Below are 57,671 nucleotides of genomic sequence, written 5' to 3' on the forward strand. Positions count from 1 at the left end.
CGTGTTTGAGTTGCTCGACGTTCCGATTCCGATGACGCTGGTCGGCGGGTAGTCACTAATTTTTGATCTTGGATGCTGAGCTTCCTGGTCAGACCCGCATCAGTCCAGCAAGATCAAGCAAGTTCGGTCTAAGTGACAGTGTGGCCATGGTCCACGGGGACCTGCGCACCCCTGAGAAGGTCTTGGCGCACGAGGACGTTCGCAAGCTGATCGACTTCACCCAGCCGGTGGCCGTTCTCATGATCGCCATTCTGCACTTCGTCACCGACGCGGAGAACCCGGCCGCGATCATCTCGACCATCCGGGATGGCCTGCCTGAGGGCAGCTATCTGGCCATCTCCCACGGCTGCCCGGACGGCATGGAGCCAGACGCTCTTGCCGCGGCGGTGAAGGTGTATGAGAAGGCGTCCGCCCCGTTTACTCCCCGCCCGCGGGAACAGATCACCGCCTTGTTCGACGGCTGGGAGTTGCTGGAGCCGGGCGTGTGCGAGGTTTCGCGGTGGCGGCCGGAGCTGGAACGGGTCGACATCGGCGGGAGCGGCGCCCCTGCGGTGGCCCGGTCGGGCGCGAGGTTCGTCGGTGGTGTGGCGAAGCGATGACCGAAGCGGTGACGACGAAGCTGGGCGGCGATCACGCGCCGGTGGTGGTGGATGGGCCGCTGGCCAGGGTGCGGGCCGCGTTGCAGGCACACCATCTTCTTTCTTACTACCGCGTCGGCGACGACGGTGAGCCGAGGTCTGAGCCCGTCGCGGACGAAGGGGCCGGTGAGGATCTGCGGCTGGTGGTCTTGCATCCGTCCGGAGGCAAGTCCGCGAGCGTGGGCTGGGTGGGCGCGTGTGGCGCTTACCTGCTGCACATCCCGCATGAGGACAGCCAGCACGGCGGACACGCGGTCCTGGTGGAGGGCGAGCGGGCGGCGGCGGGGAGTCTGGCCTTGCTGTGGGGAGTGACGGCCGCTGGTGATCCGGCGGCCGACCGGTTCCGCGAGCTTGAGCGGATCCTGGCCGCGCGTGGGGTCTCGGCGCGGATGGTGGAGGGGGAGAAGGAGGTCCGGCTGGAGGTGGACGGCCGGGAGACGGCGTCGGTGCCGGTGAGCGTGGTCGTGGGCGGCCGGGGCGGGGCCTATCTGGTCTACATCGGCTCGGGCGAGCCAGCCTCGATGCTGATGGCCAGGCATCCGGGCGAGGCTGCCGGGCTGGTCATGCGCGCGATGAACCGGGGGTCTGATGCTTCCCCTGAATGAAGCTCGTCCGGTCTTCGGGATGCCGGTCTCTTCGGTGATTGCCCATGGCGGGGAACTCTTTCGTAACCCGCAGGGTGTCGGTGCGTCTCGATTCGGGCCGTCTGGAGGGTGACCTGCCGATGCCGCTGACGTGGGAATGGGAGATAACCGGGAGGACGGCGACCCGTACACATAACGGGCGCCATGTCGTCGTGACGGCGAGAAACGAGAAGGAGCTCGGGCTGGCGATCAGTAATTGGGAAGCCAGCGAGAGGAAGCGGCTTGCCGATTCCTTGAAGAGCTTGGGTGCCGTCGTGGATCAGGCATTCGATCGTCTCTCCGCACGAATCGGCGATCAATCTGCCGAGGCGGATGCTTCGGGTCAGTCCTGTCCTCGCAGCGTTCCCGCGCAAGACCGGGGAACCTTATGAGTGTTCCCGGGAGGCACGCGATCGATTCCGAGGAACGGGTGCGCCTGCGTGGGGAGGGTGCCACGCTGCGGCAGATCGCCGACGCTGCCGCAGTGCCGATGTCCCCCGTGCGGAAGCGGCCGGCCACCGCGGGGAGGCCGCGCGGGAGGAGGCGGCGGTCTGTCCCTGGTCGCAACGTGAGCGTTGAGCAGGTGGCAGGCCCGTACCAGGCCGGACAGGGCATCCGCGCGATTGCCGCCTCGCTGGGAGTCAGCGTGGGGAAGGTCCGGACGCAACTGGAGGCGGCGGGCATACAGGTCCGGCGGGGTCCCAGGCCCAAGCCGGTGACGGCGGCCGATGAAGATCTGATACGCCGGTACCAGAACGGGGAGAGCATCCGCGTGATAGCCACCTCGCGGCGAACCGATGGCAAGAAGGTCCGGGCGCAGCTGGTGGCGGCGGGTGTGCGGATCCGGCGTCGGCGAGATTCTCGCGGGCTGGCGGAGGTCACCGATGAGGAGTTGGCGGGCCGCTACCAGGCTGGGCAAAGTCTCGGCGTGATAGCCGCCTGGCTGGATGTGGATCGGGGGACGGTGCGGGCGCGGCTGGCGGCGGCGGGCGTGGAGATCCGGCCGCGCGGCCGTATCCGCAAGCCGGTGGACACCTCGGCGAAGCCGAGGCGGGCGCGGAAACAGCTGACGGTCAGTGGGGCGGAGCTGGCGGAGTTGTACCGGGCCGGATCGACCGTAGCCGCCCTGGTGGCGAGGTTCGGGGGGTCTAAGGAGAAGGTTCGGGCGCGGCTGCGGGCTGAGGGGGTCGCGATGCGTCGGCCGGGAAGACGCCGCACCGCTGATGTCGCCGCGCGGTCTGAGTCGTCCGCGGCTCCTGATCGGCCGGTCGGTCAGCGGTCCTGGCCTGGCGGCGAACAATCGGGCAGCGCGCGACCGGCCTTCCGGGAGATGGCTGATGAGGTGATTGCCCCGATCCGGTCGGGCGCGCTTGTGGCGGGGTCGCGCCTCCCGTCTCACCGTAGGCCGACGCAGCAGGCCGTAGCGCCCGGTAACGCGCGTGCTCGCCGGGCGGTGAACCTCCCGCGCCAGGAGGGCCGGCTGGTGACGATCAACAAGACCACCGTCGTCGCCCCGCCGGAGAACCGGCCGGGCCAAAGGGAACAGGACAAGCCGATGAGCGAGGGGACCGGCAGGCCGGGACGGGCGAACCTGATTCGCCAGGACGGCATGACGCCGATATACATGCAGATCGCCGATCTGATCGCCAAGGAGATCGCGAACGGGGACCTCGGCCCTGACGCACCGGTCGCCAGCGCGCGCGAGCTGCAGAGCGAATTCGGGATCGCGCTGATCACTGCACGGAGTGTCCACCGGGAACTATGCGATCGTGGACTCGTCCGTACCGTCCCCGGGGAGGGCACGTTCGTCGGCCCGGCGTGGACGCCGCTCCGGGGGGAGCGTGACAGCGAAAGTGACCGAGCACCGGCGAACGGATCCGGTTCACTGGTTACCGAGCGCCGGATCCGGCGTGACGGCATGGCGCCGATGTATGTCCAGATCGCCGACATCATCGAAGAACAGATCACCAAAGGTGAGCTTGGCCCTGGTGACATGGTGCCGAGCGAGACCGAGCTGAAGCGCGATTTCGGGGTCGCGCAGATGACTGCCCGGCGTGTGCACCGGGAGTTACGTGAGCGTGGGCTCGTCCATACCGTGGCCGGGGAGGGCAGCTTCGTCGGGCCTGAGGGGACGCCGCGACCGGCTTACCTGCAGCCGTTGTACCAGCAGATCGCCAATGACTTGGCCGCTGCTATCTGTGCGGGCAGGCATCGGCCGGGGGACCCGATTACCAGTGAAAGAGATCTGATGGTTGAGTTCGGCGTGGCCAAGGCCACGATCCGGCAGGCGATCGCGTCGCTGCGCCAGGACAAGTGGGTGATCACCGTGCCCTATCGGGGAACTTTCGTGGCGCCTCCGCACTTGTGGCCCGAGCCGCCTCAAGACGTGGGAGGGCCTCCTACCTGCCCGAGTTCGGAGCCCGGCCGGTAGGAGGCCCGACCACCCCCGGGGACCCCTAAGACGTGGTCGGGCCTCTGTCCGCTCCGAGTTCACTGCTTTGCCCGGCTGACAGAGGCCCGACCACCCCCAAGGGGACACAGCGGATCAACGAACCGGCCGTGCCTGGATCCCCAAGCACGTCATGAAGTTGGACAGGAGGCCGACTCTGCGGAAGCGCCGGTAATTCCGCACCAGGGAGGCTGGGTGTTCACGGTCCCCTTTCGGGGACCTTTCATCGCGCCTCGCTGGCACCGGCTGGTTCCGTGAGCAGGCCGTGGGTGAGGAAGCGCGAGAGACCGTGAAACTGCTGGTCTCCGAGCTCGTGACCAACTCCTGTGTGCACTCACGGTCCGGCACGGAGGAAAGGAAGATTGAGTTGCGAGCGGAGTCTCGCGGTGGCCTCGCGCGTGTCGAAGTTACCGATGCCGACTCGGCCACCAATGCGCCCTATCTGGCGCCAGTCCACGGTGACGATGAGGGTGGGCGAGGGCTTCCTCTGGTCGCGGCCATGGCCAATGACCGGGGGGCTCGGAGTGGGATGCGGGGACAGACGACAACCTGGTTCAGCGTCCTGCTCGCCGACGTCGAAAGGTAGATCGGCCGTGTCACCCATCGAAGAGGTCTACGCCCGAATCGATCAGCAATCCGAGGTCATCCTCCGCGACCTGGCCGAGCTCAAGGCCGGGCAGATCGAGATCCGCGACCTGCTCACCCGCGTGGTCGCCCGGCTGGAGGGCGTGCAGTAGGCCGCCGCGATGCTGAGCATCTGTCCATGGCGCCGCGCACCGTCAACTGATGCCGGAGCACCAAGATTTCAATCTCCTGTCACGCTCGCTCCCGGGCAGCAGCCGCAGGAGCAAGAGGGTGTTGGTCACGGCGAGGTGGGCCAAGCGCAGCAGCACAACGGATCATCCTGGCGTTTCCGGTACAGCGCTCGCGACTTCCAGACCGGAGCACGGGATCGCAACCTCCCCGGCGACCTGCACGGATGAATTCTCGGCACCCGCAGTCCCAATCACTCCCTCTCAGCGGTTGTCGCGATCTTGGAACTGGGGGTGGTCTTTGTCCGCTTGCTGGGCCATGTGAAGGGGTAAAGGCAGCACGGTACGGTCGCCCCAGGCAGCGGTCTGGTTGGAGAGACGGGCGGCAAGGGCGATGAGATGCTCCGGGTCCCAGGTTCCTAGGCGGGGGATCGTGTACTCGACGCGGGCGATCGAATGCCAGTTGTCCTTGAGCTTCGTGTGCTGGGCATCGGGGAGAGTGAAGCGGGTGTGGTCGGTGCCGCTCCGGTTACCCCCTCGATGGTTAACGGTGGCTTGTGCGTACATCCAGGAGTTGATGCCGTCCTGGGCGCGGGTGTAGATGGTTGAGCCGGGGAAGAGGGGCTTGCGGTCGGGATCGTCGACGGTGGAGGCCTCGCGTCGTTCGGTCGGGCGGGGGATTTTATCGCTGGAGACCCGGATGACCGCGATGTCGATGCCAGCGGTGTGAAGGGAGTCCCCGGGAAGCGGGCCTTCGCCGAAGGAGTTGTTGCGTAGGCCTGACCAAAGTGAGGCGTTCTCGCCCTCAACGAAGACGACCACACTTCCTTGGTGTTTGAGTTCGGACAAGGCGCCGTCGATGTAGCTTCGGGTGGTGTGTGCTTTGTCGCCGAAACGGGAGAGACCCTTGAGTCCGATGGGGGCGGCCATCCGACGGGCTGCAGCGGTTGAGTACGGCTTCCAGCCTTCAGGGCCGTACATTTCCGCGCGCCAGAAGCTGTCCTGGCCGGGGTTGGCGTGAAGGGCGACGAGACAGACTGAGAGGAGTGCCGGACGTGCGGGTTTACCCCTACGGCGCGGGAATGTGTGTAGGCGGATCTTGACCCCCACCAGGACGGCGTCCCGGCTCAGATGGGCGTGCGCGTTGGACTTGGGTGAGACGGCTTGGGCGAGACGGTTGTCGGTGAGTCCCGCACCGCGTAGGAGATCGGCCAGAGCGGCTTGTGTTGCGTAGTCGTCGCGATCTGCCAGCGGTGGATCGGGCTCGCCCGCTTCGCGGGCTCTCTTGCGGGCAGTCCGTTCTGGGATCGTGAGTGTGCGTTCGGGTGTTCCTCCGTTGTCTCCGCCGATGAGGGCTTGCAGGGGGATCCCGCGTCCTCCGAGCAGTGCGCGGAGGAGGTGCTTGGCGTCCTGCTGCTGGCCGTCGTCGGAGCCTGTGACGGGTCCCTGGGTTTCTGCGAGCACGGCGATCAGCAGGTCGGGGTCAGGTTGCAGGCAGGGGAGGGCGTTGGCGATCGGCGTACGGTCATGTGTGCCGTGAACAACGAGTTCGGGCGCGTGGCAGCACATGATAGACACGCCGTCGGCCAACATGTGTGATGGACCGTCTGCGATCGTCTGGAGGTCTGGCCGCTGGAAGCTGCGTGCTGCCTGCCAGAGGACCCGTGCGCGGAACTCCGGGTCGTTGTAGAGGACGACCAATCGCAGCGACTGCCAACCTGCTGCAGCGAGAGCCGGCCGGATCTTGTCTGGGCTCATCACGGTGGGGAAGTCCGGACGCGGCGTGGTGATACGCGTCGCCTGGTAGGTGATCGGTGAGGTGCCGAGGACGTTCGCGGCGTGGTCGGCGAGGTGAAGCAGGAAGCGAGCGCCGGGGCCGGTGCCGATGGGGTGTCGGTCGGCCTGGTGGATCGGTCGGACCGGACCGAGGTCGGTGTCGAAGTTCAGGGCGGCGAGCTCCGGCAGCGGCGCGAGGCCGAATGCCTCCACGATCTGTGCGGTCGCGCCGAGATATGACACGGACTCGGGGGAACTGGCCGCTGGGATATCGGGACTCGTGCGGTGCGGCCATTTGACCTTGACGGGAGTTTTGAGGATCACGGCGCCTGCGGCGGGGGGAGTCACGTACAGGTTCTTCACGCCGCTCCAGCTGGCGGCGGTGCGGGTGATATTGGCGTCGAGGAATGCGACGAATTCCGAGGCTCCTGGGAGCGTGCCAACCTCGACGGAGATCTTGTGCATGGCATGTCCTGTGACGGATCGGCGCTCGCCGGTTTCGGTATCGTCCCACGCAGCGGTGCGGGAAATCTGGTCATTCCATGACAGGAGATTGCCGTCAGAATCGAGGTCGAAGCGGATCGGCGTAGCTCGGCCAGGAACAATGAACGGCTGAGCGGCCAGCCGTGCCGCGATGTTCCACCCGGCCACCTCTCGGATCCAACCTGGCCCGGTGATGCGGCCTGAAGCGTCGCGATCTATGAGGCCTGCGAGGCAGTAGGCGCCGGACTCACTCGGCTCGAGAAGCAAGGAGAGGGTGTCTCCCGCGCCCACGGGTAGCCGGGTCTGCCATTCGCGGAACAGCATAGTCAGGGTGTCGGACATGACAGGCTGCGGCGTGATGATCAAGGCTTGCCCGGGCCAAGGGCCTTTGCTGTCTGGTTCAGTGGGCCCGATGAATACCATGCGCTGGCCGGTCACGGCGCGCGCTGCGGTGGTCAATGACGCTGTGGGTTTCTGATGGTCCTGGGGAGCACGGGTGGGCAGCGCCCGCCACGCTCGGGCGAATGCCTTCCCCAAGGGTGTGATGTAAACCTTTCCGAGCAGGTCGTCGCTCACGGGGAACGCCAGCGTGCGCAGGAATCCAAGGGCGGCCGCGGTCACGGGGCCTCCTCGGCCAGGTCGAAGACGGCCCGGGTGACCGTGGTGCCGTAGATACGTTCCAGCAATTTAAGGTCCCCGGTCTGTTGCCAGTGATTTCGGAGTTGGCCGACGAGATATGGCAGCGACGATTTCTCGGGGCCGTTGGTGAATGCGGCATCGGCGAGATACAGGTCGCCGTGGGCTCCTCCGCGGCGAGCGCGCCCGCCGAGCTGAATCATCTGAACGATCATCGTGGCGACGATGGACATCCGGATGCGTTCACTGAGCGAATGGAAGTAGTGGTGGTTGGCTCGGATCTCCTCGAACGCTTCGCCGGCTCTGACTCGGAGGGCTTCGAGGGCTGCCGCAGGATCGGCACTCGGCGCTGTCCCGGTGTAGCCGAAAGCGCTGATGAGCGACAGCAGAAGTTTGGCGTCGTCCATCACTGGGATGGGCCGCACCGCGAGGATGACGGGGCCGAGCAGAGACCGGCCCTGCTTGTCGACGATGTTGATGCCGCGTTCGGCGAGCGGCAGCGGCACGATCAGCACTGTCCCCGGGCTGTCCTCAGGAAAGCGCTCCAGGTCTGAGATAGGCAGCGGCATCCATCGGGGGGTGCGGGTGGGCGGCGCCCAGCCGTCCTGGACCGCGACGCGGATCTCTTCGGCGGGGGCTCCGGCGTCGATCATGGAGTCAGCGAGTTGAAAGGCGCCTTGATAGGCGGTCACACCGATGAGAGCGTGTGCTTGGTGCCGGGTGGCTGGATCGGCGCGTAGCGTTTCGAGCATTGGTTGAAGACGGCGCCATAGCGCGGCGCCCATCCGGAAGTGAGCATGATCACGGGCTGCTCCGGAGGTGCCACTGATCTTGATGATTTCGCCGTCACCGTCATACAACGGCAGGTATCGGATGGTCAGTCCGCCTTCACCGATATCGTCGGGCAGGTACCAGGAAGGCTTCGCCATCACGTGATGCAGAGAAGCCATAGGCAGATATGCGGTTGCGGACATACCGATCACAATTCTTCTACGGCCAGCGTAACCGAGGGCTGTCGTGTCGCCGAGATAGGCCGTGTGGGAGTGCGGGTCGCCGCTGAACGACGTCACCGCCAGGGAGGTGTCCCTGAACGAGACCGGGTTGTGTTTCTCGGTGAACGCGAACAGTTGGCGCCCCAATGGACCGTATGGGGAGGCTCTCCAGCCGCGTTGGTTGGCGAACGCGTCGGTGAGTTTGTCCCCGGCGACGACACCAGCGGCCTGGAGGTGCGCCGCAGAGTAGCTGATGGTATTGAGGAAGCCACGGATCTTCTCGAGGTAGGCACGTCGCATCGCATACTGGACGGACATGGCGACCTTCCAGTTCTCCGATGTCACGCGGGCCTGAGTGTCCTCTTCGTTCTCCGGCGGCGGGGCGGGAGCCGTGTCGCTTCCGGCATCTGAGGGTGGGCTGACCATGGATTTGAAGATCTTGGTAAGTCTCCCCGCCTCGGCCTCCAATCGGTCCGACCCGTCAGTGAGATCGGTGATTCGCGCGAGAACGTCGTGAAGTTCATCCAAGCCCGCTGGAAGCCCGGGCTCAGTGAAAGGCTTCGGGTCTCTCTCATAGAGGGCCGCGATGAGGTCCATCTGCTCCTGTGTGATGCGTTGGTCTTCTGGCATTCCGAACACCAGATGAGCCAGCCAGGCATCCCAGCGACGGGGCACTGCCAGCTCGAGGGTGGACACTCCGGCTGCCGTTTCGCTGCCCCTGGGGGACAAAACTCCTCTAGCCAGGTGGGAAACGTAGGAGCTGGACAGCCAGGCGAGGTGTGAAACGGACGGATGGATGACCTTCTCGATCACGCTGTCCAGGTGAAGGGCGTTGATGCGGAACTGGGTTTCGAGGTCCCGGGTGAGATCGTTGGGCGCCCCGTATTTGGACAAGACTGCAGCTCCGCTGGCCTGCTCGAAGCCTGTGGACTGCATTCCGTCGACCTCGTCGATGAGCACGAAATGGCTGTGATTGAGGATGTGCTCTTCTACTCGAAGGTCATCCCGGACCAGGCCCGAGGTGTCAAGGACTCGGGTGTGGATCTTTCCGAGCAGGAAATTGTGATGGCTGGTGACAATGATCTCGGCAGTGATCGCGGCGCGGTGGTGGCGGAACTTGCCGCATCCCGCCTGCCAGGGACAGATGTGCCGCTGGGGTTTATCGTGCGGTGCACGGACGGCTTTCAGGTCGGTGCACGGCTCCCGACCGGGCTGCCAGGCATCAACGGTTTGATCAACCGAGGCGGTGGCTACGATAGCGCATGAATAGGACATCTCAGCGAAGGCCCAGTCTCGATCGGCCTTCGAACTACTCTGAGCGGAGGCCGCTGACTCAGCGAATGTCTGCATGCGGGCCGGGGAGATCAGCGGGACGACATCTGCAGTCTCGCCAAGGGTCTCTAGGTCTCTGCGCAGGCGACGAACTGCGGCGGCGACTTGGGCGTTCCTAGTGACCACCAGCGACATGCGCAAGCTGTTGCGGGCGGCCCAGCATGCCAGCAACTCAGACAGGACGTTCTTGCCGACGCCGGTGGGCGCATGCAGGATCCGCAGGGGTCCTGAGGTGACTTTCCAAAGATCACCGACCAGGGCGCCGTCTCCATCGCGGAGTTCGGTATGGAAGGTCTTGACTGCAGTTGTGCGGTGCTTCTCGCCATAGGCTGAATCTAGGGTCTCGGCGATGTCCTTGAGCTCGCTGAATGGCACGGTGAGTTCGAGCGCGTCGGCTGCCGGTGCGCGCGGTGGAATCCGCTGGCCGTCGGCTTTTCGGGCGGTGATCGTGTAGTGGGCGGTGATCAGTCGCCCACTCGGACTGTGAGCGTCACGGATCGGTATGTCCGCGAAGTACTGGCCCGCAGTGGCCTCCTTGCGGGCGCGATCACGTCTTCTCGCCGCCTTCTGAGCGACATGGTCCAGCCGGTCGAGCAGACTATCGATCGTGCCGTCCTGCCCTCGGCCGGGCATGACAATGAGGGTATCGTCCCCGTCTCGGACGAATTCTGGCGTCTCATTCCGTGCGAGGGTGTAAGCCACGTTCTCGACGACCACGACCCGGCTAGCGAAATGCCGTGGCCGGTGTCGCAAGACCCTTGCGATCCGGTGTTCCTGCACTGGGCCCAGGTTGCCCCACTGCTCCCACAGATGAAACTGGCCGGTGAGCAGGAAGTGCACATCAGCGATGTGTACGCGGCATCGCCAGCTTTCCTGCGCAGGAGAGCGGTTGGGGAAAAGCTCAGCTGCGAGGAGAACCGCGGCACGGATTACCAGGGGTGTGATGGCTTCTTCTTTGCGGGTGATCATCTGCCGCCCCTGAGCCTGGTTGTGATCATGCGTTTGAAGGCGGAGACGGTGTGGACGTTGTATCGATCCTTCGGTAGGTGCTCGCGGAGCGTCGCGGCGGTTGCCTTGTAGTGGTCGGTGACTACGATGTGCTCGGCGGCAGGCGGGTCGGAGATGATTTTCCGTGCGTCAGCTACGTCCTTCAGGTCCACTCGCAACACCTGGCCATCAGGCATGTGCACGCCGATGTCGTAGTCGTCCTTTTCGGGCCACGGTTCGGCGGTGACGCCTGGTTTGGCGTTGAGCCAGTCGGTCAGGAGGACTTCGGCGAGTCCGGGGACACTGATGAACCGCCAGACTCCCCAGCGCAGACAGTAGATTCCCTCGGCATCCATACGAGCGACCGACACCGGTCCGTTAATGGCTTCCGGCGCTTGTCCTCTACCTCGGGCCTGCAGGAAATAGCGGTGCACGCCATGTGGTGGGTACTGGCAGCGCAGTGACGAACCATGCACCTGCATGGGGTAGCGGCAGCCAGGACACGGCCACCAGAACTTCCGGTCCCTCACGGATACGGTCCGGTCTCCGCCGATCGGTTCGTAGACGTCGAGTCGTGGGGCGCCGCGCCTGCTGTATTCCATAAGCAGAGCGGTCTCGGCGCCCGTGGGAACCTCGATCAGCATCCGCCGGCCAGCCGCATACTGCGCCTGGCTTCCTGAGTTGATCGCGGTGAACGCGCTGCGCTCTGCCTGTTCGCGGGTCTGGTGTGACCAGGGCGGGAGCCATTGCTGACCGGTGTCTAGAACTCCGTCGCTGTCGAACAGAGCCTCGGTGTACTCCGAGCCATAGTCGATGGCTTCGTCCGTCAGGACATCGCTGTGGAGGACGATCAGTTGTCGCAGCGGCTGCGGAACCATGTCCCCATCAAGGGGCGCCCAGTCGCCGAGCGGCGTGGACAGCACTTGGACGAAGTCGGCTGGAGTGGCCGGACCTTCACCAGGCTGCAGGCAAGACAACACGACGCCGTGCATGCGGCAGATCTCTCGCCACGCTCGGTCATCGTCATGGCGTAGCGTCCAGGCCAGCTCGCACACATGCTGTGGCCAGCCGACGGGTGGCGTGGTTTCGCGCAGGAAAACGTTCCATGTTGAGTTACTCTCCGATACCACGCTCCGGCCTCAGCCGTTGGAGCGCACAGGAACTTCTTCCGATTGCGCGGAAGAATCCGGAATGGATTGACTAGCCGAGAACCTACACAAGGTCACCGGTCAAACACAGGGAAACCGAAGAACTGGTCTGGACTCGCCAGAGTCGGATACCGAAGCCAGCCCCCAGCCGCACTGTCTGGAGGGTGTTGGAGCGTAGGGTGCCGGTGATCCTTTCGCAGTGTGCGTTCGCTTTCGGCCTGCTGTGGACTTTGAGGACGTGCAGACCAGCGTCAGCGAAGACCGCGTCGAAGGTGTCGGTGAACTGGCCGCCGTGGTCGCGGATCAGGAACGATGTACTCGGCCTGAACCGCCAGGAACTTGTTTCCATGTTGGGCCACTGCGGCGTGGAACCGGGGCGATCCCGGCCAGGTTCAAGATGGTCCACACGGTAGACGCGGCGATCGTATGACCGAGGCGGATGAGTTCCGCCGTGGATGCGGCCGGTGGCCCCACGTGGGATTTTCGGCGGCCATGCGCAGGACGAGGGCCTTGACCGCAGCTGCGGTGGGTGGCCGCCCGGGATGGCGACGTTCGCTGTAATCCCACTTGTCGCCACGAGGTTACGGTGCCAGGCCAGCACGGTAGCGGGGGCCATCGGGAAGATCTTCACCCAGCGGCGGCGAGGCAGCAGGTGCGAGAGTGCCCCGAACCACAGGCGGTCGGCTGGTTCTCCGCGCACTCATAGGACCTGACGGCGCAGGACCGCGTTCTGATGTCGTAGCACCAGCAGTTCCGCCTCCTTGGAGACATCGCACCAGAACAGCTGTGCGGGCAGCGACAGCAGGCGTCGAGTGACGGCATACACCCTGGACAAGATCACGAAAGATGATCCCAGGCGACCCGGACCAGCCGCTCAACGCCCTGGGAGTTCCCGATCCCCACGACGAAGGATTCAGCGCCGGAGATGATTCGTGTTCTCGAAGCCTCACCCGAACATGGACGCGTAAACTCCAGGTGAGAGGAAGGAGTGACGATGAGCGCAACGTACGGCATGTCGCCTCCTGCTCGTTCGGACGACGCGCATCCGTTGCGGACGATCCGGGAGATCCGCGCGTCCTTGCCCCGCGACCAACTCGCCCACTTCGACGCCGAGCTCGCCGAGACCGACATCTCCGAGCTGGAATCGATGCTCACCCGTTGGGCCACGCTCGCCAACGACGGCTTCGAGGAGTTCCTCCTCTCGGCTCCGTTCGAGGACCTGGATTTCGGGGGCCGCTCCTACGATGAGCGACCGGAGAGCGAGTGATCTACTTCCTCAACACCAACGTGGTAGCCGAGCTCACGACCAGGCCGAAACCCAATCCGAACGTCATCGCCTGGTTCCGAACGATCCCCACGCCGAATCTTTACCTGAGCGTCCTCACCGTCGCCGAGATCGAAGCAGGTGTCGCAGCCGTCGCTGATCCTCTGCGCAAGGCGCGGTACGGCCAGGCGCTGGCCCAGATCCGGATCGACTATCAGGGCCGGATCGCCCTGATCGGCGAGCGGGAGGCAGGGGCGTACCTGGCCATCCATAAGACGCTCAAGAGCGCCGGGACAAGCATCGACCCGCCCGACGCCCTGATCGGCGCGACCGCCGTGGCCAACAACTGGACGCTGGCCACCCGCAACACCAAACACCTGGCCCGAACAGGTGCCCGCATGGAGAATCCGTGGGAGGAACGTTCGGCGTAGAAATTCAGAGTCAAGAGCACGTAATCGCGCTTTAATCCGTAGGTTCAGGGTTCGAATCCTTGGCGCACCACCAGTCTCTCCGCAGGTAAATGGCCTAAACATTGATCCGACAGTCAGGGTTCCGCGCCGCCTGACCTTGATCATGTTCCCCGGTGTTCCCGCACCCAAGCTCTCGTCGATTCTTGACAAGTCCTGCGAGTTGCGCTGGACGTTGTCGCGCGTGACCCGGTCCCCAGAAATCCCGCAAAGCGCCCTGACCGACGCCAGCCGACACAAACCCCGCAAGCGCCACGCGGCTCCCAAACCGAAGCGCATGAACAAGGCGGAGCTCAATCAGCGCATCCGGCACGACGCCGAAACTGAGGGGCCCTCCATGAGAGCACTGGTCAAAAGGCATCGAGTCGCCTGCGGACCGTCCGAGCCGCCCTGGCCAACCCCGAACCCCCCGGAAACACTGCCATGTTCGTCCATCAATTATCGATGCTGTCCAACAACTCATCGACTCCATGATCGACGCTGGACACAGGCCGAAGCAGATCTGGAAGCGGCTTATGGATCATAACAGCGGTCGTGACAACGGCGCCCGCATAGCCGGGCGCCACATCCAGCCAGCGAAGGGAACGCGACGAACCCACCGTCGCGTTCCCTTCCGGCGTTACCAGGGTGTCCCGCAGGCCGGCCAGGCCGACCCCGACCGCCTTGACGTACGCCTCCTTGGCGCACCAAAACCGGAAATATCCCTCTACGGGGGACGCGGCCCGGGTCAGGTGGTCGATCTCGGCGGGCTGGTACAGGTGCCGGGCCATGGCCAGGTGATCCAGGTCGTGCCGGACGCGCTCGACGTCGACGCCCACCCGCAGGCCCGGCGGAGCCACCGCGATCAGCGCCCACTCCTCCGAGCGCGACAGGTTGAAGTCGATCGGGTGGCCGACCAGGTACGGCCGGCCGTTGTGCTCCGTACCGAAGACGAGCCTGGCCGGCGGCACGCCGCTGAGCCGGCCGAGGACCGCGCGCAGGGCGTTGTGGGCGACCGTGAAGCGGCGGCGCTCGACCGGGCTGGCCAGCGCCGCCGCGCGGTCGCGTTCCGGGCCGGAAAGCGGCGAGGTCCACCTCGCGCCGTCCGGCTGATCGAGGTGGACCCGCCACACGCAGGGGTCCTTCACATCCATTTGAGCAGGGCTTTGGAGATGAGCTTGTGGGTCAGCGCGGCCTGCTCGAACACCGCGAAGTGGCCGCCGACGAACGGCTGGAGCTCGTACTCCCCGGAGGTCTGCTCCCCCCACGGCGTCACGGTGTCGGCCTTGATCCGGGAGTCGTCGGTGCTGGGCATGGCCGTGATGGGCAGGTCCAGCGGCTTCTCGTCGCGGTACTCGTAGGTCTCCTTGATGGTGAAGTCGGCGACCACGGCCGGGAGGATCATGTCCAGCACGCCGGGGTCGGCCAGCAGCCACTCCGGCGTGCCGCCCAGCTGGCGCAGCATCGACACGACCTCGGTCCTGCTCATCTGCCCGACCGGCTTGCCGTCCTCGTAGGCGAGCTGCGGGGCGACCGAGCCGGACACGAACAGGTGCACCGGCGGGGGGCCGCCGCGGCGGCGGATCTCGCGGGCCAGCTCGAACACGACGAGCGCGCCGAGGCTGTGGCCGTACAGGGCGTATCTGCGGTTGACCGAGCCGAGCGAGACGTCGGCCAGGACGACCTCGGCGAGGTCGGCGACCAGCGGGCCCATCCGGTCGTAGGCGGGTTCCCTCAGCCTGCTGTCCCGGCCAGGGAGCTGGATCGGCTGGACGGCCACCCCGGGCAGGACGCGCTGCCAGCTCCGGAAGGTGGAGGCGGCACCGCCGGCGTGCGGCAGGCAGTAGAGCGCGAGCGCGCCGGGTCCGGCACCGGTCTGGCTCGCGAACGGCATCCACCGGCTGATCGGATCACTGTTCATCGATGATCTCCAGCTGGACGTACGGCGGGGGCGGCTGGACGGTGGACAGGTCGGCCTCGAGCACCACGTGCGCGCCGTTCCTCGCGACCTCGCGGAACCCGGCGAAGGCGTAGGTGACCTGCATCATCCGGTTCCGGCCCGTCTCCACGAAGTCGGCCTGCACGGACGCGCCGGCCGCCTGGGCCAGCCGCATGATGTGGTTGAGCAGCACCATGCCGACGCCGCGGGACATCACCCGGCAGGACATCAGCATCATGTTGAGCCGCCACACCCGCTCGCCCTTCTCCACCAGGGCGAGGCCGATCTTGCCGTAGCTGCCGAACCGGTCGGTCAGGGAGGCGACCAGCAGCAGGTGTCCTGCGGACTCGCGGAGCTCGTCCAGCTCCTCGTAGGAGTAGGTGCGGCCGGTCGAGTTGAGCTGGTTGGTGCGGACCGTCAGCTCCTCGGCCCGCTGCAGGTCGTCCCGTACGGCGGAGGCGATGGTGAACCGCATCTCCAGACCGGCCAGGAACTCCTCGTTGGTGCCGACGAAGTCGGCCTCCAGCTCGTCCCGGGCGGCCTGGCCCTGGTACATGATGCGGCGCTGGGCGGACTCGTCGGTGACGAACCGGGGGATGAACTCCGGCCGGGTCAGGGCCTCCTCCAGGTCCAGGATGTCGACCAGGGTGACGGCGGGCAGGCTGTGGCCGACCTCGCCGCGCTCGAACTCCTGGTCGTCGACGAACGCGAACGCGTCCAGGCCGAGGTTGAGCGCCTTCGCGATGTGCGCGATCGAGTCGGACTTGGGGTTCCAGCTGATCTGCGGGTGCAGGAACATGTCCTCGATGCCGAACTCGCGCAGTTTCTCCAGCACGGCGTCGCGGTCGTTCTTGCTGGCGATCGAGTGCAGCACGCCCATCTGGTCGAGCCGGTGGATGTGCGCCACCACCGCGGGCCGCAGGGTGACGTCGCCGTCCTCCAGCAGCACGCCGTCCCAGAGCGTGTTGTCCAGGTCCCAGACCACGCACTTGATCCGGCCCCGGATCGGCTTCGCCGGGACGACAAGGGGCGTTTCGTCGACCACGGTCATCAGATGATCTCCCGTTCTGCCTGGCCAGCGATGGTGATGCGCTGGATCTCGTTGCTGCCTTCGATGATCTCCATGACCTTGGCGTCCCGGTACAGCCGCGCCACCGGGTAGTCGGGGCTGCATCCGTTCGCGCCGTGGATCTGGACCGCCTCGGACGCGTGCCGGGCGGCGGCGGTGGAGGCGAAGTACTTCGCCACCCAGGTCGCCATGATCGTGGACGCCTCGCCGGCGTCCTTGAGCCGACCGGCTTCCGCGACGAGCAGGCGGGCCGCCCGCGCGTCGGTGACCATGTCGGAGAGCTTCGCCTGGATCAGCGGCAGGTCCTTGAGCAGCGACCCGCCGACGGTGCGGCGGGAGGCGTACGCGGCGCACGCCTCCAGGGCGGCCTGGATGATGCCGACAGACCCGGTCGCCACGCTGTAGCGGCCGAGGTCCAGGGTGCCGGTCAGCACCATGCCGGCGGTGAAGCCGCTCGGGCCGAGCAGCGCGTCCGGGCCGAGCGCGACCTCGCGGAAGGAGACCTCCGCGATCAGCGACGCCCGGGTGCCGAGCATGTCCTCGATCGGGGTGACCTCGACGCCGGGGGTGTTCCTGGGGACCAGGAACGCGCCGATGCTGGAGGCCGTGCGGGCGAACACCAGGAACAGGTCGGCCCGCTGGCCGTTGGTGATCCACTTCTTGACGCCGTTGAGCGTCCACCCGCCGTTCCGCGCCACGACGTTGGTGGCGATCCCGGACGCGTCGCTGCCGGCGCCGGGCTCGGACAGGCAGAACGCGGCGAGCACGTCCCCCCGGCTGAGCGCCGGCGCCCACCGCTCGCGCTGGGCCGGGCTGCCCCACCGCTGCACCGCCCACGACACCATCGTGTGCACGGTGAGCAGGCTGCGGACCGAGGAGCAGCCCCGGCCCACCTCCTCGTGGACCTCGCCGAGGGTGACCAGGTCCATCCCGGCGCCGCCGGCCTCCGGGGGGAGGAAGGGGGCCCAGAGCCCGGCGGCGGTCATCCGCTCCAGCAGCTCCTCGGGCACGCGGCCCTGCCGGTCGTACGCGTCGGCGTACGGGGCGATGTGGGTGTCGACGAACGCGCGGGCGGACGTCCGGTCGGTGACCTGGAGCGTGTCCGGCGCGATCTCAGCCAGGGTCGTCATGTCAGACCCGCGCGGGGGTGAGCCGGCCCACCAACTCCGCCATGGTGTTGGCGGTCCTGAAGTTGTCGATCTTCAGCTCGTCGTTGGGGATGGTGATGCCGAACGTCTTCTCGATGAACATCACCAGCTCCATCGCGAACAGCGAGTTCACGAAGCCCAGGGCGAAGATGTCCTGGGACTCGTCGATGTCCGCCTGCGGGTAGCGGGCGCGGACGAAGTCGAGGATCTGGTCCTTGGTGTTGTCAGACATGGCTGGCTCCTTAGTTGTAGGTGTAGAAACCCCGGCCCGACTTGCGGCCGTGCAGGCCCGCGTCGGTCATCTGCTTGAGCAGCGGGCAGGGACGGTACTTGCTGTCGGCGTAGTGCTCGTAGAGCACCTCGACGCTGTAGAGGATGGTGTCGACGCCGATCAGGTCGGCCGTCTCCAGCGGGCCCATCGGGTGGCCGAAGCAGCTCCGGAACACCTCGTCGACCGACTCGGCGGTGGCAACGCCCTCGTGCACGAGGAACGCGGCCTCGTTCACGGTGAGCATCAGGACCCGGTTGGACACGAAACCGCAGGCGTCCTTGACGTCGATCGCCTTCTTGCCCATGGCGGCCAGCAGGTCGCGGGTGCGCTCGACGGTCTCGGCGGTGGTGTGGACGCCGGGGATCAGCTCGCACGCCGGCTTGGCCGGGACCGGGTTCATGAAGTGCACCCCGACCACCTTGTCCGGGCGGCCGGTGACGGCGGCGACCTTGGTGATCGGGATCGCGGAGGTGTTGACGATGAAGATGGCGTCGGGCCCGCAGACCGCGTCCATCGTCTCGTACACCGACCGCTTGACGTCCCAGTTCTCCGTCACGTTCTCGATGACGACGTCGGCCTTGGCGACCGCCTCGGCGCCCACCGCGGTGGTGATCCGGGACAGCACGTCGTCGGGGTCCAGGACCGGGCCGCCCATCAGGCCGCTCATCCTGGCGTTGCGCCAGATGGTGCCGCGGGCCGCCGCGAGGATCTCCTCGCTCGTGTCCACCAGCACCACGTCGTGGCCGGTCTGCGCCAGGTTCTGGGCGACGCCGACGCCCATCACGCCGGCGCCCACTACACCGATAACTGTCATGGCTTCTCCGTTTCTCTGGTTGTTCTCCGGTCGTAATGCTCCGGTCGTAATGCTCACCGGCGCCGACGGGCGGCCGACAATTCGAGGCCCGACCGGCGGAGCTGGGCGCGGACGTGGCTGCCCCCGTCCCCGTCGGGCGTCCCGGACGCCGGTGCGGCGCCCGAGGTGAGGGCCTCGATGGTCGCGCCGAGCGCGGCCACGGTCGGCGCCTCGTACAAGATGTGCGGGGGGAGCTCGGCGAGTTCGAACTCGCGGCGCAGCGCGGCCACGATGCTGACGCCGAGCAGCGAGTTCCCGCCGAGCTCGAAGAAGTTGTCTCCCGCGCCGACCCGGTCGAGCCGGAGCGCGTCGCACCAGATGGCCGCGATGGCCTCCTCCCTGGGCCCGGACGGCTCCTGGTACGGCGTGACCAGCTCCGGCCTGGGGTGCCGGTCACCGCTGCCGCCGGTCACGGCGGGCGAGGTCACCGCTTCCAGATTGAAGCGCGCGCTGCCGGTGACGACGGTCTCGAACTCCTGGGTGGAGACGACGACCCGGGGTTCGCCGCTGGCCAGGGCGCGCAGCAGCGAGCGGTAGCCCGCCTCGAAGTCGATGCCGACCCTGACCCGGTTCTCCTTGAAGAAGGTCTGCAGGCCCTCGTCGTAGCCGGCCAGGCCGGCCTCCCAGGCGTTCCAGGTCCACTCGCCCCAGTCGATCGAGACGACGTTGCGGCCGGTGGCGGCCAGCCGCTGGGCGTAGCCGTCCAGGTAGGCGTTGGCGGCGCAGTAGTCGACCTGGCCGGGGCCGCCGCCGGTGGCGGAGGTGATCGAGGAGAACAGCGCGAGGAAGTCAAGCCCGATCTCGTCGGGCTCGCCGATCCGGAGCGCTTCGGCGAGCGCCAGCGTTCCCGCGATCTTGGGGGCGAGTACGGCGTCGAGCTCCTGCGGCCGCTTGAACTGCATCAGGCCCATGGCCGGGAGGCCGGCCGCGTGCAGGACGCCGTGCAGCGCGCCGAACCGCTCGATCGCCGTGGCCACGGCCCGCTTCACCGCGGCAGGGTCGGCCACGTCGCCGACCACGATCTCGACCTCGCCGCCGAGGTCGCGGATGGCCTGGACCTGGGCGCTCCGGCGGCGGGCGTCCTCGCCCTCGCCCGCCAGGCCGGTACGGCCCAGCAGGACGAGCCTGGCCTTGGCGTCGCGGGCGAGACGTTCGGCCAGGCCGAGCGCGATGCCGCCGAGGCCGCCGGTGATCAAGTAGACGCCGCCCTCGCGCAGCGGGGTGGTCTCGGGGGTGGCCATGGTCTCGTAGCCGGGCAGGTAGCGGCGGCCCCGGCGGAGCGCGACGATGCGGTCGGTCTGCGGGCGGCCCAGTTCGGCGACCAGGCCGGCGGGGGTGTCGAGGTCGATGAAGCGGGTGGTGACCCTCGGGTACTCCAGCGGGATCACCAGCGACGGGCCGATCAGCGTGGAGCCGTCGGGGTTGGCGACCTCGCCGGGGAAGACCTCCTGGGTGCCGGAGACCGCGACGTCCAGCGACCAGCCGTCGATGCCGGACTCGCCCGCCGCTCTGGCGAGTGCGACCAGGGTGTGCAGGCCGTACTCGACGGTGCGCTCGCCGGGCTCCAGGGTCCACAGGTGCAGGACCCGGTCGAGCGGGCGGCCGGCGGCGCGCAGGTCGCGCAGGAGGGCGAGGGTGTCGGCCACACTGCCGGGGCGGATCGTGTGGCCGTCCGCGGTGCCGGCGTAGCCCTCGCCGGGGCGGACCAGGGTGACGGTCGCGCCGGTCGCGGCGAGCTCGGCGGCCACGTCGTCGGCCGCGCCCGCGCGGGTGTAGACGAGCCACGAGCCTGGCTGGTCGGCGCTGGGCGCGGGGGCGGCGGTCTGCCGCCAGACCGGCAGGTAGAGCCACCGCTCCTCGGGCAGCTTGGGCAGGCTGGTGATCGCGTCGAACAGGTTGGCGGTGTCCTTCAGTTTCGGTACGGACACAGTCGGCGACGCGTCGATCCAGTAGCGGTGCCGCTGGAACGGGTAGGTCGGCAGCGGGATCCGGCCCGGCAGGTTCGCGGTCTCGGCCTCCGGCAGCCGCCCGTGGTAGGCGTTCCAGTCCAGCTCCGCGCCGACCAGCCAGAGCCGGGCCAGGCACCCGGCCAGCACCTCGTCGTCCGGACGCCGGTCGCTCCCGCCGGGCAGCACGTTCAGGATCAGCGGCCACCGCTGCGGCGGGCAGCCGGCCCCGCGCACCAGCGCGCCGAGCGACTGGCCGGGTCCGATCTCCACGACGGCCAGCTCGGGGTCGGCCAGCAGCGTCTCGACGCCGGCCCCGAACCGCACCGTCCGGCACATGTGCTCGGCCCAGTAACCCGGGTCGCAGACCAGGTCGGCGTCGGCGATTTCGCCGGTCAGGTTGGAGATGTACGGCAGCTCCGGCGGGTTCAGCCGGATGTTGGCCTTCACCCAGTCGGTCAGCTCGCCGCTGATCGGCTGGAGCATCCGGGAGTGGAACGCGTGCGTGGTCTCCAGCGCCCGGCACGGGATCTCGGCCCGGCGCAGCTCGGCGACGAGCCGCTCCATCTCGTCCTGCGGCCCGGCGACGACCGCGACCTGCGGGCCGTTGACGGCGGCGAGGTCGAGACCGCGCCGCTCCAGCCGGAACTTGCGGCGCACGTCCTCGGCGGGCATCGAGACGGCGACCATGGACCCGGCCGGCATCGCGGAGATCAGCTTGGCCCGGTGGGCGACCAGGGCGATCGCGTCCGGGAGCGAGAGGACACCGGCCAGGCAGGCCGCGACGTACTCGCCGAGGCTGTAGCCGAGCATCAGCCGGGGTTGGACTCCCCAGGCCATCAGGGTGCGGGCCAGGGCGTACTCGATGGCGAACAGGGCGGGCTGGGCGACTTCGGTGCGCTTCAGTGCGTCCGCCCGATCGTCTTTGGCGGTGGCCCGGCCGAGCAGGGCGGCCAGGTCGGCGCCCCCGCCGCGCGCACCGGCCACCAGGTCGAGCAGGTCGACGTCGCCGAGCGGCTCGCGGAGCAGGTCCAGGCATTCGTCCAGGGCCGCGCGGAACGCGGGTTCGCGCTGGTAGATCTCGGTGACCAGGCCCGGGTACTGCTCGCCGACGCCCGCGAAAAGGAACGCCGCCTGGCGGCCCTGCACGGTGTCCACCCGGGACAGCACGCCCTCCTGGCCCGCTTCGCCGGTGAAGATCCGCGCGGCGTCGGCGGTGGCGGTGGTGACGACGACCTTGCGGTGCTCGAACGTCTTGCGGCCCACCTGGAGGGTGTACGCGGCGTCCGCCAGCCGGGTGCCGGGGGCGTTCCTGAGGTGCTCGCCGAGCCGCTGGGCGGCCTGGTCGGCGGCGGTGGCGTTGCGGGCCGAGACCGGCAGGATCTGGTAGCGGCGGCCCTGCTCGTCCTCGACGGCGGCGGGCCGCGCCGGAGCCTCCTCGATGACCATGTGCACGTTGGTGCCGCCCATCCCGAGCGAGTTGAGCCCGGCGATCCTCGGGCGGCCGTCGCGGGTCCGCCAGGGGGAAAGTTCGGTGTTCACGTAGAAGGGGCTGTTGTCGAAGTCGATTTCGGGGTTGGGGGCCGTGTAGTGCAGGCTCGCCGGGATCACCTGGTTCGTCAGCGCGTACGAGGTTTTGATCAGGCCGCTCGCGCCGGCCGCGCGGTCCAGGTGGCCGACGTTGGTCTTGACCGAGCCGATCGGGCAGTACCGGGTGTCGCTGGTCGGGCCGAACGCGCGGGTCAGCGCGGCCACCTCGATGGGGTCGCCGAGTTCGGTGGCGGTGCCGTGCGCCTCGATGTAGCTGATGTCCTCGCCGGTGACCCTGGCGTCGGCCATCGCGTCGGCGATCACCCGGGCCTGGCCGACCACGCTGGGGGCGGTGTAGCCGACCTTGAGCGCGCCGTCGTTGTTCATCGCGGAGCCGCGGATCACGGCCCAGATGTGGTCGCCGTCCCTGATCGCGTCGGAGAGGCGCTTGAGCAGGACCACCGCGGCGCCGTCGCCGAACATGCTGCCCTTGGCCTGGGCGTCGAAGGTGCGGACGTGGCCGTCCGGTGACTCCATGCCGCCAGGGCCGAAGATGTGGCCGACCTTGTCGGGGACCCGGATCGAGACTCCTCCGGCCAGGGCCATCTCGCATTCGCCGGCGCGCAGGCTCTGCACGGCGAGGTGGGCGGCGACCAGGGAGGTGGAGCAGAACGTCTGGACGGCGACGCTCGGGCCGTACAGGTCGAAGAGGTAGGAGACGGTGGTGGTGAGGGCGTCCTTGTCGTTGCCCATGATGATCTCGTAGTGGCTGACGTCCTCGTCCTCGCTGAGCAGGCGCTCGCCCATCTGGAGGAGGTAGGTGCTGATGTTGGTGCCGCCGTACACGCCGACCCGGCCGCGGTGCTCGGGGGCGGCGTAGCCGGCCTGCTCCAGGGCCTCCCAGCAGACTTCGAGGAAGGCGCGCTGCTGCGGGTCGGTGAGGGCGGCCATCCGAGGGCTGATGCCGAAGAACTGGGCGTCGAAGCCGGCGATGTCGTCCAGGATGGGGCGGGCGGGGACGTACGCGGGGTCGTGGATGAGGGCCTCGTCGACGCCGGCGGCCTTGAGCTCCTCCGGGGTGAAGAAGCTGATCGACTCGACGCCGTCGCGGAGGTTGCGCCAGAAGGCGTCCACGTCGGCCGCGCCGGGGAACCGGCCGGCCATGCCGACGATCGCGATCCGCCGGTCGTCGTCGAGCTGGGTCGCGGTGGCCTGGGGAGCGGCGGGGGTTCTGGGAGCGATGGCCTTGGCTTGGGGGGCCTTGGTGTGGGAGGTGTTGGTTTGGGGGGCCGCGCCGCGTTCGTCCAGGATCGCGGCCAGCCGGTGCACGGTCGGGGCCTCGAAGAGCAGCACCGTCGGCACGGCGACCCCGAACCGCTTCTTGATCAGCGCCAGCATCTGGAGCGCGACCAGCGAGTTCCCGCCGAGGTCGAAGAAGTTGTCGCGGGTGCCGACGGGCTCGACGCCCAGCACCTCCGACCAGAGTTCGGCCAGCGAGCGCTCGGTGCCGGTCAGCGGCGGGCTGTAGGGCTGCGGCAGCTCGGGCCGGGGGAAGCGCTCACCGCCGCGCACCGGCTCGGCCGCGGCGGAGATCTTCGGCAGCCGGTCCGCCAGGCCGCCTGCAGCTACCACGACGGCGGGCCGCCCGAGCGCGATCAGGTCGTCGAGCGCGGCCAGGGACTCGGCGGCGGTCATCGAGTGGGCGACCATCGCGGCGCCAAGCCCGCCTTCGAGGCGCTCCAGCGTGACCGACCAGGTGTCCCAGCTCGCGGCCACCCACCCGCTCCGCCGGGCGAGGGCGGTGAGCGCGGCGTTGGCGGCCGCGTAACTGCCGAACGCGATGCCGCCGAGAATCGACGAGGTGGACGAGAACAGCACGCCGAAGTCGAGCTCGTGCCCGGCCAGCACCTCCGCCAGGACGCGGGCACCGGTGACCTTGGCACCGAAGTGCCGGGCCACGGCCGCGTCGGTGACATCGCGGAGCGGAAGGAACGTGTCGGGCCCGGTCTCGGCGGCGGCGTGCACCACCCCGTCGATCCGGCCCACTTCGGCGAGCAGCGCACGCATCGCGCCGACGTCAGTAACGTCCACGCGCGGGGTGAGCACCTCCGCGCCGAGCGCGCGCAACCGCTCGACGTGCTCGACGCCGCCACCGCGCGGGCCGCTCCGGCTGGTCAGGATCAGTCGGCCCGCGCCAGCCCGGATCAAGTGCTCGCCGACGAGCAGACCGACATCGCCGAGCCCGCCGGTGATCAGATAGGTGCCACCGGAGCGCATCCGGATCTTTCCCAAGGCGATCTTTCCTGCGGCCGGCTTGTCCCCAGCGGTCTTGTCCGCAGCTGCCTCGACCGGGACAAACTCCCGCACGTGGCGACGGCCGTTCCGGTACGCGACAAGGATGTCAGCCGACGTCCGCCGCAACTCGGCGGCGAGGACGCCCGCGTGACCGGCGGCGCTCGCCCGCGGATCGAGGTCCACGCCGCGACAGTCGAGGGTCAGATACTCCTGGTTGCCGACGATCGGCAGCGTCGCCGCCGCCGCCTGGGCCGGGTCGGCGTGCTCCCCCGGTGCCACGGCCTGGCCGCCCAGAGTGGCGACGACGACACGGGTGCTGTCGCCACCTTCGTCACCAAAGGCGTCCAGCAGCCGGGCCAGCGGAACAACGGCCCGCCCGTCCGCGTCGCCGTTCAGGCTGCCGTCCCGGCCGCCGTTGAGACTGCCGTCCGCGCTGCCGTTCAAGCCGCCGTTGAGACTGCCGTTCAGGCCGCCGTCCGCGCTGCCGTTCAAGCCGCCGTTGAGACTGCCGTTCAGGCCGCCGTCCGCGCTGCCGTTCAAGCCGCCGTTGAGACTGCCGTCCGCGCTGCCATTCAGGCTGTCGTTCGGGTCGAGGGGGCGGTCGAGGAGGCGGAGGTCGGCGACGACGGAAGGTCCGTCGGCAGCCAGCCGCTGGGCGAGCGCGATGTGGTCGGCGGGCGAGGCGGGATCGATGGTGAAGCCGCCGGGGATCTCGGCGAACGACGTTCCCGCTTGTACGGTGACCACCTCACCGCCGTCGGCGCGGAGCGACTGGGCCAGCGCCTCGGCGACCCCGGTGTTGTCGGCGAATAGGACGTACCGGCCGATGGCGTCGACCTCGGCGGGCAGCGCTTCGGCGGTCCAGCGGGACTCCAGCAGCTGGACGTGGTCATGGTCGGGGTCGGGATCGGCCGCCAGGCGCGGAGCCTCGGCGGGTCGCCCGGCCGGGGGGTCGATCCAGTAGCGCTCGCGCTGGAACGGGTAGGTGGGCAGCCCGATCTTGGTGACCGGCCGGTCCTGCTGGTAGCCGGGCCAGTCGATCGCGGCGCCAGCCAGCCAGAGCCGTCCGACGGCCTCGGCGAGCACGGTCGCGGCAGGGCGCGGGTCGGCGGCGGCAGGGCGCGTGGGGATGATCAGCGGCCAGCGCTCGCGCGGGCAGTCGCGGTGCGCCCGGGCCATCGCGCCGAGCGACTGGCCGGGGCCGAGCTCCAGCAGAGCCAGGTCGCCCTGCGCTAGCAGCGTGCCGAGGACGGCGTCGAACCTGACCGGCGAGCACATGTGGTCGGCCCAGTAGCCAGGGTCGGTGGCCTGCTCGGCGGTGATCAGGTCGCCGGTGACGTTCGACACGTACGGAATGCGCGGCGCGGACAGCCCGATGTGAGCGCGAATCCAGGCCGTCAGCTCGGCGCGGACCGGCTCCATCATCCGGGAGTGGAACGCGTGCCCGGTGGCCAGTGGACGGCATGGCACCCCGTCGGCCGCCAGCAGTTCCCGGACCGCGTCCATGGCGGCGGGCTCGCCCGCGAGCACGGTCAGGTCGGGACCGTTCTCGGCGGCCACGTCGATTCCGGTGATGCCGCCGCGCGCCAGCCGGTCGACCAAGTCGGCCGAGCCGAGCGGGACTGCGCTCATCGCGCCTGCGGGCAGCGTGTCGATCAGCGTGGCCCGGTGCGCGACCAGCGCGAGCGCGTCCGGCAGCGAGAGTACGCCCGCTAGGCAGGCGGCGACGTATTCGCCGAGACTGTATCCGGCCAACACGGACGGTTCGACGCCCCAGCCGATGAGGGTCTTGGCCAGCGCGTACTCGACGGAGAAGAGCGCGGGGTGCAGCAGCGCGGTCGGTATCGCGTCGGGGCTGGCGGCGGCACGGCCGAGCAGGGCGCTGAGGCCGCCGCCGCTGGCGGTGTCGCGGGTGCGGAGCATCTCCTCCAGCGGGTCGATCCCGTCCATCCGGGTGCGCAGAATCGCGCGGCACTCGTCCAGAACGGCCCTGAACGCGGGTTCGGTGGTGTAGAGGTCGTCGGCCAGGCCCGGGTACTGCTCGCCAGTGCCCGCGATCAGGAACCCGACCGGTCGGTCGCCACGACTCTCCGCCCGCCCCAGCACGCCAGCGTCCCGCATTCCGGCGACCGCCTCGGCCGCCGAGGAGGCGACCAGGAACCGGCGGTGCTCGAAGACGCGGCGGCCGGCCTGCAAGGTGTGGGCAACGTCGCCAAGCCGGAGTTCGGAGGTGTCCGCGAGTTGGTCCGCGAGGTCGTCGGCAGTGTCCGTGACGTGGTCCGTGACGTGACCCGTGACGTGACCCGAGACATGGTCCGCGAGATGGTCGGCAGTGTCCGTGACGTCGTTCGCGAGGTGGTCGGCGAGGTGGTCGGCGAGGGCGGCCGTCAGTTCGTCGGCGGCCTTTGCGGAGCGGGCCGACCAGATGAGCAGCTGCGGCCGGGGGGCGGCCTCCGGGCGGGAGACTGGCGGGGCCTCCTCCAGTACGACGTGCGCGTTGGTGCCGCCGATGCCGAACGCGCTGACCCCGGCCCGACGGGTTCGCCCGGCCTCGCGTGGCCAGTCGCGCAGGCCTGTGACCACTTCGAGCCGGGCGCCGCCTGCGCTGAGCTGGGCGTTCGGCGTGGACAGGTTGCGGGTCGGCGGGATCTGGTCGTGCCGGAGCGCGAGCGCGGCCTTGATCAGGTTGGTCACGCCGGCGGCCCGGTCGAGGTGGCCGACGTTGGGCTTGACCGAGCCGATCAGCAGGTCCTCGTCCCGGAACACCTGTTGTAGCGCGGCCAGTTCGGCGGCGTCGCCGAGCGCGGTGCCGGTGCCGTGCGCCTCCACGTAGTCGATGTCGGCCGGCACCAGACCGGCGGCGGCGAGCGCCTCGGCCATCACGGCCGCCTGGCCCTGTACGCCGGGCGCGGTGAAGCCGACCTTGCGGCCGGCGTCGTTGTTGACCGCCCAGCCCCGGATGACCGCGTAGATCTGGTCGCCGTCGGCGAGCGCGTCCTCCAGGCGGCGCAGCGCGACCACGCCGACGCCGCTGCCGAGCGGAGCGCCGAGGCCGCCCGCGTCGAAGGCGCGGCATTCGCCGTCCGGCGGGGCGATGCCGCCCTGCTGGTAGAGGTAGCCGACCCGGTGCGGCACGCCGATCGCGACGCCGCCGGCCAGCGCGAGATCGCTCTCGAAACCGGCCAGGCTGCTGGCGGCGGCGCAGATCGCGACCAGCGAGGTGGAGCAGTAGCTCTGCACGGAGTAGCTGGGACCGGACAGGCCGAGGGTGTGCGAGACCCGGGTGGTGAGTGAGTCCTTGTCATTGGCCAGGCCGACGGCGAGCTCGCCCATGACGGCGCTGATCTCGCTGGGCACCAGGTTGTTGCGCAGGTAGGAGCTCCACGCCGAGCCGCCGAAGACGCCGATCGCGCCGTCGAATCGGGTGGGGTCGCAGCCCGCGTCCTCCAGCGCCTCCCAGCTGTGCTCGAGGAACAGCCGGTGCTGCGGGTCCAGGATCTGCGCCTCCTTCGGGCTGAACCCGAAGAATCCCGCGTCGAACAGCTCCACGCCGTCGATCACGGCGCCGGCCTTCACGTACCCGGGGTCGGCGAGCAGGTCCTCGGTCACCCCGGCGGCGCGGAGCTCGTCGTCGGTGAAACGGGTCAGCCCGGAGCGGCCGGCCCGGATGTTGGCCCACAGTTCGGCCACGCCGGACGCGCCGGGAAACCGTCCGGACATCCCGACGATCGCGATGTCGGTGCCGGAACCCTCGTCATCGACCACGTCGTCACTCCTCATGTCGGGCGCCCCCACGGCGGGCGTCCTCTCTTCAGGCGCCCTCACGGCGGGCGTCCTCTCTTCAGGCGCCCTCACGGCGGGCGTCCTCTCTTCGGGCGTCCTCATCTCGGGCGTCCTCACTTCCGCGTCCCCGAGCGGGCGCGGCGGCGCCGCGACCCCCGTGCCGAGCTGGTGTCCAGGGCCTGGCGGGCGCCTTCTGCGGCGTCACCGGCCACCGCCGCGGCGAACTCCGCCACGGTCGGGTGTTCGAACAGCACGGCGGGCGCGATTGGCACGCCGAGCTCCTTCTCGATGGCGAGCACCATGGCCATCCCGACCAGGGAGTTGCCGCCGAGGTCGAAGAACGGGTCGTGGATGCCGACCCGGTCGATGCCGAGGTAGGCGCCCCACACGTCGGCGATGGCGAGCTCCGACTCGGTCCTGGGGGCTGCGTAGTCGGTACGAAGTTCGGGGCGCGGGAAGCGCTCGCCAAGCGAGACGACCGTGGTCGCGCCAACCAGCGCGTCAATGTCGATCATCGCGGACCAGTCGCGGAGCACGTCGCTGAGCGGCTGCCGGACCGCGAGGACGCTGCCGTGCCCGCCAGCCACGATCCGGTCCAAGAGGGCGCAACCGGCGTCGTCGGCGAAGCCGTACCTCTCGCGGTAGGCGCGCACGCGTGCGGCCAGGCCGGTGGCGGACTTGAGGCTTTCGCTCTGCCAATCGTCGTGCTGCCAGGGCCCCCAGGCGATCGACACGACCCGGGTAGTGGGGGCGGAGGCGGCGAGGGCCTCGCCATACGCGTCCAGGACGGTGTTGGCGGCGCAGTAATCTCCTTCGCCGATGCCGCCAAACGCGGTGACGGCGGAGGAGTACAGGACGAGAACTTCGGGCCGCCGATCGGCGGGGGTGCCCGGGCCGACCAGCTCGGCCAGCGGCCCCATCGCGAGGATCTTCGGTGCCAGCACGGCTCCCGCGTCCGCGAGCGACCTGCGCTGCGCCATCCCGCCGGCGGGGAGACCGGCGGCGTGGATGACGCCGGTGAGCGTGCCGAAGTGCTCGCGGCAGCCGTCCAGCGCAGCCCGCAGTTCGGCGGGCACGCCCGCATCGGCGGTGAGCAGCAGCACCTCGGCCCCGGCGGCCTCCAGCTCGGCGACGTCCCGCAGGCTGCGCCCAGCCTTGCTGTCCGGATCGACCTCGGCGTCGCGGGACAGCGCGGTCCTGCCGACCAGCGCGAGCTTCCGCACCCCGGCGCGGACCAGGTGCTTGGCCAGCGCCATGCCAAGCCCGCGGGCGCCCCCGGTAATCAGGTACGCGCCGTCCGCCCGCCACGGCACCGGCGGCACCGCCGAGTCGGGGACCGCGGGCACCTCGCCCCAGCCACGCAGCCAGCGCCGACCGCGCCGCCAGCCGGACACCCGGTCGTAGGGGGAGGCGGCGTCGTCGCGGTCGGCGTCCAGCAGCAGTTCGTAACCGATCTGACCCGCCGCGTCGCCGGGTGTCCCCGGTCGAGGGCGAACCACCCCTGGCGGAACCGGCGTGCTCGACGGGCGGTCGGCCTCCGAATCGGGATCGAGGTCGACGCCGGTCCAATCCAGGCCCGGATACTCGTGCCGGACCGCACGCCCCAGACCGTGCGTCACGGCCCGGTACGGAGCCGTCGCGTCGCCACCAAGGATCTCGGTGGCCCCCCGGGTGACGGTCAGCAGCCGCACCCCCCGCTGGGCGGGCAGGTCGCCGAGCGCCTGGACCGCGAGCAGCAGGCTGTCGAATCCGTGCCCGATGGCGGCGCGAAGCTCGACGTCGGAGGCGTGGCCGGGGTCGTGAGAGGGGACGTGGCCATGGACGTGGGCGGGAACGTGAACGGGAACCTGGGCATGGACGTGGCCGTTGCCGTTGCCGTGGCTTTGGACATGGCCGTTGTCGTGGTCTTGGACGTGGCCGTTGCCGTGGCCTTGGACGTGGCCGTTGCCGTGGCCTTGGACGTGGCCGTTGCCGTGGCCTTGGACGTGGCCGTTGCCGTCGCCGTCGCCTTGGACGTGGCCGTTGCCGTGGCTTTGGACATGACCGTTGCCGTGGCCTTGGACATGGCCGTTGCCGTTGCCGTTGCCGTTGCCGTTGCCGGGGACGATGCCGTGGCCGTTGCCGTTGCCGTTGCCGTTGCCGTTGCCGGGGACGATGCCGTGGCCGGGGCCGGGGACGATGCCGTGGCCGGAAACGTGGCCGTGGGCGTCGCCGGGGCCGGGGACGCCAGCGGTGGTGAGCAGGCTCCAGAGGTGGGCCACCCGCACCGGCCCATCCCCGTCGGCGGCGGCGAACACCTCGGTGTAGTGCTCGGGGTTGCGGGGGTCGATGATCAGGCGGCGGCCGGCGCGGCGCAGCGCGGTCCCGGCGACCACTTCCAGCACCCGCGTGCCTGCGGCGGCGGCGCGGTCGGCGAGCGCCGTGCCGATGCCGTCCGCGTCGGTGAACACGATCAGCGTTCCGTCCAGCCGCAGGTCGGCGGGCGCGGTGCCGCGTGCCGGGTCCCGCTGCCAGGCGGGCGCGAAGCAGAGGTCCGCCGGTTCGGCCAGCCGAGACGGCACCGGCTGGCTGCCAGTACCGATCTCGGGCCAGTAGCGGGTCCGCTGGAACGGGTACGCCGGCAGGCTGAGGATGCGGCCGGGGCCCGGCTGGACGCGCTCCCAGGTCACGCTCGCGCCGAGCTCCCACAGCCGGGAGCACGTGTCCAGCAGGTCGGCCTGGGCGTCGCGCGGCGCCCCGCCCGCCCAGGAGGGCGACAGGGTGCCGAGGACCGCGGCGCCGGACCCGCCGGCGAGGTTCTGCCGGACCAGGCCGCCGAGCGTCTGCCCCGCGCCGAGCTCGACGAACACGTCGATGTCCTGCTCGACGCAGTGCCGCACCGCGTCCGCGAACCTGACCGTGCTGACAAGCTGCTCTGCCCAGTACGCGCTGCTGGTGGCCTGGGCCGCGGTCATCGGCAGCCCGGTGAGGTTGCACACGATCGTGGTGGCCGGAGCCTGCCGGGGCACCGAGTCGATCAGCGCGGCCAGCTTCTCCCGCGCGGGTTCGAGCAGCGCGGAGTGGAAGGCGTGCGCGGAGCGCAGCGGGCGGCAGGCGATGCCCGCGGCGACCAGCTTGGCGGTGACGGCGTCGATCTCTTCGGGGCGGCCGCTGAGGACGGTCATGGTCGGGCCGTTGAGCGCGGCGACTTCGACCTCGGCGCCGACGGCCCGGATCTGGTCCTCACCGGCCGCGACCGCGACCATCTTGCCGGCCGGGATGGCGCTGATCAGGCGGGCGCGTTCGGTGACGATGCGCAGCGCGTCCTCAAGGGTGAAGACGCCCGCGAGAGTGGCGGCGACGTACTCGCCGAGGCTGTAGCCGAGCAGCGCGTCGGGCCGGACGCCGCGGTGCGCGAGCAGCTGGGCCAGGGCGTACTCAACGGTGAACAGGAAAGGGTGGGCGACCTCGGCGTGCGCCAGCGGGTCGATCTCGGCCGGGGCCTCGGTACGGCCGAGCAGCGCGGCCAGGTCCCCTGAAGGGGCGGCCCGCTCCGCGGGGAAGAACAGCGAGCGCAGGTCGACGCCCTTGACGATCTCGACGCAGCGGTCGACCGCTTCGGCGTAGACGGGTTCGGCCTGGTAGAGCTCCCGACCCAGCCCCGCGTACTGGTCGCCCACGCCGGGCAGCAGGAACGCGACGCGCGGCCGCCCCTTGACCCGGTTGGCGGCCCCGGACGAGGCGGCCCCCCGGAGCCTGCGGACGGCCTCGGCCACGTCGGCGCAGACCAGGACGCGGCGGTGGTCGTGCTCGGCGCGGCCGATCCGCAGCGTATGCGCGACATCGGCCAGGTCGGCGTCCGGACGGTCCTCGAGCCAGGACGCGAGACGGGCCGCGTGCTCGCGGAACGCCGCGTCGGTGGCGGCCGAGATCGGCAGCGCCTGCGGCCCTTCGGCGGCCGCCGTCTCCTCGGGCGGCGGCGCGGATTCGAGCACCAGGTGGGCGTTGCTGCCGGACAGACCGAACGAGCTGACCCCAACCAGGCCCGGGGTGCTCCCCAGCGGCACCGCGCTGACGGCCGGCCGGATCGAGCCGTCCGCTGGCACGGCCGCGGACGGCTGGGTCAGGTTGAGGGTCTTCGGGATGAGCCGGTTCTCCAGGATCAGCACCGACTTGATCAGCCCGGCCACTCCGGCGGCGGCCTGGGTGTGGCCGATGTTGGTCTTGACCGCCCCGACCCGCAGCGGGCGCTCGGCGGACCGGCCGCCGAACACGTCGTGCAGCGCGGCGAGCTCGATCGCGTCGCCGAGGTGGGTGCCGGAGCCGTGCGCCTCGACGTGGTCGATGTCGTCGGGCGACACCCCGGCGGCGGCCAGCGCGCTGGTGATCACGGCGACCTGGGCGCTCCGGCTTGGGGCGGTGAGCCCGTTGCTGCGGCCGTCCTGGTTGACGGCGGAGCCGCGCAGCACGGCCCGGATGCGGCGGCCGTTCGCGATCGCCTTGGACAGCGGTTCGAGCACGACCAGGCCGCCGCCCTCGCCCATCACGTAGCCGTCGGCGGCGGCGTCGAACGTCTTGCACTTGCCGTCCGCGCAGAGCATCGAACCGGCGCAGGCCTGGATGAAGTTGCTGGGGTGGATGGTCAGCGACGCTCCCGCCGCGATGGCCAGGTCGCACTCGCCGCGCCGCAGGCTCTCGGCGGCCAGGTGGACCGCGATCAGCGACGAGGAGCAGGCGGTGTCGACCGTGAGCGTCGGGCCCGACAGGTTGAAGTGGTAGGCGATCCGCCCGGCGGCGACGCTGGCGGACGCCCCCTGGCCCAGGTACGGGTCCGCGAGCGCGTCCTGGCCCTGGCGTTCGAGCTGGAGCCGGCCGTACTGGAGGGTGTCCATGAACCCGACGATCACGGCGGTGCGGCTGCCCGCCATCCGGGTCGGGGACGCGCCGGCGTCCTCCAGGCCCTCCCAGGCCAGTTCGAGCAGGAGCCGCTGGTGCGGGTCCATGCGGAGCGCCTCGCGCGGGGACAGGCCGAAGAACTCGGCGTCCCAGCCGGTGATCTCCGGCAGGAACGAGCCGTGCCTGGTGTACATGCCGCCCGGGGTGCGCGGGTCGGGGTCGTAGTAGTCGTCGATGTTCCACCGCGAGGCCGGCACCTCGGAGACCGCGCTGCGGCCCTCCGCCAGCAGGTCCCAGTACCCTTCGACCGTCTCGCCGCCGCCGGGGTAGCGGCAGGCCATGCCGATGATCGCGATCGGCTCGCGGGTCCGTTCTTCGGCCTCGGCGAGACGTCGGCGCGTCTGGGTCAGTTCGACGGTCACCCGCTTGAGGTAGGCGCGGAGCTTGTCCTCGGTCCCCATCTGTCGAGCCTTTCCAGTAGCGAGGGTGGTGGGTCTTGCGGTCAGAGTTTCCGATCAGAGTTCCGATCAGAGTTCGTTGTCGATGAGCGCGAAGATCTCCTCGTCGGACGCGGCGCCGATCTTCTCCACGACCCCGCCTCCGCCGCTCGGCCCGGGCGCGAGCCTGGTCAGGCCGGCCTGGAGGATGGCGACGAGCTTGCTCCTGACCGCGTCCGCCTCGCCGTTGAGGGCGCCGAGCTCGGCCTCGACCCGTTCCAGCGCGCCGCGCAGCGTCTCCTCAGGCGAGGGCGCGGCGGGGGCGAGGTTCTTGAACAGGTAGTCGCTCAGCGCGGTGACGGTCGGGTGGTCGAAGACGAGCGTCGCCGGGAGCCGCAGGCCGGTCTCGGCGTTGAGCCGGTTGCGGAGTTCGACGGCGGTCAGGGAGTCGAAGCCGAGTTCGTTGAAGGCCCGGTCCACGTCGACCCCGGTGGCGCTGCCGTGCGCGAGGACGGCGGCGACGTGGGCGCGGACGCCGTCGGTGAGCAGCCGCCTGGCCTCGGCCTCGGTCGTCCCGGCCAGCCGTCCCCGCAGGTCGCGGCCGGAGGGCGTGAGCGCGGGCCCGCCGGATGCGGCCTGCCGGCGCGGGGGCCGGACCAGGCCGCGCAGCATCGGCGGCAGGTCGCCCAGTTCGGCGCGGGCGCGGAGCCCGCCGGTGTCCCAGCTGGTGGCGACGACCAGCGGTTCCGTGCTGCCGAGCGCGGCGTCGAACAGGTCCAGGCCGGCCTCGGCGGTGAGCGGGGCGACGCCGGAGCGGGCCATTCTGGCCACGTCGCCGGGGGTGAGCGCGCCGGTCATGCCGGAGTCGGCGTCCCACAGCCCCCACGCGACTGACACGCCCGGCAGGCCGACCGCGCGGCGGTGCGCGGCGAGGGCGTCCAGGAACACGTTCGCGGCGGCGTAGTTGCTCTGCCCGGCGTTGCCGAGCGTCCCGGCCAGCGAGGAGAACAGCACGAAGGCCGTCAGCGGCAGGTCGAGGGTGAGCTCGTGCAGGTGCCAGGCGGCGTCGGCTTTGGGCCCGAACACGGCGTCCAGGCGGTCGCCGGTCATCTGCTCGACGGTGGCGTCGTCCAGGACGCCGGCGGTGTGCACGACGCCGGTCAGCGGCCGGTCGGCCGCGATCAGGGCGAGCGCGGCGGCCAGCGCGTCCCGGTCGGCGACGTCGCACGCGGCGACCGTGACCCGGGCGCCGAGCGCGCCCAGGTGGCAGACCAGCTCGCCCGCGCCGGGCGCGTCCAGGCCACGCCTGGAAACGAGCAGCAGATCCCGTACGCCATGCCGTTCCACCAGCCGCCGGGCGACCAGCCTGCCGAGGCCGCCGGTGCCGCCGGTGACGAGCACGGTGCCGTCGGCTAGTCCCGTGAGTTCAGCGGCCGGTGCGGCGGTCCGGCGGGCCAGCCGGGGGACCAGCAGCGCGCCGCCGGAGGCCACGAACTCGGTCTCCCCCGCTGCGACCGCGCCGGCCACGGCCGCCCAGTCGGCGAACCCCTCCTCGGCCTCCAGCAGCACGAACCGGCCGGGATGCTCCGACATCGCGGAACGGACCAGCCCGCGCACCGCCGCGCCGGCTAGATCGCCCGGCCGGATCACGAACACCAGGCGGGAGTCGGCGAACCGCTCGTCGCCGACCCACATCCGGACCAGGTCGAGCGCCCGGCCGGACACCTCGCGCAACGCGGTCGGCAGATCGCTTTCGGCGCTGATGGTGGTGACAACAAAGCCCTTTAGCACGTCTGGGCCGAGCGGATCGGCTCCCAGGAAGACAAATCCTGATTCGTCTCCGGCCGCTGTGGCCGGCTTCACCCAATCCACCCCGTGCACGACAGCCCCCCGCGCGGGCATCCGCGCCGGGGCGGTCCGCACTCGCAGGTTGTCGATGGAGAACACCGAGCGCCCGGAGGCATCGGCCGCCTCGACGGTCGCGTCGTCCCCCGAAGGCACCAACCGGACCCGCAGCAAGGTCGCACCCGACGCGCGCAGGCTGACGCCCCGGAACGCGAACGGCAGGCGCAGCCCGCCAGGCCCGGCGGCCAGCACCATCGGCTGGAAAGCCGCGTCCAGCACGGCCGGATGAATGCCGAACCCGGTCACGTCCAGGGTGTCGGCCACAGCGATCTCAGCGAGCAGTTCGGCACCCCGGGTCCACATGGCACGCACGCCCTGGAAGGCGGGGCCGTACTCATAGCCGAGCTCAGCCAGCCGCGCGTAACCGCCGTCGAGAGGGAGGGGTGTGGCGTCGGCGGGCGGCCAAGCGGTCGCCCATGCGCACAGGTCCGCCGCGGCTGGTGCGTCGGCGACGACCCCGGAGGCGTGCCGCGTCCAGGTCCCCCCGGCGCGGGCGAACACCCCGGTGTAGCGGCGGCCGTCTGCGTCGGACGAGCCGACGAGCACCTGGATGGGGACGGTGCCGCCCTCGGGCAGGAACAGCGGCGCCTCGATGACCAGCTCTTCCAGGTGGTCGCAGCCCGCGAGCGCGCCGCCTTCGAGGGCCAGCTCGACGAAGACCGCGCCCGGCAGCAGCACGCCGCCGTCCACGGCGTGGTCGGCCAGCCAAGGCGCGCTCGCCACGCCGAGCTCACCCGCGAGCAGGAAGCCACCGTCAGCCATCGGCACTACGGCGGTGAGCAGCGGGTGGCCGGAGCCGTCGATCCCGGCGGGCGCGATCCCGGCCCGCTCGGCATCGCCCAGCCAGTAGCGACGGCGCTCGAACGCGTACGTCGGCAGGTCCACGTGCCGATCCGGCCCGGGGCCGACGGCCGCGGTCCAGTCCACCTCGGCGCCGAGCACGTACGCCCCGGCCAGCGCGGTCAGGAACCGCTGCCAGTCGCCCGCGTCCCGGCGCAGGGTCGCGGCGACGCCCGCCGCGATCCCGGCGGACTCGCAGATCTCCCGCAGGTCGTGGCCGAGCACGGGGTGCGGGCTGACCTCGATGAACAGCGGCGTGCCCGGGCCCGCGAAGGCGGTGACGGCCGGCTCGATCAGGACCGGGTTGCGGAGGCTCTCGTACCAGTAGGCGGTGGTCAGCTCGGCCGTGTCGATGAACTCGCCCCGGTGCGCGGAGCTGAACACGATGTCGGTCGGGCGGGGGGCGACCCCGTCCAGGGCGGCCAGCAGTTCCGCGCGGAGCGCTTCGATGTGCGGGGTGTGCGAGGCGTAGTCGACCGCGATCCTGCGGATCTGGACGCTGTCGGCGTGGGCGGCGGTGAACCCGTCCAGCGCGTCCACGTCACCGGCCAGGACGCAGCTGGCGGGGCTGCTGCGCACCGCGATCCAGATCCGGTCCCGCCAGGGCTCCAGCAGCTCGCGGACCTGATCGGCGGGGAGTGACACGGCGAGCATGCCGCCGGTGCCGCTGAGCTTGACCAGGGCCGCGCTGCGCAGCGCGACGATCTTCGCGGCGTCTTCGAGGGAGAGCGCGCCCGCCACGCAGGCGGCGGTGATCTCGCCCTGCGAGTGGCCGACCACGGCCGCGGGCTCGACGCCGAGCGAGCGCCACAGCGCGGCCAGCGAGACCATCACCGCGAACAGGACCGGCTGGATGACATCGGACCCTTCGAGCTCCGGCGCTCCCTCGTCCGCGCGGAGCACGCCGGTGACCGACCAGCCGGTGTACGGGCGCAGGGCCTTCTCGCAGCGCTGCATCTGCGCGCGGAACGCCTCGTTGGAGTCGAGCAGGTCGACCGCCATGCCGGCCCACTGGGAGCCCTGGCCGGGGAAGACGAACACCGGCCGCACGTCGGCGGGGGCAACCCCGGTCGCGACCGCGGAGTGCTGGGCGCCTTCGGCGAGGGCGGTCAGACCGGCGACCAGTTCGGCGCGGCCGGAGGCGATGACGACGGCGCGGTGGGCGAAGCCGGAGCGGCGGGCCAGGACGCGACCGGCGGCGGGGAGGTCGGCTTCGGGTGCGCTCCCGGCGAACGCGCTCAGCCGGGCGGCCTGGCCGCGCAGGGAGGCGGCGGACTTCGCGGAGAGGACCCAGATGAGGCGATCGCCGGTCGCCGCCTCGGTCGCCGTCTCGGTCTCGGGTGCTTCCTCCAGGATGACGTGCGCGTTCGTGCCGCTGATCCCGAAGCTCGACACGCCCGCCCGCACCGTACGGCCGGCGGGCAGCCGCACCGTCTCGGTGAGCACCCGCACCCCGCCCGACGACCAGTCCACATGCGGCGTCGGCTCCGCCACATGCAGGGTCACCGGCAGGGTCCGGTGCTCCAGCGCCTTGATCATCTTGATCACGCCGGCCACTCCGGCGGCGGCCTGGGTGTGCCCGATGTTCGACTTCACCGAGCCGAGCCAGAGCGGCCGGTCGGCGGATCGTCTCCGGCCGTAGGTAGCGAGCAGGGCCTGGGCCTCGATCGGGTCGCCGAGCCGGGTGCCGGTGCCGTGCGCCTCGACGACATCGACATCGCGGGTGTCGAGCCGCGCGTCGGCGAGTGCCTGCAGCACGACCCGCTCCTGGGCGGGGCCGTTGGGCGCGGTCATGCCGTTGCTCGCACCGTCCTGATTGACGGCCGAGCCGCGCACCACCGCAAGGATCTTCCGGGCGTTTCGCCGCGCGTCCGATAGGCGTTCCAGCACGAGCATGCCGACGCCCTCGGCCCAGGCCGCGCCGTCGGCGGTCGAGCTGAAGGACTTGCAGCGGCCGTCGGCGGAGATCGCCCGCTGCCGGGAGAACTCGATGAACGGCTCCGGCGAGACCATCACGGTGACGCCTCCCGCGAGCGCCATCGTGCACTCCCCCCGCCGCAGCGCCTGCACCGCGAGATGCAACGCCACCAGCGAGGACGAGCAGGCCGTGTCCACCGAGATGGACGGCCCTTCCAGCCCGAACGTGTACGACACCCGCCCCGACAGCACACTCGACGCGCTGGAGGTGAACAGCGTCCCTTCGACCGAGCCGGGAACCACGCCGAGGAAGCGGTTGGCGTAGTGCTCGTACATGTTCCCGACGTAGACCCCGGTGCTGCTGCCGCGCAGCGTGTCGGGGTCGATCCCGGCCCGCTCGAACGCCTCCCAGGACGACTCCAGCACCAGCCGGTGCTGCGGGTCGGTGGCCAATGCGCTGCGCGGGCTCATCCCGAAGAACGCGGCGTCGAAGTCGGCGGCGTCGTACAGAAAACCGCCATGACGGGTGTACGACTTGCCCACGGCGTCCGGGTCCCGGTCATACAGGTCGGTAGCCCAGCCCCGGTCGGCGGGGAACTCGCCGATCGCGTCCACGCCGCCCGCCACCAGGTCCCACAGCTCCTCGGGGCCGGTCACCCCGCCCGGGTAGCGGCAAGCCATGCCGACGATCGCGATGGGTTCGTGCCGGCGCTCCTCGAGCTCCGCGAGGTGCTCGCGGGTGTCCTCCAGCTCGACCATCGCGCGCTTGAGGTAATCGCGGAGTCTGTCCTCAGTACTCATCGGTCCCGCCTTTCCTTCGAGAGCCACGGGTCACCGCTCGTTGTCGATGAGCGCGAAGATCTCCTCATCGGAGGCCGAGTCGATCTTGTCGGCCACGTCGTCCGGATCATCCGCGGTCCCGGCGGCCGTGAAGCGGTTCAGGCCGCTCTGCAGGATCGCGACGACCTTGTTCCTGATCGCGTCCCCGGCGGCCGCCGTGATCATCGATTCCACCCGTTCCAGCGCGCCGCGCAGCATCTCCTCGGGCGAGGGGGCCGCCGGCGCCAGGCTCTTGAACAGGTAGTCGGTCAGCGCGTTCACGGTCGGGTGGTCGAATACCAGCGTCGCCGGGAGCGTCAGGCCGGTCTCGGCGTTGAGCCGGTTGCGGAGCTCGACGGCGGTGAGCGAGTCGAAGCCGAGTTCGTTGAACGCCCGGTCGACGCCGACGCTGGCGGCGTTGCCGTGCGCGAGGACGGCGGCCACGTGGGCGCGGACGGTGTCGGTGAGCAGGCGCAGCGCGTCGGGCTGGGCCATGCCGGCCAGCCGGTCCCCGAGCCCGCCGGCCGATCCGGCGGCCGGTCCCCCGGCGGCGGCCCGGCGCGGGACGCGGACCAGGCCGCGCACCATCGGCGGCAGGTCGCCGGCCTCGGCCCTGGCCCGCAGCCCCGCAGTGTCCCATTTGACCGCGACGACGAGCGGTTCCGGGCTGCCGAGCGCCGCGTCCAGGAGGTCCAGGCCCTGCTCGACGGTGAGCGGGGCGATGCCGGCGCGGGCCAGCCGGGCCGTGTCGGCCTCGCTCAGCGTGCCGGACATGCCCGATTCGGTGTCCCAGAGCCCCCACGCGACCGACACGCCAGGCAATCCCGCCGTCCGGCGTTGCGCGGCCAGCGCGTCCAGGAACACGTTCGCGGCGGCGTAGTTGCCCTGCCCCGGGTTGCCGAGCACGCCGGCCAGCGAGGAGAACAGCACGAAGGCCGACAGCGGCAGGTCGAGGGTGAGCTCGTGCAGGTGCCAGGCGGCGTCGGCCTTGGGCGCGAGGACCGCGTCCATCCGGGCGGGGGTGAGGCCTTCGACGGTGGCGTCGTCGAGCACGCCAGCCGTGTGGATGACCGCGGTGAGCGGCCGGTCGGCCGGGATGAGCGCGAGCGCGGCGGCGAGGGCGTCCCGGTCGGCCACGTCGCACGCGGCGACCATCACCCGGGCGCCGTAGCTGCCCAGGTGGGAGACGAGCTGGCCCGCGCCGGGCGCGTCCAGGCCGCGCCGGGAGACGAGCAGCAGATCCCGCACGCCGTGCCGCTCCACCAGCCGCCGGGCGACCAGGCTGCCGAGGCCGCCGGTGCCGCCGGTGACCAGCACCGTGCCAGACCCCAGCTCGGCCGGGGTCTCGATCGGGCGGCGGGCCAGCCGGGGTGCCAGGAGCGTGCCGTCGCGGGCGGTGAGCTGCGATTCGCCCGCGCCCACCGCGGCGGCGACGGAACCCCAGGCGGTGAACTCGGGCCCGGCGTCCAGCAGGACGAACCTGCCGGGGTGCTCGGACTGCGCCGTCCGTACCAGGCCCTGCACGGCCGCGCCGGCCAGGTCGTCGGCTCGGATGCGGAACACCAGGCGAGAGCCGGCGAAGCGGTCGCCGGTAACCCAGGTCTGGATCAGGTCGAGCGCCTGGCTCGACAGCTCGCGGACGGCGGCGGGCACATCCCCGGCGGTGGCGGTCAGGGTGGCCACCACGAACTCGGGGACGGGGTCCAGCGACGGGAGGAGGATCGGGTCCAGGAACGCGAACCCGGAACCGTCTCCGCCCGATGCGGGCACCTCCACCCAGTCCACCCCGTGCGGCACCGGGCCGGTCGAGGTGGCGAGCGCGGCCACCGGGACCGTGCGGACCCGCAGCGATTCCATCGAGAACACCGGCCGCCCCGACCCGTCGGACGCCTGGATGGCGCACCCGTCGGCGCCGATGGGCGTGAGCCGTACCCGCAGCAACCGGGCCCCGGCGGCGAGCAGCCGCACCCCACGGAACTCGAACGGGAGGCGGAGTTCGCCGGCGGTGTCGACGGCGGCCAGCAGCATGGGGTGGAACATCGCGTCGAAGAGGGCGGGGTGGAGGCCGTAGCCGGTGACGTCCAGGTCGTCGTCGACGGCGACCTCGGCGAGCAGGTCGTCGCCCTGCCGCCAGAGGGCGCGGACGCCCTGGAAGGCGGGGCCGTACTCGTAGCCGAGGTCGGCCAGCCGCTCGTAGCCGCCGTCGACGGCGACCGGGATGGCGTCGGCGGGCGGCCAAACGCCAGCCCAGGCGGCGTCCGCGGCGGGAGTCTCGGCCGCGGTCACGAGGCCGGAGACGTGCCGGGTCCAGGCGGCTTCCGCGTCACCGGCGGGCCGGGAGTAGACCCGGACCGGGCGGGGTCCTTCGGCGTGCTGGATGACGACCTGCACGTCGACCGCGCCGCGCAGCACCAGCGGGGCCTCGAACGTGATCTCCTCGACCCGGTCGCAGCCGAGCCGGCCGCCCGCGTCCAGCACCAGGTCGACCAGCGCCGCGCCGGGCAGCACGGCCGAGCCGAGCATCACGTGCTCGCTCAGCCAGGGCGCGGACGCGGCGGTGAGCCGCCCGGTGAGGATCGTGGTGCCGTCGTCGGCGAGGTCGACGGCCGCGCCCAGCAGGGGGTGACCGACGCCGCGCAGCCCGGCCACGGCGACATCGCCGGTGTCGATCCGCGAGGTGAGCCAGAACCGCTCGCGGTCGAACGCGTAGGTGGGCAGTTCCACGTGCGCGCCGCCGCCGGACAGCGCCGCCCAGTCGACCGGGACACCGGCGACGGCCGCCCGCGCGAGGCAGGCGACGAGCGCGTCCGGCTCGGAGTGCTGCCGCCGGTGCAGCGAGACGATCACCGCGTCCGGACCGGTGACGCAGTCGTGCGCCATCCCCGCCAGCACCGCGTCGGGCCCGACCTCCAGGAAGGCGCGGACGCCGTCCGCCTCCAGCCGGGCGATCATCGGCTGGAACAGGACCGCGTGCCGGATCTGGTCCAGCCAGTACGACGGTTCCGTCCAGCTGGCGTCGCCCCCCAGATTGGTGGCGGCCGGGATCTGCGGCTCGGTGAACAGGACGGTCCGCAGTTCGGCCTCGAACGCGGCGAGCATCGGCTCCATCAGCGGCGAGTGGAAGGCGTGGCTGACCGGCAGCCTGCGGGTGCGGCGGCCGAGCTCGCGCCAGCGCGCCCCGACCGCGAGCGTCGCCTCCTCGGCGCCGGACACCACGACGGCGGCGGGCCCGTTGACGGCCGCGAAGCCGACCTGAGCGGTCAGCCCGGGCCGTACCTCCTCCACGCTCGCCTCGATGGCGACCATCGCGCCGGGCACGTCCAGCGCCTGCATGAGCCGGCCCCGGGCGGTGATCAGCCGGGCCGCGTCGGCCAGCGACCAGATGCCGGACACGTGCGCGGCGGCGAACTCGCCGACCGAGTGGCCGGCCACGAAGTCGGGGGTGACGCCGAGCGATTCGAGCAGCCGGTAGGCGGCCACCTCGTAGGCGAACAGGGCGGGCTGGGTGTAGCGGGTCTTGTTCAGCAGGGCCGCGTCCGGGGTGCCGGGCTCGGCCCACATGACCTGGCGGAGCGGCCGGTCCAGGTAGCGGTCCACGGCGGCGCAGACCTCCTCCAGCGCGGCGGCGAACACCGGCGAGGCGGCGGCCAGCTCGCGGCCCATCCCGGCCCGCTGGCCACCCTGCCCGGTGAACAGGAACGCCAGCCGGGGCCGGTCCGGCGCGACACCGGTGATCTGCTCGGGCCCGGCCAGGCCCGCCAGCAGGGTTTCCCGGTCGTGGCCGAGGACGACGGCGCGGTGCTCGAACCTGGCCCGCTCGGTGGCGAGGGCGTGCGCGACGTCGGCGGGGGCCAGCGTCGGGTCGGCGCTGACCAGCTGATGCAGGCGGGCGGCCTGCTCGCGCAGCGACGCGGCGGTGCGGGCGGTGAGCAGCCACGCGTGCGGGGCTCCGGTGACCGCGGGGGCCTGGCTCGGCGGTTCCGGCTGCTCGGGGGGCTCTTCGAGGATGACGTGCGCGTTCGTGCCGCCGATGCCGAAGGAGGAGACGCCGGCCCGGCGCGGGTGGCCTTCGCGGGTCCAGCGGTGCGCGCCGGTCAGCAGCCGGACTCCGCCGGACGGCCAGTCCACCTGGGCGGTGGCGTCGTCCACGTGCAGCGTGCGGGGCAGCACGCCGTGCCGCATCGCCTGCACCATCTTGATCACGCCGGCCACCCCGGCGGCGGCCTGGGAGTGGCCGATGTTCGACTTCACCGAGCCCAGCCAGAGCGGGCGGTCCTTGGGGCGGCCCTGCCCATACGTGGCGAGCAGTGCGCCCGCTTCGATCGGATCGCCGAGCCGGGTACCGGTGCCGTGCGCCTCGACGGCGTCGATGTCGCGGGCATCCAGCCGGGAGTCGGCGAGCGCCTGCTCGACGACCCGCTCCTGGGCGGGGCCGTTCGGGGCGGTGAGCCCGTTGCTGGCGCCGTCCTGGTTGACGGCCGAGCCGCGGATGAGGGCCAGCACGCGGCGGCCGTTGCGGCGCGCGTCCGACAGCCGCTCCAGCAGCAGGATGCCGACGCCCTCGGCCCAGGCCACGCCGTCCGCGTCGGCCGAGAACGACTTGCACCGCCCGTCCGGCGACAGCGCGCGCTGCCGGGAGAACTCGACGAACGAGTCGGGGGTGGCCATCACGGTGACGCCGCCCGCGAGCGCCATCGTGCACTCGCCGCGCCGCAGCGCCTGCACGGCCAGGTGCAGCGCGACCAGCGAGGAGGAGCAGGCCGTGTCGACCGAGATGGACGGCCCCTCCAGCCCGAACGTGTACGACACCCGCCCCGGCAGCACGCTCGGCGCGCTCGACACCAGCAGCGTGCCCTCCACCCCTTCGGGCACCGCACCGTCGGTGAACCGGGTGGAGTAATCGCTGTACATGTTCCCGACGTAGACCCCGGTGCCGCTGCCGCGCAGCGTGGCCGGGTCGATCCCGGCCCGCTCGAAGGCCTCCCAGGACGTCTCCAGCACGAGCCGGTGCTGCGGGTCGGTGGCCAGCGCGCTGCGCGGGCTCATCCCGAAGAACGCCGCGTCGAAGTCGCCCGCGTCGTACAGGAAACCGCCGTGCCGGGCGTACGACTTGCCCATCGCCTCCGGGTCGGGGTCGTAGATGCCCTCGATGTCCCAGCCCCGGTCGGCGGGCATGTCGCCGATGGCGTCGCGGCCCGCGGCGACCAGGTCCCACAGCTCTTCCGGGCTGGTCACCCCGCCCGGGTAGCGGCAGGCCATGCCGACGATCGCGATGGGTTCGTGCCGGCGGTCGTCGCTGTCGCTGAGCCGCTGCCGGGTCTCCGCCAACTCGACGATCGCGCGCTTGAGATATTCGCGCAGTTTGTCCTCAGTCGCCATGACCGGACCTTTCCAGTGAGGACCTCAGGGGTGACGCCTTGGTTCGGTCGTCGAGCAAGGCGAAGATCTCCTCGTCCGAGGCGGAGCTGAGTTTCTCCGCCGCGTCCGTGGTGCCGCTCGGGCTCGCGCGGAACCTGGTGATCGTGGCGGCCCCGAAGGTTTCCAGACCGCTCTGCAGAATCGCGACGAGCTTGCCGCGAAGGGCGTCCCCGTCGCCGTTGGCGGCGGCGACCATGGATTCGACCTGCTCCAGCGCGCCGCGCAGGGTGTCTTCGGCGGAGGGCGCGGCAGGCGCCAGGGCGCGGAACAGGTGGTCGGTGAGGGTCGCGATGGTGGGGTGGTCGAACACCAGCGTCGCCGGGAGCCGCAGCCCCGTGTCGGCGTTGAGCCGGTTGCGCAGCTCGACCCCGGTGAGGGAGTCGAAGCCGAGTTCGTTGAAGGCGCGATCGACGCCGATACTGCTCGCGTTGCCGTGCGCCAGGACGGCGGCGACGTGCGAGCGGACGACGTCGAGCAGGTGGGCATGGGCGTCAGCCGGGGCGAGGTGGGCGAGACGCTCGGCCAGGCCGGCCGTCGCGGTCGCTTTCGCACTGGCCTTTTCGGTGGTACGGCGCGGAGCGCGGACCAGGCCGCGCAGGGGCGGGGGCAGCTCGCCGGCCGCCGCCCGCGCGCGGAGCCCGGCGGTGTCCCAGGTCGCGGCCACCAGGAGGGGGGCCTGGGTGGTCAGGGCCGCGTCGAAGAGCTCCAGGCCTTGCTCGGCGCTCATCGGGGCGATGCCGGTGCGGGCCAGGCGGGCCGTGTCGGCGTCGGACAGCGTGCCGGACATTCCCGATTCGGTGTCCCAGAGGCCCCAGGCGATGGAGACCGCCGGGAGATTCATGGCGTGGCGGTGCACGGCGAGCGAGTCCAGGAAGGCGTTCGCGGCGGCGTAGTTGCCCTGGCCGGGGTTGCCGAGCACGCCCGCCACCGAGGAGAACATCAGGAACGTGGTCGCGCCTGGGGTGAGTTCGTGCAGGTGCCAAGCGGCGTCGGCCTTCGGCGCGAACACGGTGTCCAGGCGCTCTGCCGACATGCCTTCGACGGTGGCGTCGTCCAGGACGGCGGCGGTGTGGATGACGGCGGTGACCGGGTGGCCGGCGAGGAGGGCGGCCAGCCGGGTGCGGTCGGACACGTCGCAGGCGGCGATGATCACGCGCGCGCCCTGGGCTTCCAGGTCCGCGCGCAGTTCTGCCGCGCCGGGCGCGTCGGGACCGCTCCGGGAGACCAGCAGCAGATCCTGTACGCCGTGCCGCTCCACCAGCCGCCGGGCGACCAGCATGCCAAGCCCGCCGGTGCCGCCGGTGACGAGCACGGTGCCCGCGCTCAGGACTGCCCCGGTACTAACGCCCGCTACGGATTCGCCGATGGTCTGGCGAGCCAGGCGAGGGGCCAGGACCGCGCCGTCGCGCGTCACGAGCTGCGTTTCGCCCGCCCCCACCGCCGCTGCGGCCACGCCCCACGCGGTGAACCCTTCTTCCACATCCAGTAGGACAAATCGCCCTGGATGTTCGGATTGCGCGGAGCGCACGAGGCCCCAGACCGCGCCGCCCGCCGGTGAACTCCGCGCCGCCCGGGTGACAAACACCAGCCGCGACCCGGCGAACCGCTCGTCGCCCACCCAGGCCTGGATGAGGTTGAGCGCCTGATACATGCCGTCGTGCGCGTCGTACGGGAGGTCGTCGTCGTCCGGCAGGCACGGCACCAGCACGGTGGCCGGCACGTCGCCGGTGGACGTCTCCACCAGGGACGCGAGGTCGTAGTAGCGCGGGGCGGTCACCCCGGTCTTGGCCAGCGCCGCGCCGATCTCGTCGGCGAAGCCGTCGTACCCGACGATGGCCCAGCGCTGATCGGTCAGGTCGGCGTCCGGCATCGCCAGGTCGATCCAGTCGATCCCGTACGCCTCCGCGGCGGGCTGCGCCGCGCCGCGCGACATACTGCGCAGGTGGAGCGCGTCGGCTTCGGCGATCTTGAATCCGGCGCCGTCGTAGATCGCCAGCGAGTCACCGGACAGGTGCACCCGGAGGGAGTCAGCACCCTGGGCGGACGCCCGTACCCCGCTCCAGGAGAAGGGCAGCAGCAGCGTGCCGGGGTCGCGCGCCTCGTCGGCGGCGTCCAGGACGAGGAGGTGGAGTGCCGCGTCCAGCAGTGCCGGGTGCAGCGTGAACCGGTCCCCGCGCAGCGGCTCGGGCAGCGCGACCTCCACGTAGGTGTCGGCGCCGGAGCGCCAGGCGGCGCGCAGGCCCTGGAAGGCGGGGCCGTACTGGTAGCCGTGGTCGGCCAGCCGCTGGTAGGCGTCGGCGATGTCGACGGGCGCGCCGGGCGGCCAGGCCAGCCGGTCAGCGGCGACCGGGTCCGCCAGCGCGAGCGTGCCCGCCGCGTGCCGAGTCCACGGAAGCTCCGGATCGCCCGTGGGGCGGGCGTGCACGGTGAACGCGCGGCGCCCCTGCTCGTCGGCACCCGCGACGGCGACCTGAACCTCAACCGACCACGCGCCGCGCAGCGGCAGCGGCGCTTCGAGGGTCAGATCCTCGACCTCGTCGCAGTCCGCCGCGGTCGCGGCCGCCAGCGCGAACTCCACGAACGCCGTGCCCGGCAGGACCGCGTCGCCGTCGACGATGTGATCGCCCAGCCAGGGCGCGCCACCGCGCGACAGCCGTCCCCTGAGCAGGAATCCGCCGTCCCCGGCCAGCGGAACGACCTCACCGAGCAGCGGATGCCCCGCCGTGGCGTCGCCGTCGAGCCAGTAGCGGTTGCGCTCGAACGGGTACGTGGGCAGGTCGACGTGGTGACCTGGCCCATCGGCGAGCGCGGCGGCCCAGTCGATGCCCGCGCCCAGCACGTACGCCTGGGCGACGGCCAGCAGGAACCGCGACCGGCCGCCCTGACCGCGCCGGAGCGTGCCGGTGGCACCGCCCGGCCTGCCCGCGGCCGCCAGGGTGTCCTGGACATGCCCGGTCAGTACGGGATGCGGGCTGGCCTCGATGAAGACCGGGGTGCCGTCGAACGCCTCGATGGCCTGCTGGAAGCGGACCGGGGTGCGGAGGCTGGTGAACCAGTAGTCGGCGGTGAGCTCGGCGGGATCGAGGAACGCGCCGTCGCGGGCCGAGCAGAACGCGACCCCGGTCGGGCGCGGCGTGATGTCGCCGAGCGTGGCGTGCAGTTCGTCGCGCAGCGCCTCGATGTGCGGGGTGTGCGCGGCGTAGTCGATCGCGACCGGCCGGGTCCGCACGCCCTCGCCACAGTCCGCCGCGTACTCGGCCAGCGCGTCCAGATCACCGGCGATGACCGTGTCGGCCGGGCCGCTGTACACGGCCGGCCACAGCCTGCCCTCCCAGCGGGCCAGGTCGATCCGCTCGGCCGGCAGCGACACGGCGAGCATCCCGCCGGTGCCGCCCAGCTTCATCAGCGCCTTGCTCCGCAGCGCCACGATCTTCGCCGCGTCGGCCAGCGACAGCGCCCCCGCGACGCACGCCGCGGTGATCTCCCCTTGCGAATGCCCGACCACAGCCGTGGGATCGACCCCCACCGACCGCCACAACTCGGCCAGCGACACCATGACCGCGAACAGCACCGGCTGGATGACATCGGATCCTTCGAGCTTCGGCGCCCCCTCGGCTTCCCGCAGCACGTCCGCCACCGACCAGCCGACGTACGGCGCGAGCGCGTCCGCGCATCGGGTCAGATGCTCCCTGAACACGTCACTGGACTCGAGGAGCTCAACGGCCATCCCGGCCCACTGCGACCCTTGCCCGGGGAACACGAACACCGGCCGCACCTCACCACCGGCGACCCCCGTCACCACGGCTCCGTGCGGCGCCCCGGCGGCGACGGCCGCCAGCCCGTCGAGGAGTTCCGCTCGATCCCGCGCGACCACGACAGCCCGGTATGCGAAGCTCGCCCGCCGCGACAACATCCGCCCGGCGGCTGGGAGATCCCCCTCGGCCGCACCCTCGGCGAACGCGCCGAGCCGCACAGCGTGATCCCGGAGCGCCGCCTCGGTCTTCGCCGACAGCACCCAGACCAGCGCGGAGCTAGAACCGCTCGGCTGCTCCCCGCCTGTGGCGACTGGGCGTTCCAGGATGACGTGAGCGTTGGTGCCGCTGGTGCCGAAACCGTTCGGCTGCTCTCCGCTTGTGGCGATCGGGCGTTCCAGGATGACGGGGGCGTTGATACCGCTGATGCCGAAACCGTTCGGCTGCTCTCCGCTTGTGGCGATCGGGCGTTCCAGGATGACATGGGCGTTGGTGCCGCTGATGCCGAAGCTGGAGACGGCCGCGCGGAGTGGGCGGCCAGCAGGGAGGTCGACGGGTTTGGTGAGGAGGCGAACCTGACCGGCGGACCAGTCGACCTGAGAGCTGGGCTCGTCGGCGTGGAGGGTTCGCGGGAGTGTGCGGTGCTCCAGAGACTTGATCATTTTGATCACGCCGCCGACCCCGGCGGCGGCCTGGGTGTGGCCGACGTTGGATTTCAGAGAGCCGAGCCAGACCGGCCGCTCGGGATCGCGGCCGGTGCCGTACGCGGCGATGATCGATTCAGCTTCGATCGGGTCGCCGAGGCGGGTCCCGGTGCCGTGCGCCTCGACCACGTCGACCTCGGCGGCGGAGACCCGGGCGTCGGCGAGGGCTTGGCGGATGACGTCCTGCTGGGCTTGGCCGCTCGGGGCGGTGAGGCCGTTGCTCGCGCCGTCCTGGTTGACCGCGCCGCCTCGGAGGACGGCCAGGATCGGGTGCCCGTGCCGTACCGCGTCGGACTGCCGTTCGAGCAGGAGCAGGCCCGCTCCCTCGCCCCAGCCGGTGCCGTCCGCCCGCGCGGAGAACGCCTTGCAGCGGCCGTCCTCGGCGAGCCCGCTCTGCCGGCTGAACTCGACGAAAAGTCCAGGGCTGGACATCACGGTCGCGCCTCCGGCCAGTGCCAGCGAGCATTCGCCGCGCCGCAGCGCCTGCATGGCCAGCACGATGGCGACCAGCGACGACGAGCACGCCGTGTCGACCGTGATCGCCGGGCCGCGCAAGCCCAGCGCGTACGCGATCCGGCCGGATGCGACGCTGAGCGCGGTGCCGGTCAGCAGGTGGCCGTCGGCGACGCCGGTAGGCTGGTGCAGGCGCGGGCCGTAGTCGGACGCCATCGCGCCGACGAACACGCCAGTGGGGGTGCCGCTCAGCGTGACCGGGTCCAGGCCGGCGCGTTCGACGGTCTCCCAGGCGATCTCCATCAGCAACCGCTGCTGGGGGTCCATGGCGGCCGCTTCGCGGGGGCTGATCCCGAAAAATCCGGCGTCGAACCGATCCGCGCCGGTGAGGAACCCGCCGTACCGGGTGTCACTGGTGCCCGACAGCGCGTCGAGGTCCCAGCCGCGATCCTCGGGGAACTCCCCGATGGCGTCGGTGCCGGTACGGACGAGCTGCCACAACTCCTCGGGCGTCGTGACATCGCCGGGGTAGCGGCAACCCATCGCGACCACCACGATCGGGTCGCCGTCGACCTGAGTCGGCTCGACCGGACCTGCCGCGGCCACACCGCCGCTGGTCAGCGCATACAGGTGATCGGCGAGCCGATCCGGCGTCGGATGATCGAACAGCAGCCCGGTGGGCAGCCGCATCCCGATCGCGGCGCGCAACCTGGCCCGCAGATCCTCCGCCGCCGCCGAGTCAAAACCAAGATCCTTGAATGTCCGGTACGGCTCGACGCCCGCACCGTCCTGATGCCCGAGCACACCGGCGGCGGTGGCGAGAACCAGCTCGCGGATCTCCCGCCGCGAAAGACCGGTCGACGCGTCCCCGGTCTCCGAGCTCGCCGTCGGGACCCGCGTTGTGCGGGGCGCGACCACGGCCGGACCGTACTGGCGGCGCTGGAACGGATAGGTCGGCAGGTCGATCAGCCGTGCGACCGGGAGCTGGGCGGCCCAGTCGACGGGCGCCCCCCACGTGTACGCCTCCGCCAGCGACCGCGTGAAACGCTCTGGCCCGCCGTCGCCGCGCCGCAGCGTCCCGACCACCGCGACGTCCAGTTCCGCGGCCTCGGCCGTCTCGGCGACGCCGGTGCCGAGCACGGGATGTGGGCTGCATTCGATGAACAGGCCGGCGCCCAGGTCGAGCGCCCGCCGGGTGGCCTGCGCGAACCGGACCGGCTGCCGCAGACTGCGGTACCAGTACTCGGCGTCGAGCCCGGCCGTGTCCAGCGGCTCACCGGTGAGAGTGGAGACGAACGGCGTCGGCACGCTGACCGGCCGGATCGGCTCCAACGCGGCGATAACCTCATCGCGAATGCCCTCGACCTCCGCCGAATGGGACGCGTAGTCGACCGGCAGCAGCTTGACCCGGTGCCCGTCGGCGACGAGCCGCTCCCCCAGCTCGACGAGCGCCGCACGCGGCCCCGACACGACCGCTGTGCGCGGGCCGTTGAACGCGGCCACACCCACCTGCGGCGCCAACGGCCGAACTGCCTCTTCGACGACGTCGAGCGGTGCGGCGATCGACATCATGCCGCCCCGTCCGGCGATCCCGGCGATGGCCCGGCTGCGCAGCGCCACGACCCGCGCCCCGTCCGCCAGACTCAGCGCCCCAGCGACGGTGGCCGCAGCGATCTCGCCCTGCGAATGCCCGAGGACCAAGTCGGGTTCGACCCCGCGCGCCCGCCACAGCCCAGCGAGCGACACCATGACCGCCCACAGCGCTGGCTGCACCACATCGACCCGGTCCAACCCGGGCGCGCCTGGCGAGCCGCGCAGGACATCGAGGACGGAGTAGTCGACGAACGGTGCAAGCGCCGCATCGCATGACCCGATCAGCGCGGCGAACTCCGGCGACCCGTCGAGCAACTCGGCGGCCATCCCCACCCACTGCGACCCCTGCCCCGGAAAGACGAACGCCCGCCGACCGGCGATGACAGAACCACTCACCACCGACTCGTCAGACCGCCCACCGGCGAACGCGTCCAGCGCTTCCAGGCGACGCTCCCCGAGGACGACCGCCCGATGCTCGAAGCTCGCCCGAGTCCGTACCAGCGAGAGGGCCACATCGGCGACGCCGACCGGCTCGGCGGCGACCCGGTCACGGAGCCGTCCGGCCTGCGCCCGAAGCGCCTCGGCCGACCGCGCGGAGATCACCCAGGGCGTTCCCGTGCCCGCGTCCCCGGTCCGAGGGGTTTCGGTGGTCGCGGGGGCTTCGGCGAGGATTAGGTGGCAGTTGGTGCCGCCCATGCCGAAGGAGCTGACGCCGGCGATTAGGCGGCGGTCGGGGGCGGGCCATGGGCGGGATGATTGGACGACCTGGAGGGCTAGGTCGGTGAGGGGGATGTCGGGGTTCGGGGTTTCGAAGTTGAGGCTGGGTGGGAGTTCGCGGTTCTTGAGGCTGAGGACGGTCTTGAGTAGGCCCGCGATGCCTGCCGCGCCTTCGAGATGGCCGATGTTGGTCTTGACGGAGCCGACCAGCAGCGGGTCGCCTGCCGGGCGGGATCCGGCGTGGGCGGCGCCGAGGGCGGCGGCCTCGATCGGGTCGCCCACTTTCGTGCCGGCGCCGTGCAGCTCGACGTACTGGACGTCGGCGGGAGCGACCCCGGCGGAGCGGCGGGCCAGCGTGATGACCTCCTGCTGGGCGCGGACGCTCGGCACGGTCAGGCCGTCGCCGCCGCCGTCGTTGTTGACGGCTCCGCCGAGGATCACGCAGTGCACCGCGTCCCCGTCGGCGAGCGCCGCCGCGAGCGGCTTGAGCACGACGAGCGCGCCGCCCTCGCCGCGCACGTACCCGTTCGCGCGGCTGTCGAAGGTGAAGCAGCGCCCGTCGGGCGAGAGCGCGCCGAAGCTGCCGATGGCGGCGGTCGTCTGGGCGAGCAGGTTCAGGTTGACGCCGCCGGCCAGGGCCAGGCCGGTCTCGCCCCGGCGCAGGCTCTGGCAGGCCAGCTCCACGGCGACCAGCGACGAGGACTGCCCGGCGTCCAGCGTGAGGCTCGGGCCGCGCAGGCCCAGGAAGTACGAGACGCGGTTGGCGATCATGGCGCGGTTGGCGCCGGTGTAGGTGTGCCGCCCGGGTTCGCCGAGCAGGGCGGCGTGGTCGTTGGAGATCGCGCCGAGGAACACGCCGGCCGCCGCGCCACGCAGGGCGGTGGGGGCGAGCCTGGCACTTTCCAGCGCCTCCCAGGCGAGTTCCAGCACGAGCCGCTGGTGCGGGTCCATGGCGGCGGCCTCGTTCGGGGAGATTCCGAAGAAGGCGGCGTCGAAACGATCTACGCCGTCGACGAACCCGCCCCGGCCGTAGTCGAGCGCGCCGGCGTCCGGCCACCGGCCGGCGGGGACCGCGGTTACCGCGTCCACACCGCCGGTGAGCAGGCGCCAGAAGCGCTCGGGGGTGTCGGCCTGGGGGAGCCGGCAGGACAGGCCCACCACAGCGACCGGTTCGACCGGCGAATCCCGCCGGGCGTCCGATTGAATCGACTCACCAACCATGAATGCGCCACCTCAAGCCTCGGGTGTCTCCGGCATACCTCGCCGGTTTCTCTAAACCCATCAGAAGAAAATGAGGGTTATTCAAATAGTCACCGCTGGAAGTTACTGCGACCCTAAGGGCGGCTCCCGGCCTCGGGCCACGATCGCGTGCTGGCACCTTGTTGCCAGTAGCTAGCTGTCATCGCCACCCCGTGGTAGCGCCTTGACATCGCGGGGGGCGAGCTCAGATGCTGGTACGACACGCTATTATTGGCCGAAATCGAATACGCGCTATTTCGCGAAATTCATCTCTTTGGAGCAGAGGCCGGGATGAGCGACCAGCAGAACGCGCCGGACTCCAGAATGGCAACCCCTATTTTCGATCCGGCCGATGTCGCCGATCGGGTGGAAGAGCACCTGCTGCCACGGTGGCAGCCTCCAGGCGTCGACGAACATCCGCATCACCCCGGCCGAGAGCTTTCGCAACCGTCGCAGGTCCCCGGTGATGCGGTCGTAGACCGCCTCGCAGGAGAGCCCCCGCAGCTCCGGGTCGCGCAGCAGTCCCTCCGGCATCTCGCCCACGCCCATCTCGACCAGCCAGCCGTTGACGACGTAGTCGCACGAGGTTCGTTTAGTCCAGGTCACCTCCTTGGGTTCGCCGGTGCCATGACCGCGGGCCTCGCGTCCATCCGATCCGCGCTGATCTGGGCCAGCCTGGCCGGGGTGGGGCTGGTCGTGGAGAGCGTGCTGGTCCTGGGCCTCGGGATCGAGCCGGTCGTGGTGGCCGCCTGGGTGGTCGAGTTGGTGGTCGTCGTGCTGCTGGTCGGGGCGCGGCGGGCCGAGCCGGAGCCGGTGTCGGCGATTCGGTGGGGTTCATTGGTCGCCCTGGCCGGGGGCGCGGGCGCACTCGCTATCGGCGGAAATTTCACGCTGTTTCTGGTGATGCAGGCGCTGCCGGTGGTCGTGCTGTGCGCGGCGGTGCTCCGGCCGCTGGCCCGCCGTACCGACTGGGTGTGGTCTGCTCAGGTCAGAGTGCGGCTCACGTGGACCGTCGCCGGGACGTACGCCGGCCTGATCGCGTTCAGCCTGATGCAGGACCGGCGGGGATTGCCGCTGATCCATCCCGATGTGGCGAGCCTGGTCACGCTCGGGACCATGTTCGAGACGGCGGTCACCGTCGCCATCGCCGTGATGTGGCTGGGGCGGCGGGAGCCGCGCCAGGACCCGGCGGAAACTACTCGCTAGGAGAATCGATGCCCGCCGACGCCCCCCTCAGCCACGGACAGCTTTTCAGCTGGCGCGAGATCGCACGGTATCCGGACGACTGGATGCAGGACGCGAACCTCCCCACCGTCTGGGACCTGCGGGGGCTCCCGCTGGCCCGGGTCGAGAACGCGCTGCGCGCGCTGATGGACCGGCACGAGGCGCTGCGCACCACCTACCACGTGGTGGACGGGCAGCCGGTGCAGCGCGTGCACGAATCGGCGGAGCCGCCGATCGAGCGGGTGGACCGGGTGGTCCCCGACCGGCAGGACCCGGAGGACACCAAGGACGCGCTCTGCGCCGTGCCGTTCCCGATGGAGGGCGGCCTGTGCTGGCGCGGGCAGCTGGTCACCACCGACGGGTCGCCGGTGTTCCTGGCGCTGTCCTTCTCGCACCTGATCCTGGACGTGTGGTCGATCAACCACCTGACCGACCAGTTCCGCGCCCTGGTCGCCGACCCGGAAGCGGACGCAGAACTCGGGCCGACGCCGAGCGAGCTGGCCCGCGAGCAGCGGACCGAGCTGTGGCGGGAACGCAAGGAGGCGTCCGAGCGGTACTGGCGGCGCACCCTCGGCGACGTCCTGGCCGACCCGCTGCCGACCCTGCCGGCCCGGGTGAAGCGCAACCGCATCGAGGCGACCCTGCACTCGCACCGCCTCGGCGGGCTGGCCGCGCTGGCCGCCAGAAGGCTCGGCGTCACGCCGCCCGCGGTGGTGATGGCGCTGGTCGCGGCCGGTCTGGCCCGGCACACCAACACCGACACGGTGACGATGAGCCTGATGGCCTCCAACCGGTTCGCGCCGGAGCACCACCACGTGATCGGCACGATGAACCAGCTCATCCCGGTCGTCGCGGCGGTCGACCCTGGGTCGTCGCTGGGCGAGCACGTCAAGCGCCTGCACTGGGCCGGGACCAGGGCGTACCGCTACTCGTCCTATGACTTCGACCGCATCGCCGCGCTGGCGGCGGAGGCCGCGGCGCAGCGCGGCGACGAACTGACCCACGACTGCTGGGTGAACCAGCTGTTCCGCTGCTGGTTCAACTACGTGCAGCTCGACCGCCAGCCGTCCGACCCCGTCGCCAAGACCCCGGCCGAGCTCCTGTGGACGCCCCTGGCCCAGCAGTACGGCCAGCCGTTCCGGGTCAGGGTGTCGGTGTTCAACGGCCGGACCAGCATCCTGATGCTCGCCGACCCGACGATCATCCCGGCCGAGGGCATGGCGGACATGCTGCGCGTGATCGCGCTCGGCGTCCAGGTCGCCGCGACCGACCCGGAGACCAGCCTCAAGGACCTGTGGAACACCGACCACAAAACCCTGGCGCCGTCCCTGTTCCCCGCGGTGGTCCCCCGGCCGGAATGATCACACGAGCACTTCGACCGGCGCCGGATGGCTGAGAAACGCCGCCGGGCTCGCCGTCAGGCCGTACGCGCCGGCCTGGAACAGGACGATCAGATCGCCGATCTCGATTCGCGGGAGTTCCACTCGGTCGCCGAGCAGGTCGAGCGGTGTGCACAGGCAGCCGACCACGTTGACCGGCGCGTCCAGGGGCTCGCCCAGGCGGTTGGCCACGGCCATCGGATAGTTGCGCCGGATCACCTGCCCGAAGTTCCCGGACGCCGCCAGCTGGTGATGCAGGCCACCGTCCACGACCACGAAAGTCGTCCCCCGAGATTCCTTCCGGTCGACGACCCGCGTGATGTACACGCCGGCCTCGCCGACGAGATAGCGCCCGAGCTCGATGACGACGCGGGCCTGCGGCAGGTGGGGCTTGATGCGCTCGCGCATGAGCCGCGCCAGATTGTCGCCGATCGGGTCCAGGTCGAGGGGATGGTCGCGGCGCGAGTACGGGATGCCGAACCCGCCGCCGAGATTGAGGTACCGAACCGGCGGCGACGCGGCGGCGAGTTCGAGAATCAGGTCCACGGTGCGGTCCTGCGCCTCGCAGATGCTGTCGGCGCGCAGGTTCTGCGAACCCGCGAACACGTGAAACCCCTGGAAATCGACGTCATCGCCCAACCCGGCGAGCACCTCGGGCACACATTCCGCGTCGATCCCGAACTGCTGCGGCCCGCCGCCCAGGCGCATCCCCGAGCCTCGTACGGTGAAATCGGGATTCACCCGCAGCGCGACTCGCGCCTGAACCCCAGTGGCGGCGCTGATCCCGCGCACCCTGGCCAGTTCGGTCTCCGATTCCAGCTCCACGGTCACGCCGGCCGCGATCGCCTGGGACAGCTCTTCGACGGTCTTGCCTGGCCCGGCGAAACTGATCCGCTCGGCAGGCGTCGACGTGTCGAGCGCATGCCGCATCTCCTGCGCCGATGCGACGTCGAAGCCGTCGACCAGCCCGCTCACATGCTGCAACAGCGCGGGCATCGGGTTCGCCTTGACCGCGTAACTCAGCTGGATTCCGTCCGGCAGGACGGCGCGAACGGCGGCGACCCTGCGGGTGACGAGGTCGCGGTCGTAGGCGAAGAACGGCGTGCTCCCGACCCGGGCGGCGAGCCGCTCGACTGGGATTCCCCCGACGGTCAGGTGCCCGTCGCGGCGGCCTTCCCAGGTCATCAGGTCGCCCTCCGGCGGATCTCGGCGCGATCGAACTTGCCGTTTCCGGACCGGGGCAGCGCGGTGGCGACCACGATCCGGCGCGGCACCATGTACCGGGGCAGATCGCGTTCGAGCGCTGCGCGCAGCTCGTCCGGAGCCGCGGCGGTGAGCACCACGTGGAGCACCACGTGCTCCCCCAGGTCCTCGTCCGGTACGCCGACGGCGACGGCCTCGGTGACCAGGCCGGTCGCGTACGCGGCCTCCTCCACCTCGGTCGGGCTCAGCCGATACCCGGACGTTTTGATCATGTCATCGGTACGCCCGACGAAGTAGATGAACCCCTCTTCGTCCCGGTACGCGACGTCGCCCGACCACACGGCGATCTCATCGGCACCAGGAGGAAACGGCCGGAACCTCTCCGCAGTACGGACCGGGTCGTTCCAGTAGCCGAGCGACACCAGCGCCCCCCGATGCACGATCTCCCCTTCCTCGCCCGGGTCGCACGCCGAACCATCCGCCCGCACGACGAGCACCTCCGCGTTCGGGATCGCCTTGCCGATCGACCCGGGCCGGCGGTCGATCTCCGCGGGGTCCAGGTACGTGGATCGGAACGCCTCGGTCAGGCCGTACATCAGAAAGGGCTCGGCCTGCGGGAACGTCTCGCGCAGCCAGGCCAGCGTGGTCTTGGGCAGCCGCCCGCCGGTGTTGGCGAAATACCGCAGGCTCCGCGTCGCCTCGGCCGGCCACCGCTGCGTCGCGAGTTGCGCCCACAGCGGCGGCACGCAGGTCAGCGCCGTCACCCCATGCTGGGCGCAGAGCCGGACGACGTCGCGGGGCAGCAGGTAGTTGACCAGCACCACCTGAGCTCCGAC

General features: G+C 70.9%; 27 protein-coding genes (1 of these 27 running past the window's edge). 9 read left to right on the top strand and 18 right to left on the bottom strand.

What is annotated here, in order from left to right; genetic code table 11:
- Positions 1 to 146: 146 nt before the first annotated feature.
- The 5 genes from ABGB08_RS04230 (at position 147) to ABGB08_RS04250 (ending at position 4,447) form a co-directional block, all read left to right on the top strand.
- Positions 147 to 599 (top strand): SAM-dependent methyltransferase, encoded by a 453-nt coding sequence (locus ABGB08_RS04230; protein WP_347586448.1) that lies wholly within the window; start codon positions 147 to 149, stop codon positions 597 to 599.
- Positions 596 to 1,243, top strand: coding sequence for a hypothetical protein (locus tag ABGB08_RS04235; RefSeq protein WP_347586453.1), 648 nt, complete (start codon positions 596 to 598; stop codon positions 1,241 to 1,243). The genes ABGB08_RS04230 and ABGB08_RS04235 overlap by 4 nt, the downstream gene beginning before the upstream one ends.
- A gap of 80 nt (positions 1,244 to 1,323) precedes the next feature.
- Positions 1,324 to 1,653, top strand: a complete 330-nt coding sequence (locus ABGB08_RS04240; RefSeq protein ID WP_347586455.1) for a hypothetical protein — start codon at positions 1,324 to 1,326, stop codon at positions 1,651 to 1,653.
- 176 nt (positions 1,654 to 1,829) lie between these two features.
- On the top strand, positions 1,830 to 3,692 hold the full coding sequence (locus ABGB08_RS04245) for a GntR family transcriptional regulator (protein WP_347586457.1): 1,863 nt from the start codon (positions 1,830 to 1,832) through the stop codon (positions 3,690 to 3,692).
- A gap of 611 nt (positions 3,693 to 4,303) precedes the next feature.
- A complete protein-coding gene (locus ABGB08_RS04250) occupies positions 4,304 to 4,447 on the top strand; it encodes a hypothetical protein (protein ID WP_347586459.1) in 144 nt (47 codons plus the stop codon).
- Between the two features lie 279 nt (positions 4,448 to 4,726).
- On the opposite strand, the gene ABGB08_RS04255 is transcribed toward ABGB08_RS04250, so the two are convergent.
- The 4 genes from ABGB08_RS04255 to ABGB08_RS04270 all read right to left on the bottom strand — a co-directional run bounded on the left by ABGB08_RS04255 (position 4,727) and on the right by ABGB08_RS04270 (position 12,657).
- Positions 4,727 to 7,342: an RNaseH domain-containing protein gene (locus ABGB08_RS04255; RefSeq protein WP_347586461.1), complete on the bottom strand. Its 2,616-nt coding sequence runs from the start codon at positions 7,340 to 7,342 to the stop codon at positions 4,727 to 4,729.
- The gene (locus ABGB08_RS04260; protein ID WP_347586463.1) at positions 7,339 to 10,650 is read right to left on the bottom strand and encodes a hypothetical protein; all 3,312 of its coding nucleotides are present in this window, start codon (positions 10,648 to 10,650) and stop codon (positions 7,339 to 7,341) included. Before ABGB08_RS04260 ends, ABGB08_RS04255 begins: the two co-directional genes overlap by 4 nt.
- Positions 10,647 to 11,798, bottom strand: a complete 1,152-nt coding sequence (locus ABGB08_RS04265) for a hypothetical protein (protein WP_347586465.1) — start codon at positions 11,796 to 11,798, stop codon at positions 10,647 to 10,649. Before ABGB08_RS04265 ends, ABGB08_RS04260 begins: the two co-directional genes overlap by 4 nt.
- Positions 11,799 to 12,516: 718 nt before the next feature.
- On the bottom strand, positions 12,517 to 12,657 hold the full coding sequence (locus ABGB08_RS04270) for a hypothetical protein (RefSeq protein WP_347586467.1): 141 nt from the start codon (positions 12,655 to 12,657) through the stop codon (positions 12,517 to 12,519).
- A 153-nt stretch (positions 12,658 to 12,810) separates the two neighbouring features.
- Between ABGB08_RS04270 and ABGB08_RS04275 the strand changes: the two genes are divergently transcribed.
- Together ABGB08_RS04275 and ABGB08_RS04280 are read left to right on the top strand one after the other, a co-directional pair.
- Positions 12,811 to 13,083 carry a hypothetical protein gene (locus ABGB08_RS04275; RefSeq protein ID WP_347586469.1) on the top strand — a complete coding sequence of 91 codons (273 nt, stop codon included), beginning with the start codon at positions 12,811 to 12,813 and terminating at the stop codon, positions 13,081 to 13,083.
- A complete protein-coding gene (locus tag ABGB08_RS04280) occupies positions 13,080 to 13,511 on the top strand; it encodes a type II toxin-antitoxin system VapC family toxin (RefSeq protein WP_347586471.1) in 432 nt (143 codons plus the stop codon). The genes ABGB08_RS04275 and ABGB08_RS04280 overlap by 4 nt, the downstream gene beginning before the upstream one ends.
- A 470-nt stretch (positions 13,512 to 13,981) precedes the next feature.
- Here ABGB08_RS04280 and ABGB08_RS04285 read toward each other — a convergent pair whose 3' ends face one another.
- The 12 genes from ABGB08_RS04285 to ABGB08_RS04340 all read right to left on the bottom strand — a co-directional run bounded on the left by ABGB08_RS04285 (position 13,982) and on the right by ABGB08_RS04340 (position 53,635).
- Positions 13,982 to 14,659, bottom strand: a complete 678-nt coding sequence (locus ABGB08_RS04285; protein WP_347586473.1) for a 4'-phosphopantetheinyl transferase superfamily protein — start codon at positions 14,657 to 14,659, stop codon at positions 13,982 to 13,984.
- A gap of 11 nt (positions 14,660 to 14,670) precedes the next feature.
- Positions 14,671 to 15,447, bottom strand: a complete 777-nt coding sequence (locus tag ABGB08_RS04290) for a thioesterase domain-containing protein (protein WP_347586475.1) — start codon at positions 15,445 to 15,447, stop codon at positions 14,671 to 14,673.
- Positions 15,437 to 16,516 carry an HAD-IIIC family phosphatase gene (locus ABGB08_RS04295; RefSeq protein WP_347586477.1) on the bottom strand — a complete coding sequence of 360 codons (1,080 nt, stop codon included), beginning with the start codon at positions 16,514 to 16,516 and terminating at the stop codon, positions 15,437 to 15,439. Before ABGB08_RS04295 ends, ABGB08_RS04290 begins: the two co-directional genes overlap by 11 nt.
- On the bottom strand, positions 16,516 to 17,664 hold the full coding sequence (locus ABGB08_RS04300) for an acyl-CoA dehydrogenase family protein (protein WP_347586479.1): 1,149 nt from the start codon (positions 17,662 to 17,664) through the stop codon (positions 16,516 to 16,518). Before ABGB08_RS04300 ends, ABGB08_RS04295 begins: the two co-directional genes overlap by 1 nt.
- A 1-nt stretch (position 17,665) precedes the next feature.
- Positions 17,666 to 17,914, bottom strand: a complete 249-nt coding sequence (locus ABGB08_RS04305; RefSeq protein ID WP_155349075.1) for an acyl carrier protein — start codon at positions 17,912 to 17,914, stop codon at positions 17,666 to 17,668.
- A 10-nt stretch (positions 17,915 to 17,924) separates the two neighbouring features.
- The gene (locus tag ABGB08_RS04310; RefSeq protein WP_347586482.1) at positions 17,925 to 18,767 is read right to left on the bottom strand and encodes a 3-hydroxyacyl-CoA dehydrogenase NAD-binding domain-containing protein; all 843 of its coding nucleotides are present in this window, start codon (positions 18,765 to 18,767) and stop codon (positions 17,925 to 17,927) included.
- A 53-nt stretch (positions 18,768 to 18,820) separates the two neighbouring features.
- Positions 18,821 to 28,342 (bottom strand): SDR family NAD(P)-dependent oxidoreductase, encoded by a 9,522-nt coding sequence (locus ABGB08_RS04315; RefSeq protein WP_347586484.1) that lies wholly within the window; start codon positions 28,340 to 28,342, stop codon positions 18,821 to 18,823.
- 131 nt (positions 28,343 to 28,473) lie between these two features.
- Positions 28,474 to 33,696, bottom strand: coding sequence for an SDR family NAD(P)-dependent oxidoreductase (locus tag ABGB08_RS04320; RefSeq protein WP_347586486.1), 5,223 nt, complete (start codon positions 33,694 to 33,696; stop codon positions 28,474 to 28,476).
- Between the two features lie 66 nt (positions 33,697 to 33,762).
- A complete protein-coding gene (locus ABGB08_RS04325; RefSeq protein ID WP_347586488.1) occupies positions 33,763 to 39,135 on the bottom strand; it encodes an SDR family NAD(P)-dependent oxidoreductase in 5,373 nt (1,790 codons plus the stop codon).
- Between the two features lie 30 nt (positions 39,136 to 39,165).
- Entirely contained in the window at positions 39,166 to 44,532 is a 5,367-nt protein-coding gene (locus tag ABGB08_RS04330; protein ID WP_347586490.1) for a type I polyketide synthase, read from the bottom strand.
- Positions 44,522 to 53,011: a type I polyketide synthase gene (locus ABGB08_RS04335; protein WP_347586492.1), complete on the bottom strand. Its 8,490-nt coding sequence runs from the start codon at positions 53,009 to 53,011 to the stop codon at positions 44,522 to 44,524. The genes ABGB08_RS04330 and ABGB08_RS04335 overlap by 11 nt, the downstream gene beginning before the upstream one ends.
- Positions 53,012 to 53,281: 270 nt before the next feature.
- Positions 53,282 to 53,635, bottom strand: a complete 354-nt coding sequence (locus ABGB08_RS04340) for a hypothetical protein (protein WP_347586494.1) — start codon at positions 53,633 to 53,635, stop codon at positions 53,282 to 53,284.
- A 21-nt stretch (positions 53,636 to 53,656) separates the two neighbouring features.
- On the opposite strand from ABGB08_RS04340, the gene ABGB08_RS04345 reads away from it, so the two are divergent.
- On the top strand, positions 53,657 to 54,235 hold the full coding sequence (locus ABGB08_RS04345; RefSeq protein ID WP_347586496.1) for a hypothetical protein: 579 nt from the start codon (positions 53,657 to 53,659) through the stop codon (positions 54,233 to 54,235).
- Positions 54,236 to 54,243: 8 nt separating this feature from the next.
- On the top strand, positions 54,244 to 55,614 hold the full coding sequence (locus tag ABGB08_RS04350; protein WP_347586498.1) for a condensation domain-containing protein: 1,371 nt from the start codon (positions 54,244 to 54,246) through the stop codon (positions 55,612 to 55,614).
- Here ABGB08_RS04350 and ABGB08_RS04355 read toward each other — a convergent pair whose 3' ends face one another.
- On the bottom strand, positions 55,615 to 56,817 hold the full coding sequence (locus tag ABGB08_RS04355) for a pyridoxal-dependent decarboxylase, exosortase A system-associated (protein ID WP_347586500.1): 1,203 nt from the start codon (positions 56,815 to 56,817) through the stop codon (positions 55,615 to 55,617).
- Positions 56,817 to 57,671: the 3' portion of an acyl-CoA ligase (AMP-forming), exosortase A system-associated gene (locus tag ABGB08_RS04360; RefSeq protein WP_347586502.1), read on the bottom strand. 732 nt of this gene lie beyond the right edge of the window; 855 of the gene's 1,587 nt are visible here — the last part of the coding sequence; its start codon lies off the right edge, out of view; the stop codon is at positions 56,817 to 56,819. The genes ABGB08_RS04355 and ABGB08_RS04360 overlap by 1 nt, the downstream gene beginning before the upstream one ends.

Source organism: Acrocarpospora sp. B8E8, assembly GCF_039871605.1.
Taxonomy (GTDB): domain Bacteria; phylum Actinomycetota; class Actinomycetes; order Streptosporangiales; family Streptosporangiaceae; genus Acrocarpospora; species Acrocarpospora macrocephala.

Excerpts from the sequence above, each read along its gene's own strand:
- ABGB08_RS04230 (WP_347586448.1), top strand. The coding sequence starts at position 147 with ATGGTCCACGGGGACCTGCGCACCCCTGAGAAGGTCTTGGCGCACGAG.
- ABGB08_RS04235 (WP_347586453.1), top strand. The coding sequence starts at position 596 with ATGACCGAAGCGGTGACGACGAAGCTGGGCGGCGATCACGCGCCGGTG.
- ABGB08_RS04260 (WP_347586463.1), bottom strand. The coding sequence starts at position 10,650 with ATGATCACCCGCAAAGAAGAAGCCATCACACCCCTGGTAATCCGTGCC.
- ABGB08_RS04275 (WP_347586469.1), top strand. The coding sequence starts at position 12,811 with ATGAGCGCAACGTACGGCATGTCGCCTCCTGCTCGTTCGGACGACGCG.
- ABGB08_RS04290 (WP_347586475.1), bottom strand. The coding sequence starts at position 15,447 with ATGAACAGTGATCCGATCAGCCGGTGGATGCCGTTCGCGAGCCAGACC.
- ABGB08_RS04295 (WP_347586477.1), bottom strand. The coding sequence starts at position 16,516 with ATGACCGTGGTCGACGAAACGCCCCTTGTCGTCCCGGCGAAGCCGATC.
- ABGB08_RS04300 (WP_347586479.1), bottom strand. The coding sequence starts at position 17,664 with ATGACGACCCTGGCTGAGATCGCGCCGGACACGCTCCAGGTCACCGAC.
- ABGB08_RS04305 (WP_155349075.1), bottom strand. The coding sequence starts at position 17,914 with ATGTCTGACAACACCAAGGACCAGATCCTCGACTTCGTCCGCGCCCGC.
- ABGB08_RS04310 (WP_347586482.1), bottom strand. The coding sequence starts at position 18,767 with ATGACAGTTATCGGTGTAGTGGGCGCCGGCGTGATGGGCGTCGGCGTC.
- ABGB08_RS04320 (WP_347586486.1), bottom strand. The coding sequence starts at position 33,696 with ATGGGGACCGAGGACAAGCTCCGCGCCTACCTCAAGCGGGTGACCGTC.
- ABGB08_RS04325 (WP_347586488.1), bottom strand. The coding sequence starts at position 39,135 with ATGAGTACTGAGGACAGACTCCGCGATTACCTCAAGCGCGCGATGGTC.
- ABGB08_RS04330 (WP_347586490.1), bottom strand. The coding sequence starts at position 44,532 with ATGGCGACTGAGGACAAACTGCGCGAATATCTCAAGCGCGCGATCGTC.
- ABGB08_RS04335 (WP_347586492.1), bottom strand. The coding sequence starts at position 53,011 with ATGGTTGGTGAGTCGATTCAATCGGACGCCCGGCGGGATTCGCCGGTC.
- ABGB08_RS04345 (WP_347586496.1), top strand. The coding sequence starts at position 53,657 with ATGACCGCGGGCCTCGCGTCCATCCGATCCGCGCTGATCTGGGCCAGC.
- ABGB08_RS04350 (WP_347586498.1), top strand. The coding sequence starts at position 54,244 with ATGCCCGCCGACGCCCCCCTCAGCCACGGACAGCTTTTCAGCTGGCGC.
- ABGB08_RS04355 (WP_347586500.1), bottom strand. The coding sequence starts at position 56,817 with ATGACCTGGGAAGGCCGCCGCGACGGGCACCTGACCGTCGGGGGAATC.